Raw genomic sequence first — 57,671 nt, forward strand, 5'->3', positions numbered from 1 at the left:
GAACTGCGTTTATTAAATATAGCCGATTACAGCCAAAAAGAATGGATCAACATTAATATTAAAGTGTTGGGAACCCAACATAGATATTATACGGATTATGCGAAAGAAAATTGGCAAAAGGAGAAGGAAAAGAATATAAAAAGACTGATCAAAGAGAAAAAGAACATTAAACAAATAGAAAAAAAGGAGGCCTTAAAGGCTAAATATAAAAGTGAAAGTCCGGACCGGGGCATTCAGACCTTGTTCAGGGTCACCCTTAAAAACCATATTACCTTAAGTGATATTGCCGATACCAAGGCGAACATTCTTTTATCCGTTAATGCCATTATCATCTCTTTGGCACTGTCCAACCTTATTCCAAAATTGGACAACCCATCAAACGACTATCTGATCTACCCTACGGTAATTTTTGTAATGTTCAGTGTAATATCAATGGTCTTGGCCGTACTAGCGACCAGACCCAATGTAACTAGTGGAGAGTTTACAAAAGAGGATGTAAAACAGAAAAAGGTCAACCTGCTCTTTTTTGGCAATTTTCATAAAATGAGCTTATCGGATTACCAATGGGCGATAGACGAGTTAATTTCCGATAAAGATTATATATATACCTCGTTAACCAAAGACCTATATTATCTAGGACTTGTACTGAACAGAAAATATAGATTGTTACGATGGACTTACACCATATTCATGATCGGAATGGTGATTTCGGTAATCGCTTTCGCCGTATCCTTTAAACTGTACGGTGCCGACAGACAAGTGGAATCGCTAATATCTCAGCTATTATTCTTTTAAGGTTTCCATAAGGTCTTCAAAGGTATAGGTCTTTTCCTCTGCCCGATCAACCTTTTTATACAGAATATCGGCACGTATAGCCTTAAGACCAGACACACCCTGTAAGCCCTCGAGCTCAACAATTTCTACCTTGCCAGTAAAATATCCTTTTGATTTTAAGAACTTGATATAACGCAGATACTCTAACTCATCCTTTTTCTGAGAATATACAATGGCCATTTTACCTGGTTGGGTTAGCCGTTCGTTTGTACCTTTGATATATGATTTATCGATTCTTTTTTTGATAACCTCGTAACGGGCATTATAGGTGCCGTCCACATCGAACCGTTTCTCATCCATTCGAAAACGAATCGATAGCGAAGTATTATAGACCAGTATCAATGAGGCCACATCTAGAGGCACCAGCAGTTCAGGTTTCAGTTTATAATGTGCATTTTCCATTTCGCACATTACCTGTAATTGCCATAAACGCAGATTGTTCAAGTAAATAGGGTCAAACCCCAGGTCACCCGCTATTGAGTTTCCTATATACATATTATGTTCTACGCCATCGGTCTTATATCGCTCAAAATAATGTGGAAACATGGCTTGCGCATCTCGCTGCTTTCTATCTATAAGTGCTGCCAACCGTTTATTGATCCTCATTACACTCTCATCATAATTTCTTCGGTGATCGTAATATGAATCCGTACCCTTATCTATAGAAGATTCATACTCCATTACCAGATTTCTCAAATCAGGATCCATCTTTTTCAAATGTGAAAATATCGGATGGATCTCATCGGCTATAAAATCAAAAATGGATTGCTCGCTATTTGCGTGAAGAATGTCTTTAATATCTTCTATATGGTTATTGACCCTGAACATCAACTCTTCGTAAATGGGCAACTTCCTCTTTTGCCATGCATGGTCCAGCACCTTGTTGGCCGCAGAAAGCTGAATCATCAAATCTCGTTGAATGGCAGCGTTTCGGGCATTGGAAGAATTTTTTATATCTATCTGACCATATAAAGGATACACATCTTCAAAAACAATTTCCCTAAAAGTTGGTTGTACCCCCTCAAGTTCATCCTTTATAAAACGTTTTGCCTCTTCTTGAAAACGCCAGTATACCGATTCATGTACCGAAGTACATTCGTTTTGTATTATGGCATCAATAAGATTTTCTTCCTCTGTTTTTGAACGCAGAACGGCAGATACGATATAAGGCATTATATCTTCTAGCTTATTGGCATTGACACTGTTAAGTGCATTCTTTTCAGTGGACACCAGTTCTAATATACCCAGCAACTCATCGTTCTGGGCAATGGGGGCAAAAATAGCGCTTTTGATACCCTGTTCTTTCAACCTCTTGTATAAAACGGTATCACATTTTTTTGTGTAATGTTCTACATCAGATATGGTAAAGTAATTATTATTCTTGAGCAATTTCTCGTAAGAATATCCACAAAGAATCTTTTTACAGCTTGCTGTTTCCTTATCCTTAAGGATAAAACTGTCCATACCTTCACCATAAACAGGCTCAAAACTATCGTTCTTTTCATTATAGGTCATAAAACCAGCTCTAAGATTGGCTTGGTTGAAAAAAGACCTAAAAGTATCTTGAAGACCTTCCATAAACCCTTCATCGGCCCTTTTGTTACTGGCGATCAGGCTTGATTTTATTTCGGAAATCGAATGTTCTGTAGAAACATCGAACATATTAGAAATCACAAAACCTTTTGAGATAAAACTATTTGGCGGAATCTTCTCTTTCCACAAATCGATATTATCGAAATTGGCCAACAGTTCGTCCAAATCATCGGAGGTCAGTTCTTTTGCCTTATCGGTAGGTACAAGCTCTATAAAATCGGCGTTATATAAAATGCGATAATGTCTTATTACACCATTGGCGTCAGGTATATCGTAAAAAATGGGCCGTTTAAAATCTAAAGGAAAGCCATAATAGAAATTGAGTATCACGGCACAGGCCATTACATACATCTCATCATGCGGCATACTTCGCATTTCAGGAATAAAATCTTTACCTCCGGCCTGCTCTAAAATTTTTTTAAACCGTCTCGATGAGTTAAAGATAACGTCGTTGTAAGGAAGCGAAGCCGCCTTAATTTCATTATCCGTAAGTACTTCCGAGAAAACATCCTGTAAAATAATCTGAATTACATCCTTGTGCTTCTCTAATAAAGAAGTGTCGGTAAACCCCTCACGAAGTTCTGGATATGGTGCTTGTGCAGCCAAAATACGACGGGCTTTACGGGCCAAGAACTCATCGTCACTTTTGGCCATAACCTCATACTTCTGCAACAACTTGTTAAAGCTAATAAGTTGCATCAATGGAAGCTCTTTACCTTTCTCTACTATCATACCCAATCTTGGTCGCGTTCTTGGGGGTAAAATTACAAAATAAATACGCTACGGGTAGTATAACACCTCTTTATACACCCTAGTTAATGCTCCTCTTACCGAATTGTTTCATACTGAGACTCTTTTAATATCGTATTGCAAAACCCATCAGAACGTATTTCTTTCAGGGTTGCGAATAACTGTTTAAATTAGCGTACACGTTTCAATCAAAAATATGTCATCGTCCCAAAGGTTATCTAGAGCATACAAAAATGCCAAAAAAGTTATGTTCGACGACCACTCAAAGTTTATACTATTCAGTGATTGTCATAGGGGCGATAATAGTTTTGCCGATGAATTCGCCAACAACAGAAACATCTATTTTCATGCCCTGAACTATTACTACAACGAAGGTTTTGATTATTGTGAACTAGGTGACGGTGATGAATTATGGGAGAACATGAACTTTGAATCCATATTCGAGGCCCACAAAAACATTTACCAATTGTTGCGCAAGTTTCATCTAGAGAAACGACTTCATATGATTTGGGGCAATCATGATATGGTATATAAAGACAAGGCATATGTAGAAAAAAACCTGTCCAGTTATTTCGAACCTATAGACAATACCGATAAAGAACTTTTTGAGGACATCACCTACACAGAAGCTATTATATTAAAGCATGCACATACCCAACAAGAAATTTTTCTGACCCATGGCCACCAGGCCGATTGGTGGAACTACACCTTCTGGCGATTGGGAAGGTTTCTGGTCAGGGTACTTTGGAAACCGCTACAAGTATGGGGCATTGCAGACCCTACGAGTCCTGCCAAAAATTATAAGGAACTTATAAAAATGGAACGTAGGATCAAAAAATGGATACTAAAAAACAACCTGTTGATCACTATCGTAGGGCATACTCACCGACCTCGATTTCCAGAACCTGGAGATATCCCCCTATTTAACGACGGTAGCTGTGTACACCCTCGAAGCATTACCGGTATTGAAATTGAGAACGGTCAAATCTCCCTTATTAAATGGCATATAGATACTACTACCGATGGCACTTTAAAAGTGGTAAGGGTATTATTGGAAGGCCCAGAAAAACTATCCGATTATAAGCCAAAACCATAGCAGGGCTTCGTATTTTAAACAATGGCTACCAAAGCCATGGCCCTACAAAAGAGCCTATTTTTCTACATTATTAAAATCGTAAAAAATAATTCACGGCGTTACGAATCTGTAAATTATGGTATATTTAAAGTTCTATTTTAATACAACCAAAACCATATGCCACTTTTTATCGTAATCGTAGGAATTCTCCTTTTGTTCCTTTTAGTCGCAAAGTTCAAACTCAATGGCTTTATCGCTTTTATTCTTGTTTCCCTTTTTGTTGGAATAGCGGAAGGAATGGAGCCCGTAGCCGTAGTGGAATCCATACAGAAAGGAATCGGGAACATCTTGGGTTTTCTTGTACTTATTTTAGGACTTGGGGCCATGTTAGGAAAATTGGTTGCCGAGAGTGGAGCCGCACAAAGAATTACGACCAAACTTGTTGAGAAGTTCGGTAAAAAAAATATTCAGTGGGCCGTGGTCTTAACAGGCTTTATAGTGGGCATCCCTATGTTCTATTCGGTCGGTTTCGTAATCTTGGTACCTTTGGTCTTCACCATTGCAGCAGCAACCGGCCTACCGTTACTCTATGTTGGGCTTCCTATGCTGGCCTCACTGTCGGTTACCCACGGTTACCTTCCTCCCCATCCGGCCCCCACGGCAATTGCCTCTACCTTTAATGCCGACATCAGCAAAACATTGCTCTACGGAATCATCGTAGCCATCCCTGCCATTATCGTAGCCGGACCGTTATTGTCCAGAACCATGAAAAACATAAAGGCATCCCCCTTAAAAGAATTTCTAAATCCTAAAATTTTAAAAGATGAGGAAATGCCAGGAACGAGCATTAGCATTTTTACCGCCCTGTTACCGGTAATTCTTATGGCCATTGCCGCAGCAGCAGAGCTGTTTCTACCCGAAGGTTCTTTGATAAAAACAATTTTGGTCTTTGCAGGTAATCCTGTTATGGCCATGCTCATATCTGTACTGGTAGCCATTTATACGTTAGGGCTGGCACGCGGAAAAAAAATGAAAGAAGTTATGGATACGGTTGCCGGTGCCGTTACCGGTATCACCATGGTACTTCTTATAATAGCCGGTGCCGGTGCCTTAAAACAGGTATTAATAGACAGCGGTGTAAGCATCTACATAGGTGAAGCCTTAAAAGATTCCTCTATTTCACCTCTTGTATTGGCATGGTTGATCGCTACCATTATAAGGGTTTGCGTTGGATCTGCCACAGTTGCGGGCCTTACCGCTGCCGGTATTGTGCTTCCCCTTATAGAGGGTACAGGTGCCAGTGCAGAATTAATGGTACTCGCCATTGGTTCTGGCAGTTTAATGCTCTCACATGTAAACGATAGTGGTTTTTGGTTATTTAAAGAGTACTTTAACCTATCTATAAAAGACACGCTGAAATCTTGGACCGTTATGGAAACTACAGTCGGTATTATGGGTTTACTGGGTGTATTGGTATTGAATCAATTTATATAAAAACATTACATGAAAGCTTCTGAAAAAATAAAGGAACTGGGCCTACAATTACCTCCCGCCCCTCCTCCTGCTGGTTTGTACCGGCCCATTCTAGTCATAGACAATTTTTTGTATGTTTCTGGTCAAGGCCCTGTACTAAAAGATGGATCTCTATATACGGGCCGGGTCGGGGACGATTTGGATTTATCTCAAGGAAAAACGGGTGCAAGACATGTAGCACTCACCATGTTGGCCACCATTACTACCCATTTTGGGGATGTGGACCGTATAAAGCGATTGGTCAAAACATTGGGCATGGTAAATTGCACACCAGATTTTAAAGATCACCCATTGGTAATCAATGGTTTTAGCGAATTAATGTCCGATGTCTTCGGACCTGAAAACGGTGTAGGTGTAAGAAGCGCAGTGGGTATGATGCTTCCTGGAAATATTGCCGTAGAAATAGAGGCCATGTTTGAACTTCACAAATAAAAGATATGAATCATACGAACTGGTATCTATTAAACAATACCGAAGAAATAATCTCTCCCTCTCTATTGATCTATAAGGACAGGGTTATACATAATATTGATACCATGGTGCGTATGGCCAACGGACCCGACAATTTAAGGCCGCATATTAAAACCCATAAAACCGCAGAGATCATACGCCTACAAATGGACCAAGGTATTGACAAGTTTAAATGTGCCACCATAGCCGAGGCCGAACTTTTGGCCGTTTGCAAAGCTCCCGATGTTTTATTGGCCATGCAGCCCGTAGGGGCTAACATGAACAGGTTTGTATCATTGATCAAAAAATTTCCAGACGTTCACTTTTCGGCTTTAACGGATAATATAGAAACCGCTGATCTGCTGGGCGACCTAGGCACGCAGAACCGTCTAAAGTTACATTTGTACATCGATTTAAACGTGGGTATGAACAGAACTGGAATACCTGCAAACGATGAAGCCCTAAACTTATACAAACACATTGCCGACCACCCTTCTCTAGAAATCGAAGGATTGCACGCTTATGACGGACACCTGAGAAACCCAGATCCCGAAGCCAGAAAAAAAGATTGTGACGAGGCTTTTGAAAAGGTATTGAGTTTAAGGGACCGTATTCTACAAGAAAGTTTACCGACCCCTAAAATAATTGCGGGAGGATCACCTACTTTTCCCTATCACTGCAAACGCGAGAATGTAATCGCCAGTCCGGGCACTACCCTACTTTGGGATACCGGTTATGGTAATTTATTTCCCGAAATGGATTTTCTTCCTGCGGCAGTTTTGTTTACCAGGGTCATTAGCAAACCAAAGGCGGGGATTCTATGCTTTGACCTGGGACATAAATCCATAGCCCCTGAAATGCCCTTTCCCCGCGTAGATTTCCTGAGTTTGGAGCATGGTAAACAGCTTAGCCAATCTGAAGAACATTTGGTCGTAGAATATGACGATCTAAAAGCAGAAAAGGTAGGCGCCGAGCACTATGCCATACCTAAACATATTTGTCCTACGGTGGCCAAATATGACGAACTATTGGTCGTAGAAAACGGAAACATTACAGACCATTGGAAAGTAGTGGCCCGTAGCAACAAAATCACTATTTAAGATGTTTATTCTCGATGCCCACCTAGACCTATCCATGAACGCCATGGAATGGAACCGCGACCTTACCTTACCGGTATCCGAAATCAGAAAAAGAGAAAAAGGCATGGTCGACAAACCTGACCGAGGAAAGAACACCGTTTCTTTAGATGCCATGAGAAAAGGAAATATAGGTCTTTGCGTCGCCACACAAATAGCGAGATATGTAAAACCCGACAATAAATTACCAGGTTGGCATTCGCCACAACAGGCATGGGCCCAAACCCAAGGCCAATTGGCATGGTATAAAGCCATGGAAGATGCCGGTGAAATGATTCAGATCACCAATAAAAAAGCATTGACCGCGCATTTGAAAGCATGGGAGAACGATAAAGAAAATACTCCTATAGGATACATTTTAAGTTTAGAAGGTGCAGATTCCATTATAGACCTATCTTACCTACAAAAGTCGTACGACCAAGGGTTACGAGCTATTGGCCCTGCACATTACGGTCCGGGAACATATGCCTTTGGAACAGACTCTATAGGCGGTATCGGTAAAAAAGGAAAAGAGCTACTTAAAGAAATACAGCGTCTTCAACTTATTTTAGATGCCACCCATTTATGTGACCAAAGTTTTTGGGAAACAATGGATATATATGAAGGTGCCATTTGGGCAAGCCATAATAATTGCAGAAAATTTGTGGATCACAACCGTCAGTTTTCCGATGATCAACTAAAAGAACTTATTAATAGAAATGCGGTCATAGGTATGGCCTTGGATGCTTGGATGATGGTACCCAACTGGGTACGCGGCAAATCTACACCAGAAAGTACCGGCGTGTCATTGAACCATATGATACAGAACATAGACCATATATGCCAATTGGCCGGAAACTCGCTACATGTTGGCATTGGCACCGATCTAGATGGTGGCTTTGGCCTGGAACAGTCCCCAAAAGATCTGGATACGATCGCCGATCTACAAAAAATTCCCGGGTTATTAAAAGATAGGGGGTATCACATGCAGGATATTGAAAACATAATGAGCAAGAACTTTATTCGTTTTCTAGAGGAAAACTTGGCCAACTAAGCGTAAGAGGCTACATTAATCGATTTTAACAACCTGTTAAGTAGCAGTGGCAGGGTATTTGTTATCTTTATTCTATTAGTACGATTATACCAATGAATAAGCACAACTCTTTATTTGTCGTTTTTTGTCTTCTTTTTTTTGGATGGGTCAGTGCCCAAGGCGATTTACCTACCCAAAATCCTTTAAAGATAGAAACTGCCAACAAACTGGACAGTAAAGGTACATCGACTTCAGGTACCGTATTGAATATACCATCGGTAATCAAAGAGCAGCCAAAATTGGATATGACCAAGGGCAACCCCGTAAAAATGCTACCCGATGAAGAATTGGTACAAGCGGGAACGGGGCTAAAGATAGACCCTCGTATTGGACCTGGTGAAAGATACGGCGGTTCGGGCCAATTTTTCGGGGACCAATATTTAGGCGATATTAAAAGCAACGGAAAATTTATAGGTATTGTTTGTAGGGACCATGAATTCGTAGACGGTGACCGGGTCAAAATTTATGTGAACGATGCTGTAGTAGAACCCAATGTATTGCTTACCGGTGCCTTCAAGGGTATTAATGTAGATTTACAACCCGGTTTCAACAAAATAGATTTTGAAGCACTCAACCACGGTTCTTCGGCACCTAATACCGCGCAAGTGGATGTCTATGATGATAAAGGACAGTTGTTATATTCCAACAAATGGCTTCTTTCCTCTGGATCAAAGGCCACATTGATAGTTACCAAAGAATAAAATCATCTATTTTCTAGCTCCCGGATTATAAGTTTCTACGGCACGTTTTAAAACATCTTCACGATAATAGGCCGCATCTTTCCAATCGATATTGATATATTTTTGTGTCTGGTCATTAAAATGGGGCGATTTTGGATCTCCACTTTGTCCCCCTGCCAAAATAGTTTTTGCCTTTACCTTATCGCCAAACTCAACGGCCGCCACAAAGCTATTGCCCCTTGTGCCGTATATCTTTTTGGCGCCCGGAGCCGTATATCTTGCACCATATGCCGCCAAAGCCCCCCAAGTACCTGAAGCAAAACCTACCCCTACACTGGGAAGACTATCGTTAAAGGCTTGTTTTATATCGCCATTTAATCTTTGATACCTATTGACCTCTCCCCATGGAATTTCCCATGAACCAAAATCAGTTTCTAAATTGCCCACTACTTCTTCGAATAAACCAAGTTTTTCGCTATCGGGCGAATCGCTTCCCCAAAACTCTATCAACTCCATGCCATTAAGACCCTCTGGCCTCTTTGCCTTTTTATAACTAATAGTGCCATAAAAATGGGCCAAGGTCATGGCTACGGACTCTTTGGATGTTTTATAATCCCATTTCCGCAACACATCAATAGCTCCTTTCAAGTTTGGTTTTGGATGAGCGTCACACGCTTTTACCAACCCGGGGACCAAGGCTTCAAAAGCAGGCAGATATGGGTCATGTGCCAATTGGATCAAACTATCTAAAGTGTAGCCTTTTCTATCGGTCAATAATGCTATGGCATGCACTCCCCTAAAATTCTCTTGATCACGAGACATGTAATACGGGTAGTCCTCTTTTTTAGGGCTAAACTCCGCTGCCGAGGTAAACGGTGTGGAATTACAGTTTTGGATCCAACCGTTTTCCGGATTTAACACCAAAATATTCTCATCCACGGTATGCAGCCCTTGCCAATCGGTTCTGGGGTCGCTGCCATCTACTGGCTCAGAATAGTTAAACTGTACATCTCGTTTAGGAACAAAGTTCCCATGAAAGTAGGCAATATTGCCTTCGGCATCGGCATATACCGTATTATTGGAAGAATTTGTTCTAATGTCCATCATTTTCCTAAAACCTTTATACCCATCTTGTTTGGTTCTGATATAGGATTGTTCCAAGGCCTTTACCGGTTCCCACATCATGGCAGAAGCCGTCCATTGGCCATCTTCCAAATGGGTAATGGGGCCGTGGTGGGTTCGGTAGGCGGGAAAGGATTTTTCCTTTAGCGAATCCCCATCCTTATACTTTAAAACAATTTCATATGATTCTACTTCGCGTAATTCCTCCCCATATTGATATAACAGCTTATCCTCCTTTTTTACAATGGTTTCCTTAAACTCGTCCATCACATCGGTATAGGTAGAAGTGTGCATCCAGCCGGTCTTTTCATTAAACCCTTGATACACAAAAAACTGTCCCCAAGTAACCGCACCATATGCATTTAGCCCTTCTTCGCTTACCACATGCACCTCGCCCCTAAAATAAAATGAAGTATGCGGATTTATGAGCAACATGGTATTACCGGACTGCGTTAATTCTCCTGAAATGGCAATGCCGTTAGAACCCTGGGGCTCTTCCATTTCCTCTTTTTTCTTCATTTCCAAAAGCTCCATTTCCGGCAGCTCCATACCACTTTCGTAAAAAGCCTTTATTTTTTTTGTAGCTATTCTTTCAATGTCCCCACCAATACTGCCTTCGCTAAAATACATGGGCATCCAAGGCTCAAAACGATCCAGCAATTTTGGTTTTACTTCTGGGTGGGTGTACAAATAATAATTTATGCCGTCCGCAAAGGCATCACAAAGCTCTTGCAACCATTTGGGACTTTTTTCATAATTGGCTTTCGCCTCTTCTTCGGTCATAAACAATTTGGCCCTTAGATCACTGTAAATTGCTTCTTCCCCTTCTATCTCTGCCAATCTTCCGGTAGCCCATATATAATTTTGCTCTACCCTATTAAAATCATCTTCGCATTGGGCGTACAAGAGGCCAAAAACGGCATCGGCATCGGTTTTACCATATATATGGGGCACCCCAAAATCATCCCTTATAATTTCAACATTAGATGCCCGTGTCTTCCATTTTTCCAATTCTGAAGTATCATTGGTTTCAGACTTACAGGCGAAAATCAGTAAAAAAGCAACAAAATATAGAATGCGTTTCATCGAAATGGTTTTATAAGGTATGAAGTTACACTTTTGATATCAATTTTACCAGCTGCCACTAGCTCCACCACCACCAGAACTTCCACCCCCACCAGAGAACGAGCTAGAACTTCCGCCAGAAGAACCACTACCCGAACTTAGGGCATGGGTTCCCGAAGAAGAGAATGTTCTCCTATAATAGACCTCATCATTTTTAATCCACGATATCTTCAAATCTTTCTTGCCTTCCAATTTCAGTTTTATAAGGGCAATACATGCGGCTATTCCATAAAAGGGTACTAATCCCCACCATAAATTATACGGATTGTCCAAGACGCCTTCCATAATAGTATCGATATGGTTACTAGAAGTATAGACACTATAGCCAACACCTAACGGAATAACAACAAAAGCCAGTGCAAATAAGGATGAGAAAGAACTGGAGATAAGCATAAAAAAACCAGGTATAACCCCTAACTTCCCCATAAAAACACCCCTGAACACCTCAACCAGCACCCTATAACCACTATAAAAAAGAAACCCGCCTACCCCTACAAACACCAATACAAATACCCCCATGAAAATAAATCCAATAATTTCTCCCTTACGTTCGCTTGCCGCGATATCATTTTTAAATTCCTCTATAGCCTCCGGATTGTTTAAAAACTCAATTATTTGATCTACACCGTCATCTATTCCCTCGTAGTAACGTTCCTTTTTAAAAAGCGGAATCATTGTATTTCTAATAATCCTCGAGGCCACGGCATCTGTAATATAGGGTTCTAAGCCGTAGCCTACTTCAATACGCACTTCCCTGTCCGATTCCGCGAATAAGATTAAGAGCCCATTGTCTTTTCCACTAGCACCTACACCATTTTGGTTAAAAAGACCATTGGCATACCCCTCTATGGTTTCAAAACCCAACTGCTCTATAGTAACGACCACCACTTGATTTGTGGTTTCCTTTTCAAAATCCTGCAATTTTTGATTTAATCTTCGTGCTTCTTCGCTAGAGAATATATGGGCACTATCGGTGACAAAATCGCGTAGTTCGTAATACTGTTGTTGTCCACGGGCACACATGAAACTCAGCAAAAAAAGAATGATAAAGGTTTTTTTGTACATGGTCGTATGTTATAATACTGTTCCTCAAATATAAAAAACCCTTCATCAGAACATAGAATCAATTTTAAAACTACAGGAAGAAACTTTTGATTCCTTAGATTTAAAGTAACTTGCACCTTAATATCCAGTACTATATGTCAGAAAAAAAAGTTAGCATCCTTACCGCGTTCAAAACCATAATTTGGCCTAGAAGAAAGCTTGTTTTTATTGGACTTTTATTGATAGTCATTAGCAAGGCGGCCAGTTTTGTGGCCCCCATTTCGTTACGTTATTTTTTGGACGACATCGTACCCAACAAAAACTACGATTTACTAAAAGTATTGGTAGGCGTTGTTATATTTTCTTTTTTGGTCCAAGGCATTATGTCTTTTTTATTGACGAAAGTACTTAGCATTCAGGCTCAATTTATGATTTCCGAACTTAGGGCCCAAGTACAAAAACAAGTGTTGGCACTGCCCATTCGCTTTTTTGACAACACCAAATCAGGCGGACTGGTATCTCGTATTATGAGCGATGTTGAAGGCGTACGAAACCTCATCGGCACAGGACTGGTACAATTGGTAGGTGGTTCCATTACCGCCATCGTCTCTTTAATATTATTATTGCGGATAAGCCCCACCATGACTTTATTGACCTTTATTCCCTTACTCTTGTTTGCCTTTATAGCCCTAAAGGCCTTTAAGATCATACGCCCCGTATTTAGGGAACGTGGAAAGATCAATGCCGAGGTAAAAGGTCGTTTAACAGAAACCCTGGGAGGCATTCGGGTGATAAAGGGATTTAATGCAGAGGAACAAGAAGCAAAGGTTTTTGAAGAAGGGGTACACAAATTATACAGGAACGTAAAAAAGAGCCTGACCGCAACAGCGATTATGACCAGTTCCTCTACCTTTTTGTTGGGACTTGCCACTACAGGCATAATGATGGGATATGGCGGATACAAAATGATGCAGGGAGAGCTAACGACCGGCGAATATTTTGAATTTACATTTTTATTGGCCCTAATGGTCGCTCCGATCGTGCAGATGAGCAATGTCGGAAGTCAGCTCACAGAGGCCCTTGCAGGTTTGGACCGTACCGAAGAGTTAATGAACCAAATCACGGAAGCCGATGAAAAAGACCGCACCATTGTTCTTAAAAATATCAAAGGCGATGTCGTCTTTAAGGACGTTTCTTTTGCCTATGAGGAAGACAAAGACGTTTTGCACAACATAAGCTTTGAGGCAAAATCTGGCGATGTTATTGCACTTGTCGGAAGTTCTGGTTCTGGAAAATCTACGATTGCCGGTTTGGCCGCCAGTTTTTTGAATCCGGATTCAGGCATCATCACTATTGACGGGCATGACCTGACAAAGGTAGACCTTACCAGTTTCCGTCAGTTTTTAGGGGTGGTTCTTCAAGATGATTTTTTATTCGAAGGCACCATACGCGACAACATCCTTTTCCCTAGGCCCAATGCTTCGGAAGCAGAACTTGATGCTGCCGTAAAAGCTGCCTATGTAGATGAGTTTACCGATCGCTTCGATGATGGCCTGGACACCTTGATCGGAGAACGGGGCGTAAAACTATCCGGTGGGCAACGTCAACGTATCGCCATTGCCCGGGCCGTACTAGCGGATCCCAGAATTTTAATATTGGACGAAGCCACTTCCAATCTCGATACAGAAAGTGAAGCCCTAATTCAAAAAAGTTTGGCCGAACTCACAAAGGGAAGAACCACCTTTGTTATTGCACACCGCTTAAGTACCATTAGAAAAGCCAATCAGATTTTGGTTATTGAGAATGGCCGTATTGCCGAACAAGGCACCCACGAAGAACTGATCGCCAAAGAAGGCAGGTACTACAATCTATTTACCTACCAAGCAAGAATATAACAGGTAGCCAATAATAATTGGTGAACGGTCTAAAAAGAACTTACGTACCTAAACCCTTACATACCGACCTTAAAGTTCTTCTGGAGCCAGCTCTACTTCGAGTCCGTCCATTTCTTCCGAGATATGTAACTGACAACCCAAACGGCTATTTTCTTTTACATTAAAAGCCTCGGCAAGCATTGCTTCTTCATCATCCGACTTTTCGGGAAGCTCATGATCCGATAAAACATAGCATTGGCAAGAGGCACACATGGCCATACCGCCACAGATACCTATAGTACCTTCAGGAGCCAGTTCGTACGACCGTACTACCTCCATAAGGTTCATGTTCATATCGGTCGGAGCCTCTATTTCATGCATTACGCCATCACGGTCCGTAATCTTTAATTTAATATCGGTCATCTTAATCTATCGCTTTAATTACGGCTTTTGGCGCCTCTTTCTTAGTTCCGTCGAAACCACTGACCCCACCTACGGTCGTGTATTTCATCACATATTTTTTATCGGGGAATATTCGTTGGTAAGCACTTTGGCACATTAAGGTAGCCTCATGAAAACCACATAAGATCAATTTTAATTTTCCTGGATACGTATTTACGTCACCGATAGCATAGATGCCCGGTACATTGGTCTGATAATCGAAGGTATCTACCTTAATGGCATTTTTCTCTATTTCCAAGCCCCAGTTGGCAATCGGGCCCAATTTTGGGGAAAGTCCGAACAATGGGATAAAGTTATCTACCTCCAATGTTATATGCTCTACCTCTGCTGCCGATTTTTTGATCGTTACCGACTCTAATTTACCTTCACCGTGTAGGCCAACGATTTCTGCCGGGGTAATCAGGTTGATTTTACCTTCGTTCTTTAATTCCTGTACTTTTTCTACGGAATCCAAGGCACCCCTAAACTCGTTTCTTCTATGTACCAAGGTGACCTCACTGGCAACATCGGTTAAAAAGATACTCCAATCCAGGGCAGAATCACCTCCACCGGCAATGACCACCTTTTTGTCCCTATAAATTTCAGGGTCTTTTATCATGTAGGCAATACCGTTATCCTCGTACTGGGCAAGATTCTCCAACAATGGTTTTCTCGGCTCAAAACTACCCAATCCGCCAGCGATGGCAACAACGGGGGCATTGTGCTTTGTTCCTTTGTTGGTAGTCACCACAAAAGTTCCATCTTCTAACTTATCAATGGTCTCCGCCCTTTCACCAAGCGTAAAGGTTGGTTGAAAAGGTTTTATCTGCTCCATTAAATTATCTACTAGGTCTCCTGCCAATACTTCAGGAAAACCAGGTATATCGTAGATGGGTTTTTTAGGGTATATTTCTGAACATTGCCCGCCCGGTTGCGGCAACGCATCTATAAGATGGCATTTTAACTTTAATAATCCTGCTTCAAAAACTGCGAAAAGTCCTGTGGGGCCAGCCCCAATAATTAGAATATCTGTCTTAATCATCAAAAAGCGCTATTAAATCTGGCTAAATTACTATCGGGTAGATTATAATTTTATGATTTTTGTCAAGTTATTATCCTTGAACGTTAATTACCTCTACCACTTGTGGGGCATATTTTTTAATGGTCATTTCCACGCCACTCTTCAATGTCATCTGATTAACACTGCAACCTACACATGCACCATGAAGCTTTACCTTGACCGAGTTTTCATTATCAATGGATATTAATGATATATCACCGCCATCACTCTGTAAAAAAGGACGTATTTCTTCCAACGCCTTTTCTACTTTATCTCTTAGATCACCTGAAGTCATTGTCGTCATAGTTACTTCTTTTTAACGGCGGCACAGCCTGCCATTGTTGTTATTTTAATTGCCTCTGTGGGGGGTATGTTCTTATTTCTGTTTACCACCTCTTGCACTACTTTTTTGGTAAGATCTTCAAAAGCCGCCTCAATAGGTGTCGCTGTTTGCAGCGCTGCAGGCCTACCTACGTCACCAGCTTCCCTTATACTCTGTACCAAAGGAATTTCGCCTAAAAAGGGAACGTTCAAATCTTCTGACAAATGCTTGGCCCCTTCTTTTCCGAAAATATAATATTTGTTGTCCGGAAGCTCGGCAGGAGTAAAATAGGCCATATTTTCCACAATTCCTAGAACTGGAACATTGATGGAGTCTTGTTGGAACATAGCAACTCCCTTTCGGGCATCGGCCAAGGCAACCTCTTGCGGCGTACTCACCACGACCGCTCCCGTTACGGGCATTGCCTGCATAATACTTAAATGAATATCTCCCGTACCCGGTGGTAGATCTATCAACATAAAATCCAACTCTTCCCAATGTGCGTCAAAAATCATCTGGTTCAATGCCTTCGATGCCATAGGCCCTCTCCATATAACCGCTTGGTTGGGCTGGGTAAAAAAGCCTATCGACAATAATTTTACACCGTAACTTTCTACGGGCTTCATCTTAGATTTACCATCAACATTGACCGCCAAGGGTTTTTCTTGGGCAACATCGAACATTATGGGCATGGACGGACCATAGATGTCGGCATCCAACAAACCGACCTTGAAACCCATTTTGGCCAAGGTAACCGCAATATTTGCCGTAACCGTTGATTTACCCACGCCTCCTTTACCGGAAGCCACTGCAATTATATTCTGAATTCCTGGAATCGGCTTTCCTTTTATCTCATTCACCTTTGGCTTGGGGGCGGGTGCATCTACTTTGATGTTCACCTTTATTTTAGCCTTCTCATAGACTTCTTTGTGAATGACCTTTAAAATTTCAACTTCTGTCTTTTTACGGGCCTGTAAACTAGGATTGCCAATGGTAACGTCTATCTCTACCTCATCACCGAAAATCTGAACATTTTTCACCGCTCCGCTCTCTACCATGTTTTGGCCTTCCCCAGGAACCGTAATATACTTTAACGCCTCTAAAACTTGTTTTCTATCTATCTTCATTATGTATACTCATTCTAAACAACAAAGATAGTTCTTAGGCTCGAGAATATGAAGCTATAACATTGAAATTGAACATGAATGAATAAACTTAACTTATAAACTACTTTTTCTACAAAGGCTACACTAACTTTTTCCTATAAATCTTAACAAAAAAAGCAGTATTTATAGTAAATTCGGGCATACCAACTAAACCAAATCAGATGTTCCCAAAACTTAAGACAAAATATCCTGTCTTTACTTTCTTCGTTGTTGTGCTTTTATTGAGTTCATGCGCAGGAACCAACAAGAAGTTTTCAAAAAAAGATGTAAAGAGCTCCCAGAACCTTATAGGGTTATCCTTTACCGAAAAACAGATTGATACGATCTACCCGTATCTATTAAGAAACAGAAAAGGTTTCGACTCGCTTAGAACCTATTCTTTGGATCCCAATGTTTTTCCCGCTGTTAAGTTCGACCCCTTACCGCTCAATTTTACACAAAAACCACAAGGAAACATACCGGAATGGGAAATTCCAAACAATATAGAACTACCCAACAATAGATCGGAACTTGCCTTTTATAGCATACCCGAACTTGCTTCTTTGATCAAGAACAAAAAAATAAGTTGTGTTGAGCTAACAAAATTCTTTATAGATAGGATAAAAAAGCACGATGCCGTTCTACAATCCACTATCACCATTACAGAGGAAATGGCATTGGAGCAAGCGCAAAAAATGGATGATGAACTCGCTAATGGAAATTATCGAGGCATATTGCACGGTATACCCTATGGCGTTAAAGACCTTATGGCCGTAAAAGGATATAAAACCACTTGGGGCGCAGCTCCCTATAAAGACCAAGAATTTGATATAACGGCCACCGCAGTAGAGAAACTACAGAACGCAGGAGGCGTGCTCATCGCCAAACTAGTATCCGGATCTCTTGCAAGAGGTGATGTTTGGTTTGGTGGAAAAACAAAAAACCCATGGGACACAGCACAAGGGGCCACAGGTTCGTCCGCAGGTTCGGGCGCGGCCACGTCTGCAGGCTTGGTGCCTTTTGCATTAGGAACCGAAACATTGGGCAGTATCACCTCACCAAGTAACCGAACAGGCATCACCGGACTCCGCCCCACTTATGGAAGGGTCAGCCGTTATGGGGTAATGAGCCTTAGTTGGTCTATGGACAAAGTAGGTCCTATGGCACGTTCGGCCCAAGATTGCGCTATTGTTTACAGTGTTATTTCAGGAAAAGACCCCAAAGACCCTACTACAACAGATTTTTCTGTTGGCATTGATCTCAATCGGGATATAAAAACCCTTAGGGTGGGGTATTTGAAGGAAGATATTGAAAAAGATTCTTCAAAATCAAAGGACAATTTGGTAAAGGCTTTGGAGACATTTAAAAAAATGGGGATTGAGCCTGAAGCATTAAAACTGCCCGAAGACCTCCCCTACAATAGTTTTGATATTATTTTAAGGGCAGAGGCCGGTGCATTCTTCGATGACTTGGTACGCTCTGGAGATGTGGATAAAATGGTGGAGCAAGACCAGCGATCAAGAGCCAACTCGTTGCGGCAGGCGCGTTTTATTCCCGCAGTGGAATATTTACAGGCAAACAGGCACAGGGCAATACTTATTGAAAAAATGAACGAACTCATTAAAGATTACGACGTAATAATTTCGCCTACTTTCGGTAACCGACAATTGATTATCACCAACCTAACCGGACACCCTGTAATTGCCATACCGACCGGATTGGACAAAGACAAGCATCCTACCAGTATAACATTGGTGGGCAACCTATACGACGAGGCCAGTATTCTGTTATTGGCAAAGGCTTTTCAAGAACAAACAGAATTTGATGAAATGCACCCTAACGGGTATTTAGATTAAACCTTTCTACCATCTAAAAGATTGATGATCCTAGAGCCGTAGGCAGCGTTCTTCTCTGAATGTGTTACTTGAATAATGGTAACGCCGTTCTCTTTATTCAGTTTTTTAAAGAGCTCCATAATCTCTTCGCTTTGCTGAGAATTTAAATTTCCGGTGGGCTCATCTGCCAAAATTAATTTGGGACTGGCGATCAAGGCCCTCGCCACACCCACCAATTGTTGCTGACCACCACTTAATTGAGAAGGGAACAGATCTTTCTTGCCTACAATGTTAAACCGATCCAAGATATCGGCGACCAATGCCTTACGTTCAGACCCCTTTACCTTTTTGTACAACAAGGGCATCTCTAAATTCTCGGCAACGGTAAGGTCGTCGAGCAAGTGATACGATTGAAAAACAAATCCTATATACTCTTTATACAAATTAGAGCGATACTTCTCTTTTAGGGTATGTACGCTTTCGTCTAAAAAGTGATATTCTCCCTCGTCAAAAGTATCGAGCATTCCGATAACGTTCAGCAAAGTGGATTTACCGGAGCCCGATGGGCCCATAATAGAGATGAATTCTCCTTCCTCGACTTCCAAATTAATATCCTTCAACAAGAAGATTCGCTGACCTCCTGTGTTTACCCACTTAAAAATATTCTTTAATTGTAGTAACATATATTTTGTGTTATTCTGTTCGTAAACTTTTTACAGGATCGGCATTGGCCGATCCAACTGTCTTTATGGCAATTATCAAAAGTGCAATAAGGATCATCGCTACACCGCTCAAAGCAAAAATCCACCAGCTTAAAGCCGTTTTATTGGCAAAGCCTTCGAGCCAATAGCTCAGGCCGTACCATGCGACAGGGGCAGCTATCAAAAAGGCTATCAATACCAATTTTAAAAACTCTTTAGACAACAATAGGTTCAACTGAAATACCGTAGCTCCCAAAATTTTTCTTACTCCTATTTCTTTTGTTCTTCTTTCTGTGGTATATATTACCAAGCCCAATAGCCCTAGACAACTAATAAAAATGGCCAGACCGGTGGCCCACTTTAAAAGAATGGCTGTTTTTTGTTCACTTTCATAAAAGCTTTTGATGGTATCGTCCATAAACCGATACTCAAAATCTGCCTCAGGGTATGTATTTTTCCATATCTCTTCAATTTTAGCCAGTGTACTGGACCAATTACCCGTATCCATACTTTTAAACTTAAAATGAATCGTCTTAAACTGGGTATACTTTCCACTATATGACCCTCCTGTAAAAGCCATTGGCGACACCCCATATTTTAAGGAATGTTGGTTAAAATCGTCCATTACACCAACAATAGGTATCTCTTCACCACCCGACTTTATAGATTTTCCTACTATTTTCTCGGGGTCATCCATACCCAAGAACTTTAAATAAGATCTATTTACTACAAACTCTCTAATACTATCATTTAGGGGCAACCTACCAGCTAGCAGATTTAAATTATATAAATCAAAAAAATCGGCATTCCCATATAACAATTGCAGGTCCGAATTCACTTCTTTTTCGCCATCCATAAACAAAACTCCCATAGACATGGTCGTAAACGAAGCAGGTGGGTTACCCGAAAGAACGGTTTGGGACAAGCCCGGTATGTTTTCCATTTCACGAACAAACCTTGCTCTCTTAACCGACGATGTATCTTGCCAAGGCGTTCTAAAATACGCGATTGCCTCTGTCTTAAAGCCCATATCCTTTTTCATGATATAATTTAACTGCTTACCAACCAACAAGGTGGCTATGATAAAAACCTGCGCAATTACAAATTGAAAAACGGTCAAATACTTCCTTAAGGTTCCTTTATCCGAATTGGGCACAACCTGTTGTTTAAACACGGATACGGGTTTGTATTTGGACAATACCAAGGCCGGATAAAACCCAGATAACAGGGTCACCATCAATAATAATAGTACAATGCCCACAATTACCCACGGATTATAAAAAAGTTCAAAGTTGAGTCCTTCCGGTATAAAGTCTACAAACAAATGCAACAACCACTTAGCCAATAACATAGAAAGAAGGGCCGCTGCCAAGGTCAGTAAAAACGTCTCACCCAAAAACTGAAATATCAACTGTGTTCTAGAACTGCCCAAGGTTTTTCTTATTCCGATTTCCTTGGCCCTTTGTATGGCCTGTGCCGTATTTAGATTAATAAAGTTTATACAGCCCAACAACACTAGAATACCCGCCAACAGAAGTAGGCTATTCAACGTTGCCATAGTGGTACGACTATCGTTAAAATCAAAAGTGCCATAATCTTGGTTCAAATGAATATCCGCCAACGGTTGAATATTATACGTATTGCTTCTGCCAATGGCCACCATTTCCGGTTCATCATGCTCTTTTGCTATCTGAGTCAGTGTTTCCTGTACCTTGGTGGGACCTGCTTTTTCGGACAGTTTAACAAACAATTGCGACGCCGAGCTGGTATTGCTCCAACTTGCTTCGTTCACTACATTGGTCATATCTTGTGTCGCAGCGGTTTTTAAAGAAATAAACTCTTCGAACACAATATCTGTTCTATCCTTAAAATTGGCCACTACTCCAGAAATAACCGCATGAATACTATCATTGTACACCACCGATTTCCCTAATACCTCCGACATCTGTTGACCTGGGAAGTATTTTTTGGCCCTGTTTTCGGACAGTACTACGGTATTCGGCTCTTCTAAAGCAGTATTTTTATCTCCAACGAGCCAGTTGTAATCAAATACTCGGAAATAAGCCCCATCGGTATAGATTACAAACTCCGGATCCTTAAAACGGCTCTCGGTCTCCGGGTTTTCTACATGAATGGGATAGGCGGTAAAAAAAGGGGCCACCGTTTCCAATTCTTCCATCTTAAGATCTTTGAGTGCTTGTGCCAAGGGAACGGTTACCCCTGCATTATAAAAATTGCCATCCGGACTTTTAAACGCCGTAGTTACCCTATAAATTCTATCCCCATCGGGATGGAACTTATCAAAAGAAAGGTCATAAAACACCATGGCCCCGATAACAAAAGCGGCACTAAGACCAACCGAAAGTCCTAAAATATTTATGAGGGAAAACACTTTGTTCTTCCAAACATTACGAAAAGCGATCTTTAAATAATTACGTAGCATAGCAATCTATTTTATTCTGTCCGTAAACTCTTTACGGGATTCACCCTTGCCGCCCTAATGGTTCGCGTTCCAATCGTCAACAGCGCTATTAGTACGGCTATAGCGCCAGCAGCAACAAAAAACCAAATACTAAGTTCTATCCTATAGGCATAGTTCTGAAGCCATTCTCCCATAATCCACCATGCAACGGGCGATGCGATCAAAAATGCCAACAGTACCAGTTTTAAAAAATCTTTGGTAAGTATATAGGTGATAGAAGCCACACTGGCCCCTACCACTTTTCGAATGCCGATTTCTTTGGTACGTTGTGAAACGATCAGCAACGACATAGCAAAAAGCCCCATACAACTTAGAATAATTGACAGAACAGAACCACTGGCTACCATTTTGGCGGTGGTCTTCTCCCTATTAAAGGTCCTGTCAACATTCTCATCTAAAAAAGAACCTAAAAAAGCGGCGTTCGGCTCTAATTTTTTCCAAGTATTCTCAAGTGCCTCATACGAACTGGCCATATTATGGGGGGCAACCTTGGCAAAGGCATAAGAAAGACCCCATTCTTTACTCATATAAAATGTAATCGGTTCAATGGCCCTATCCAGGTCTTTAAAATTATAATCTTTCACTACCCCAAGAACAGGAATATGAACTCCGTTACTTATTTCCAGTTGTGCCGACAATGGATCTTCTTCCCCTAGCTCCCTTGCCATGGCTTCGTTGATGACCACTCCTAAACTATCGGAGGCATTCTTAAAATTTCTGCCCAATACCATATCTATGCCCAAAGTTTGTACAAACTCATGGTCCACCACCAAAAAATTGGTGGTTACGGAACGGCCTTTATATTCAAAACCTATTTTACTTGAAGACCTGCTGCCATCTCGTCCCAGCCCTAAATTAATATCGGCACCGCTAATAGAGACGATATCCGGGTTGCCCTTTAACTCTTCCCGAAGTAATTCTATAACATCATTGCTATTGCGCTTACCGTTTAAAGGAAAAGAAACCACTTGTTCTTTATCGTACCCCAGATCTTTGTTACGCATGTAATCTATTTGCCCCCACAACACCAAAGTTCCTGTAATCAACGCTATGGCGATACCAAATTGAAATACCATCAATACATCCCTTACCTTATTGTTTCCTGTTGATTCCAGCTTACCCTTTAACGATTGAATGGTACCCAGACGGCTCATTAATATCGCCGGGTAGCCCCCAACAAAAACGGTTATGAGCATCACCATTGCCAGCAAGCCTACTAGAAATGACGGTCTTAACAACATGTCTACAGAAACCTGTGTATTAAAAATAGTCTTAAAATCATTTACAAAAACAAAACTTAAGATCACCCCAATACCCATCGATATTAAAAAGATGAAAAGACTCTCGGTCCAAAATTGGAAAAACAACTGTTTCTTTTGGGCTCCCAAGGTTTTACGCATCCCTATTTCCTTAAGCCTTTTGGCAGATTTGGCAATGCTCATATTAATGTAGTTGACACAGGCTATGAACAATATTAAAAAGGCGACGCCCAGAATTAGATAAGGCAAGCTTCTACTCACCGACACGTATCCATTTTTAAGACTTGTAAAATGAACGTCTGCCAACGGCACCAATTCCAAGTTTACATAACGTCCATTCTCATCGGCCGAAGCCCCATCCCTTTTCAGCATTTCTATAGCGTCCTTAAAATGAAGGTCTACAAAACCCCTGCTGCCGCTTTCAAAACTAGTGGAGCTCACCCCTTCTTCGAGCTCTACATATACATCATGGTATTGCGAATCCCACTGTTCTTTATTATCTAGGTAATCGGCATGACTCTCGAAACGACCGGCCATTTGAAATTCCAAATTGGTTTCCGCAACCATATCATCGGCTATGGCGCTTACCGTAAAGGGAACTTCTTTTCCCTTTACCAACAGATGGAACGTTTTTCCGACAACATCGGTAGAACCGAATAGATTGTTTGCCGCCTTTTTGGTCAATACAACCGATGACAACTGCGCCAAAGGTGTATTCCCATCTCCTTTAATTATCGGAAAACTGAACATAGAAAAGAAACCTTCATCTACCCAAATGATATCTATATCTATTTCCTTATCCCCTTGTATGGCCAATGCACCATCTTGCAAGAACCTGGTTATACGCTTTACACCGGGCACTTCCGCTTCCAACGAAGGAGCCAAAGGTGCTGGTTGAACGGTACCTGCCTCCGGTCCTCTAGGGGTCTGTTGGGTTTTTACGATTTTATAAATAGACGCTCCATTTTCATGAAAACCATCAAACGAAAGCTGAAACAATGCGGCCATTCCCAATAATACGGCTACGGCAAAAGCTACCGACAAGCCTATCACGTTTAAGCTAGTGTTCGTTTTATCCTTTACTAAATTCCGCCAGGCAATTTTTAAATAGTTTTTAAACATGATGCTCGCTTTTTTGATGATTTGATGTGATTATTCTGTTCGTAAACTCTTTACAGGATTTGACCTCGCTGCTTTTATAGCTTGAAAGCTAATTGTGAACAAGGTAATGGCCAAGGCAACCAAACCGGTCAAGGCAAATACCCACCAGTAAATTTCAATATGATAGGCAAATTCTTGCAACCATCGGTTGGATAACCAGTATGCAATCGGAAAAGCAATGGCCAAGGCCAAAACCACCAATTTCACAAAATCCGTAGATAGCATTTTAAATACATTAAAAATACTGGCCCCCAACACCTTACGAATTCCTATTTCTTTTTTTCGTTGTTCTGCCATGAAAGCGGCCAAACCAAAAAGCCCCAAACAGGCCACCAATATGGCCAGACCACAGAAAATGAGCCCTACACGAATAGTCCGCTGTTCCCTTTCGTACAACTTTTCTATGTTCTTATCCAAAAAAGAATAATCAAAAACAGTTTCAGGGTCCACTGCTTTAAAAGTACGTTCCAACTGATTCAAAAAATCCGGTGAATAATTACCGAACCTTACCAGTGCATATCCTTTATATTCGGTATCATTGTTAGTAAAGGCATAGGCTCCTATTGGAGTGTGCAAAGAGGTAAAGTTAAAATCGTCCACTACCCCAACTATACGGACCTCTCTATTTATAAAAACCTTTTTGTTGATCGCTTCCTCTGGTGTATAGCCCAAATAGTCAACAGCCGTTTTGTTCAGTACTACCTCTATCAACGTATCGTTCTCCTGCTTGTTTTTTGGCAAGGTAGTACCGGCCAAAAGCCGAAGTCCCAAAACATCCAATACCTCGGGATCGGATACATTGGTCTGTATGTCTAGCCCCTTTCTATCTTCCCTATCTTTAAACAATGTATTTAGACTTACCCCTGTTCCTGGAAAACCCTGTGCCAGGGCAACATCGGTAACTTGCCCCAACCCCTTAAATTCTTGGGCAATTTCATCCAACCCTGTTTGACTATTGATGCCCGCTACGGAGACAACAACAATATTATCCGGTTCAAACCCCAAATTTTGATTTCCTATAAAACGTATTTGTTGATATATTATCAAAATTCCCACAATAAGAATGGCCGAAGCGGCAAACTGTACCACTACCAAGCCTTTGCGCACCAATATAGCCGTACCGCCTTGTTTATAAGAAGGTGAAAATGCCGATTTTGGAGAAAATCCAGAAAGATACAGCGCAGGATAAGAACCTGCTACCAAAGTGGTTACCGCCCAAATCACCAGAAAGGCTAAAAATGACATAGGCTCTAAAAGCAAACTGGGATCAAGCTCTTGATTTGACAAATAATTGAACCATGGGAGTGCCAATACTGCCAACACAACGCCTATTATCATGGCAATCAGGGTTATTAATGCTGTTTCTATATAAAAACGCACGACCAATGTTCTCTTTACCGCCCCCAAGGTTTTGTTGATCCCTACTTCCTTTGAGCGTTTTTGCGAACGTGCCGTTGTAAGGTTCATATAATTAATGCAGGCAATAACCAATATTAGTATCGCTAATAACGATAGGTTTTTAATCTCTTGGATATCTCCCAAACGAGCCGCATACGAATCTGAATATTCGGCTGAATATAAATGAATGCGTTCTAGAGGTTGTAAGGAGAAAGAAAACCATTGATTTTCTTTTTCTACATTTTTATCCACCAATTGTTGTATTTGCCTTTCTACTTCGGGTACCGAAATATTGGTGTTAAACTGAACCAAAGTTTCGTAGCTCGCATTGCTCCAATACAAATTCTTTGCATAAGTAGCTTTGGGGGATGCAATCACATTAAACTTATAACTACTATTTTTTGGCATATCCTTATAAATGGCCACCACTTCCATTTTTTGCCTGTTGTCTATCTCTATCGTCTTTCCAATGGCCTCCGTATTTCCGAAGTATTGTTTTGCCGTTTTTTGGGAAAGGGCAACACTATTTGGGGCATTTATATCTGAACGGTTACCCAGCACAATTTCAACCTTTAGAAGATCAAAAATATCGGCATCCGCCCAATAGAGTTCTTTTTCCAAAAAAATGTTGTTACCCACCTTTACATTGGCATTTGTTCCAAAACCATGTTTTAAAATACGGGCCGTATATTTAATATTCGGAATATCCGTCTTCATTGCAGGCGCCAATGCATTTGGAGCTCCTGCCCATGTTTCCTGAGAAAAACTATCTCCGTCCGTATTCAGTAAAATTCTATATACGTTCGACTCCCCCTTATATAAATTATCAAAACTTAATTCATGGCCAATAAACAAATAGAGTACCAAGGCAATGGCCATGCCTAAAGAAAGACCCAAAACATTGATGATAGAAAACAGGGGGTTAGCCCATAAATTACGCCATGCCACCTTTATATGATTTTTAAACATGTCAGAAAATTTTAAAATATTATTCTGTTCGTAAACTCTTTACCGGATTTGCCCTCGCTGCTTTTATAGCCTGAAAACTGACCGTAAGAACCGTTACCAACATGGCCCCGGCCATTGCCAAAGCAAAGATCCACCATTTTAAAATGACGCGGTACGGATACTCTTGCAACCATCCGTTCATTATATAATAGGCTATGGGAACCGCAATAAAGCATGAGATGATCACCAGTTTCAAAAAATCTTTGGAAAGCATGTTCCATACGTTGAATACCGATGCTCCCAAGACTTTTCTAACACCAATTTCCTTTGTACGCTGTTCGGCCACGAAGGAGGTTAAGCCAAAGAGGCCAAGGCAACTGATCAAAATGGCCAGGGCCGTAAATATGCCCGACAATCTTCCTATTCTTTCTTCGGCCGCAAACTTTTCGCCATACTGATCATCTACAAATTCATATTCGAAGGGAATATCGGGAAAGTGCTCTTTAAAAACATTTTCAACAATTTCTAAATTTTGTGTAGCACTTTGATTCGGGTTTAAGCGTAGATTATAATAACTGCCATTGTTATACCTATCGTACACATACACCCCTTGTTTAACCGGTTCGTAGGGCGATTGTGTAATCATGTCCTGTACTACACCGATTATTTTTAAAGGCGGATTGGGATCTTCCTCATCATCGTCACGTAAAAGCTGCCCTACCGGATTCTCCATTCCTAAATACTTCTTTGCAGTCTCGTTGATCAGTACCGCCAGCGAATCGGTCGCATAATCCCTTGAAAAATCCCTGCCCTCCACTATTTTAAGGTTCAACGATTTTGCATACTCGGGTGATACTTCGGTCCAAGCCAGATCCTCTTGAAAACCTTCTGGTTTTCCTTCCCAAACAAAACCACTTCTATTGGACCATATTTGTGTTGTGGGACTACTGGAAGTCGACATTTCTACCACTGCTCCGGATCCAATGAACTCGGTACGCATTAGATCGTATTTTCCATTAAAGTCTTGGCTAAACGTAGGAATCTGAATAAGCCCCTCCTTATCATACCCCACCGGGCGGTTTTTGGCAAAATTGATCTGCTGCATTACGATAACCGTACCAATAATGAAAGCTACTGAAACCGTAAATTGTAGCACTACCAAAATTTTTCGTGGCAACCCTGCATATCTACCCGTTTTAAAAGTTCCTTTTAACACGTCTACCGGCCTAAACGATGACAAGTACAATGCAGGATAACTACCCGCCAAAAGTGAAGTGAAAATCACGAACGCGAACGACAACAACCAAAAGCTGGTATCGCCCCAAGGAAACCCTATTTCCTTTCTGGCCAAATCGTTAAAGCCGTTCAAAGAAAACAACACGATCAGCAAGGCCATAAAAAACGCAAAAACAACGACCAAGAAAGACTCGCTCAAAAATTGATAGATCAGCTGTCCTCTTTGCGAACCTATAGATTTTCTGATACCCACTTCCTTGGCTCGTTTTTCTGACCGGGCCGTACTCAAGTTCATAAAGTTGATACAGGCCAATAAGAGCACAAATGCCCCTATAATCCCAAAAAGCCATACATATTTTATACGCCCGCCTACCTGTTTGCCATTTTCAAAATTGCTTCGCAAATGCCAGTCTTTCATTGGAAACAAGAAAATCTGCGGATTAAATTCGGCGGAGTCTTCGTTCAGGGTCTTCTTTACATCTTTTATGGTATTCGTAACCTTTTCGAACGAGGTATTGTCCGCCAACTGTACGAACATTTGAAAAGAGTTGTTGCCCCAAGAATCTTCGGCATTGCGTATCCATTCATTATTGGCTACGTACATATCCCACGGAATTATATATTCCGTATCGTTAAAAGAACTATTAAAAGGTATATCCTTATAAATAGCACTTACGTTTAATTTATGTTCGTTGCTTACGATGACGGTTTTGCCTATAGGGTCTTCGTTTCCAAAAAGTGCTTCGGCAGTAGACTCCGAAAGCATGATGGAATTTACCTCCCTTAAACCGTCTTTTTCCCCTTTTATAACTTCTAGGCCAAAAAGTTCAGGACCTTCCCTTTGCATGTAGTTTCCTGGTCTGGAAATACTTTTTTCTCCATATTTTAAGTAATGATCATTGGTCCATGAACACATGATCAAATACTTAAAGTTATCGCCATAACCATCTCTTAAAGCCTTCTCCAAAGGCCTGGGAATAGCCGGCCCCGTTCCCGTTTCACCATTAAAGGTCTGGGATTGAAACACTTGGGCAATTTTATCCTTGTTCTTGAAATAACTGTTATACGACAGTTCATCCTGGATCCAAAGTCCAATAATCAATGTTACCGCCATACCCAAAGCAAGCCCACCAACATTTATAAGGGAGTACCCCTTGTTCTTCAAGAGGTTTCGCCAAGCAATTTTTAAATAGTTTTTAAACATAATGTTCGCTTTTGATGATTGATGTATTTTATTCTGACCGCAAACTTTTTACGGGATTCACTGTTGCCGCTTTTATACTTTGATAACTAACCGTTACTATGGCCACGACAATCGCCAACAAGGCCGCGACCACAAAAATTTCCCAGCCAATATCTATTCGATATGAGAAGTCTTCGAGCCATTTGTTCATGATAAACCAACCTATGGGCAATGAGACCAAAATGGATACTCCTACCAATTTTAGAAAATCTACTGTAAGCCGGTATGAAATTTGACTTACAGTAGCTCCCAATACTTTTCTAACGCCGATTTCTTTGGTACGCTTCTCGGCATTAAAGGCAGCTAATCCAAATAATCCCAAACAAGCAATGAAAATGGAAAGAAGAGTAAAAATGAAAAATATCTGACCCAGCTTCTGCTCAGCCTCGTAGGTTGTATTAAAGGCATCGTCCATAAAACGATAATCAAATGGTTGACCAAGGGCCATCTCATTCCACTTATTTTCTATCTTGGCAATGGTACTGGCATAATTTCCACCACTTATTCTTACCGCCATATTTTCTGCGGTATTGTCCAGATACATCCCCAATGCCCCAATATTTTCGCGTAACGATTTAAAATGAAAATTCTTTACCACACCAACAATGGTATAATACCTAGGGTTTTCAATTTCTATTTCTTCGGTGATCCTTACGCCCAAAGCTTCCTCTGCCGTTAGGTTTAATATGGGCAACGTAGCCTCGTTGATAATCATGGCGGTTGAATCGGAAGCATATTGTTTATTGAAATCTCGCCCGGCAACAATATCCATCTGTAGGGTCTTTAAATAATCTGTATCTACCGCCCACTCCTGCATTTGTATGGCGTTTTCCTGACCTTTGGCCCCTTCTTGAAAAAAGGAACTGTCGGAACGCCAAGAAGGGGTTGGATAGTAGTTACTTAAGGTAACGCTCTCCACATTGCCCATTTTAAGAATCTCTTCTTTAAATGCGTTGGATTTAGTACCCAACGGACCAATTTCATTGATCAATAATACTTGATCTTTAGTAAAACCTAAATCTTTGCTCTGTATATAATTAAGTTGTTGAAATACCACCAAAGTACTCACGATGAGAAGTACCGAAATCGAAAATTGAAAAATTACCAAGGCATTACGTACCCGGCCACTACCTACACTCTCGGCTCCTGCACCCTTTAGGGTTTCTACAGGCATAAATCTTGACATAAAAAAGGCGGGATAGCTTCCAGAAAACAGTCCTAACACCAATGTTGCTGCCAATAAGGCCAACCAAAACAATGGTTGTGAATACGGAATCGAAATTGATTTTCCGGTAAAATCGTTAAAAAACGGCAATGCGATCAAAGTCAATACCAGTGCCGCGACCAAAGAAACAAAAGCTATTAATCCGGATTCGGTCAAAAATTGAAAGACCAAATTCCTTTTGTTAGACCCCAAGGTTTTGCGCACCCCAACTTCTTTGGCTCTTTTAAGGGAGTGGGCGGTAGATAGGTTCATAAAATTAACGCTTGCCAGAATTATCAAAAACAACCCGATAAAAGAAAGAATATAGATGTTCTGAATACTGCTGGTCGCACTCATTTCATTATTTCTATCGGAATGTAAATGAATATCGGTCAATGCCATGGTATGGTACCGAATATAATTACCGGAAGCTTCAAAAGTTTCTGCCGTCATCCCCGGAAAATACTTTTGGGCCCATGGCAACATATACCTTTCCAACATACCTTGTAAGGGTTCCTTAAAATCCTCTGCAGATACTCCCGGAATTAATTTTATGAACGTAAAATAGTTATTGCTACCCCATAGTTCCTCTCTTGAGGCAACATTACCCGCCATTGCCAAAAAGACACTGTAATCATTAAAATAAGAGTTTTTTGGCATATCATCCACAACCCCTGTTACCGTATAAACATCAGAATTGTCCAAGAGTAAATCTTCGCCGACAATATCTATAGAACCAAAATGTTTCTCTGCGGCAGATTTGGTCAACACCAATGAGTTTGTACCCGTTAATGCGGTCTTTGGGTTACCTGCCAATAAGTCGATTCCAAAAAATTCGAAAAATGTAGAGTCGGCATAGGTTACATATGTTTCTTTAGCAGCTTTGTCGCCACCCACTTTTTTCACGTACATGCCCCCAATAGTTCTAAAACGAACCGTAGATTCTACTTGTGAAAAATCCCTTTTTAATGTTGCCGCCATTGGCGGTGCCGTTTCTGCCGCTCTTGTTTCTGCCCCCCCAAACTTAATATCCGTATCTATTCTGTAAATACGGTCTGCATCCGCGAACATTTTATCATAACTAAACTCGTCGTAGATATACAACGATATGATCAATGCCCCAGCCATACCAATAGCAAGTCCGAAAGTATTTAAGAAGGTAAAAAAAGCCTGTTTCTTTAGGCTTCTCCAGGCTATTTTCAAATAATTTTTAAACATGATCCTCGTTTTTTGATTAATGTTCTATTCTGAGCGCAAACTTTTTACAGGGTTTACCCTAGCTGCATTAAGAGCTTGGAAACTAATGGTCAACAAAGCTATTATTATGGCAATGGCCCCAGCTATCACAAATGCCCAGGCATTTATGGAAATGCGATAGGCATAGCCCTCCAACCAATTTTGCATAAGCAACCATGCAATAGGAATGGCAATGAGAATGGCCAGAAGCACCAATCGCATAAAATCTTTGGACAGTAAGGCTACAATGCCCGTAATACTAGACCCCAGTACCTTACGTACCCCGATCTCCTTTCTCCGTTGGTCTGCTGTAAATGCCGACAGCCCAAACAACCCCAAACAGGAAATTAGTATGGCCAACAAGGCGAAAATTTGAGAAAGGCTTCCTATCAGTTTCTCGCTCTTAAACTTGGCATCGTACGCATCGTCCACAAATTCATACTCAAAAGGAAATGCAGGATTGAACTTTTTCAATGATGCCTCCATAGCGGCCAATGCAGATGCCGTTGCGCTACCCGATTTGGCCTTCACATACATAAAACGGGCTTCGCTTGGGTCGTTAAAAAATATGACAGGGTCACTAGATCCGTACATATCATCGTATAAATAATCTTTCACCACCCCGATTACGGGATAGTCTTCTTCCACCGTTTTGCCAATGGCACTGCCACTTCCCATCAATTTGGCAAAAGATTCGCTTACAATAATGTTGGTGCTATCCTTGGCGGGATTTTCACTAAAACCTCTTCCTTCAATAATTTCCATTCCTGCGGTATTGAAAAAACCCGATGTAATATTCCTGACCGAAACCAGCACGTTCTCGGTATCTACACCGCCTTGCCATTCCAACCCCGATGTATTGTTACCCCCGGAAAGGATGTCCGAATTATTCAACCCGATGCTCTCTATCAATCCCGATGCCTTCATATCCTCTTCGATCGGAACGTAATTTTTGATCATATCTCCGGTTACCGGTATTTTGACCAGGTTTTCCTTGTTATAACCCAAATCGCGCCCCTTTACATGCTGTACCTGTTGATAGACGATAATGGTACTGATGATAAACACGATGGAAACCACAAATTGCGCGGCTACCAAGCCTTTTCTAATGAACGCGGCACTTCCTTTTGTTCTACGTGCCCCTTTTAGCACCTCTACCGGTTTAAAAGAGGACAAATAAAAAGCGGGATACCACCCTGCGACAATGCCACAGACCAAGGTGACGCCCACCAAGGTCAACAGATGGACAGGATCGGACAAACTTAATTCCAGATTTTTATCGATGAGTAAATTGAACTGGGGCACCAATAATTTTAGCAGCAGTACGCTCACAAAGGCCGACAATACTGCGGTTATTACGGCTTCTACCATAAATTGGGAAATCAAGCCCTTTCTTCCCGACCCCAATACTTTTCGCACGCCAACTTCATTGGCCCGTTTTTCGCTACGGGCAGTAGCCAAGTTCATAAAGTTGATACAGGCGATCAACAATATGATGATTGCAATTAGACTAAATAACCGAACGTATGTAATTTGCCCCCCTATATTTTTTCCTCCTTCAAAACTAGACCGCAAATGCCAATCTTTCATGGGAAACAAAAAGGCAACGGTTTCATCGTCTTCGGTTTTTTCGGGAAGTATTTGCTTCACTCTCTGATTGACAACATCGAAATTTGCTTCAGGGGAAAGTTCCACGAAAGTATCGGAAAAATTGGCCCCATACTCCTTCATCCAATCCTTACCTTTTGCAAAACGCTCAAAAGGCGCCACCCAATCAAAACCATAGGTTACGTTGTTCGGCAAATCTTCATATACCCCAGAAATGGTATAACTAGCCTCATTATTTATTTTAACCACTTTTCCGATGGCAGAGGAATCTTCACCAAATAATTGTTGGGCGGTTTCTTGTGAAACGACAATGGCATCGACCTCATTGAATACGGTTTCCATATTCCCTTCCACAAAAGACAAGCTGAACATGCTTAAAAAATCGGGATCCGCAAATCGTCCGTTCCTGTTGACAGCTATATCATCTACCTGAAACAACAAGGTCTCCCCTTTGGTTCTGGCAGCCCCTACAATACCTGGAACCTCCTCTTTCAGAGCTTCGGCCAAAGGGCCGGGAGTAGCTTGAAAAAATGTTCTCCACTCACCATCATACTGCTGATTGGTAGGCACATAGTACACCACATCTTGCTTGGCAAAATTTTTGTCGTAGCCTACCTCATCTTCTACCCATAGCAAGATTATGGCGGCACACGTAATACCGATGGCCAGACCAAAAATATTCAGCAAGCTATAGCCTTTATTCTTCCAGAGGTTCCGCCAAGCGATTTTTAGATTGTTTTTGAACATGTTCTCGGTTTTTGATTGATGTTTTATTCCGTTCTTAAGCTTTTGGTAGGGTTGGTCAACGCTGCCCGTATTGCCTGAAAACTTACGGTTACCAAAGCAATCGCGAGAGCTATGGATCCTGCAAGGGCAAATACCCACCATTGTATATCAATTCTATAAGCGAATCCTTGCAGCCAATTTTCCATAAAAAAGTAGGCCACCGGAAAACCGATCATCAGTGCGATCAAGACCAGTTTTGCAAAATCTTTGGAAAGCATTTGGCTGATCTTGGCCACCGATGCACCAAGAACTTTTCTAATCCCGATTTCCTTTCTACGTTGTTCCGCGGTATAAGCGGCAAGTCCAAAAAGCCCCAGTGCTGCGATAAAGACAGCCAAAAGGCAAAACACAACACTTATTTGTCCTGCCCTTTTCTCTCGGGCATATAATGTTTCCAAGCTTTGATCTAAAAAAGTGTAATTGAAATCAATATTCGGCGCCACTTTATTAAATGCCGTTTTTAAACTATTTATAGTCTTTGCAAGATTGGCAGAATTGAAACGGACCAGCATAAATGATTTTCCTTCCGTTGGTGCATTGTGAAAAGCGTAGGCCCCTATGGGTTGGTGCAGCGATTCGTAATTAAAATTATCCACAACCCCTACAACGGTATACGGATTTCCCATGTAGACCTCTTTACCAATAGCCTCCTCAGGGGTATACCCCAAATAATCTATGGCCTTTTTGTTAAGGACAACCTCAACCAATGTATCGTTTTTTGCCTTGTTCTTGGGAAGACCGGAACCTGCCAAAAGTTTCAGTTTTAGTGCATCAATTATACCTCCATCGGCAACGTTGGTCTGAATGTTCAATCCCTGTTCTTCCAAATTATTTTTTCTTAGGGAACGGCCGCTGACATCCATGCTTGGATACCCCTGTGCCATGGATACTGCAGTGACTTCAGTAAAATTTTCAAGTTCTTGTGTTAAGGCGTCCCTATTTTCATTACCTCTTAATCCACCTATTGAAATGGCCATTACATTGTCCGCAGCAAAACCTAAGTCTTTGTTCTGTACGTAATCCGTTTGTTGGTAAATTACCATTACCCCGACGATCAAAGCGGTAGACGCTGCAAACTGCATCACTACCAATCCTTTTCTGATCAAAATATTGCCCATACCTCGCTTAAGTGAAGGGGATAGGATTTCTTTGGGCAAAAACCTAGAAAGATACAGCGAGGGGTACAGACCAGAGAACAATGTGGTAATTAACCACACAGCAATGGTGACCGTTAAAAAAGTAGGGGTCCAAAGAAGGTCAAGGCCGAGATTTTGGTTGGTTAACCTATTAAACCCGGGAAGGAGCAATATGGCGAAAACGATACCCAAAAAAATGGAAATAGCGGCAATAAGGCCTGTTTCCATATAAAATCTGCCAACCAGAGATCTTGAGGTCGCCCCAAGTGTTTTGCTAATACCCACCTCCTTCGATCGTTTTTGCGAGCGGGCCGTAGTAAGATTCATATAGTTGACACATGCGATCAAAAGAATCAAAATGGCCAAATAGGTCATATTGCGCACTTCGTTGATATCCCCAATACGCGAAGTATAGGAATTTCCATAGGAAGCGGAATATAAATGCACCTTTTCCAGTGGTTGTAAAGCGAATGAAAACCATCGGTTATCTTCGTCGACATTTGCCTCAAATAGTTGATTTAGTTGAACTTGGGCATCATCCGTAGATACATTTTCCTTTAACAAACAATAGGTCTCGAAACTCGCATTGGACCACGATCTGCGATCATAAAACCACGACCCGTTGCTAGATGCCAACATATCGGCATCAAGGGTGCTGTTTTCCGGAAAATCCTTGTACACCCCGGTAACTTCCAACTCATTGTCGCTATCTATCAAAATGGTCTTGCCCAAAGGGTTTTCACCATTAAAATAGGTCCGGGCCGCTTTTTCCGATAAGATAACGGTACCCGGTCTGTCCAAAGCCGTTGCCCCATCACCGCGAACCAATGCAATATCGAATATGGACACTAATTCCTTGTCGGCCCAATAAAGCATGTCTTCGGTATAATTTTGATTGTTGATCCGTAAAGAGGCGGGTCTACCAAAATTATGTTTTAACAACCTAGCGGCACTTTCCACATGGGTCATTTCCTCCTTCATGGCCAAACTGGTAATCGGAGGAACCGTGGCCCATGTATCAAAACCAAAATCACCATTGGTTTTTATTATCGACCTGTGAATACGATCTTTTTTTGGGAACATCGAATCGAAGCTCCTTTCATGGGAAATAAACAGAAACAACAACAATACAATAGTGAGCCCAAAGGAAAGCCCAACAATATTTATAGCAGAAAACAATCTGTTGAATCTAAGGTTCCGCCAAGCGATTTTGATATAGTTTCTGAACATGTTCCCGGTTTTTGATTGATTTTTTATACTAATTTATCCGTGATTAAGGGATAAGTTTGGTTGGTTTGGTTTTGGTCGGTTATTTGTTGATCGATGAATAAACTCCCCCTACATCATGGCCCCTATGGCCCTGTTCTGACTTTCGGTAACGATTTGGCCATCGAATAGGTTTACTACTCTATGGGCATAGTGCGAATCTCTATCGGAGTGCGTTACCATAACAATGGTAGTGCCTTCTTGGTTCAGTTCCGTTAACAGGTTCATTACCTCGATTCCGTTCTTGGAATCCAGGTTACCCGTTGGCTCATCGGCCAATATTAGTTTTGGGTTTGTAACCACTGCCCTTGAAATGGCTACACGTTGCTGTTGCCCACCCGACAATTGCTGTGGAAAATGCTTCTCTCTATGGGCGATCTTCATGCGCTCCAACACTTTCATTACCTTTTCTTTTCGCTCTGCTTTACCCATTTTTAAATAGATAAGCGGTAGCTCCACATTTTCATAGACCGTAAGCTCATCGATCAGGTTAAAACTTTGGAAAACAAATCCCAGGTTTCCCTTTCTCAACTGCGTACGTTGACTCTCTTTTAGCCCCCCGACCTCATGGCCGGCAAAGTTGTAACTGCCTTCGGTGGGATTGTCCAGCATACCAATAATATTCAGTAAGGTAGATTTTCCACAACCGGACGGCCCCATGATGGCCACGAATTCGCCCTCCTCTACTGTAAGGTTCACATTGTTCAAGGCCAAGGTCTCCACCTCTTCCGTTCGAAAGCTCTTTTTTAAATTTTGGATCGTTATCATCTTGTTCTTTTTGATTTTAATGGGTTGATATAAAGACACCTAAACATGCTAGATGTGACACTTTTCTCTTATTTTAATACGATTCTTTCCGCTTCGCCGAAGCTATCGTAGTTGCTCGTAATCACTTTTTCACCGGCATCGAGGCCTTCGAGTACTTCATAGTACCTAGAGTTCTGTTTTCCGATTCGGATCGGTCTTTTTAAGGCCTCTCCACCATCGGCACCTACTACAAAGATCCATTGGCCACCCGTACTCTGGAAAAAACTTCCCTTTGGTACTAGCAAGGCATCGTTAGATTCGCCCAACTGCAGTTTTATATTGTAACTCTGCCCCGTACGTATGGTTTCGGGTTTGTTTTCGGTAAAGACAAGATCTACACGAAACCTTCCGCTACGTACTTCGGGGTATACCTTTCTGACCCGCAAGGCATATTCTTTTCCGTTACGTTCCAAAACGGCACTTAAGTCTCGCTTTACGCGATCTATATAATGTTCGTCTATATCGGCTTCAATTTTGTAATCTGTCAATACATTAATCTGCCCTATTCGCTGGCCTTGCGATATACTCTGGCCTATTTCGGCATCGAGATACCCTAATTGACCGTCGGCAGGTGCCCGTACATTTAAATGATCCAGACGTTGATACACCATCCCCAGTGTTTTTTGCATACGCGCCAAATCGGTATCCAAGCCTTTTAAGGATGTTTCGCGCAGCTCATCATCGTTTTCTGTCTGCTTCTTTATGATTTCATACTGCTTTTTCGAAAGCTCGTAATCTTCCTTTGATTTTAAATAGACTTCCCTAGATATAAGCTCGTCATCATAAAGCGCCTGGTTTTGCTCAAAATTCCTTTTTAATCGCTGAAGGTCCGTACTGGCCGTAGCCAAAGAACGACGCCCCTCTACTTGGCGCGAATCGAAGGTCAATTTTGTGGACCTAAGATCGTTCTGTTTTAATGCCAAGTTACTTTCACTGGCCAAAATTTGCTCGTAAAGGTTCATATTCTCCAACTTTAGAATAATGTCCCCTTTCTTTACCATAGCGCCTTCCTCTATCAACTTCTCGGTAACACGCCCCCCTTCGTAAGCATCCATATAAATGGTGGTAATAGGTGCTACATTACCGTTGATGGTTATGTAGTCGTCAAATTTTCCGTGGGTCACCTCGGCTATCGAAAGTTTGTCTTTCTCTGTTCTAAAGGTAGACACCGAACTGGCGAACAACAGCTGATAGCCCACAAAAAGCACCAACAAGCCTATTGCTATATACCCATAATGTTTGGGACGTAACCCTTTTTTCTTTTCTAATTGTATATCCATCTTACGTATTGATCTATCTCTAATTTATGTTAAACACAGGAAGCCCTCTATAAAAGTCCAAGGTGCTTTTATTTATTTCCGCTTTAAGTCGTACTTGTAAATTCTCGTTCTGGGCACTGGCGAACAAATTTTTCGCCGTAAAGAGTTCCAAGGCGCTGACCAAACCTTTTTCGTATCGTTTTTGCGCAATGGTAAAGGCCAAGTTTTGTGCCTCTACCTTTTTATCGCTCTGCGCCAATTCTACCAATAGCGAATTGTAATCTTGCACCAATTGCCGGATGGTCTGAAAAAGGACTTGCTCTTGGGTCTTTAAATTATTCTCCGCCCTCAGCTTTTCTATCTTGGCCTGTTTTATGTTAGACCATGCCGACCCACCATTGCTTATGGGAACACTAAGGCTAACACCTATATATTGCGAAGTGTTGTCCCTAAATTGCTCCCTAAAGGGCAATGTTTTCCCCATGGTATCGCGTGTGGTCTCGAAGTATCCAGTACCTACACCTGCAAAAAGGGATAGGGACGGGTACAGTTTACCACGTGACACGGCCAGTTGTTTTTTGGCCGCTTTGGTCCTTAGCTCCTGGGCCTTTATCAACGGAAGAAAATCCCTGGCTTCACTATAAACCGAATCCGATTTAATTTCCTCCTTATCAAAATCAAACGAAACATCCTCCAACGATTCTTGAATATCGATGTCGGAAGTGTTTTCCAGGTTCATTTCTTGAATCAATGTAAGTTTAGCTGTAGCCAACTTATTTTTGCTCTGGGTAAGGTTCAGCTCGTCGGTCAACAATAAAGATTCCGCCTCATAAAGGTCGGCCCCTGCTTTTAACCCCAACTCTATCTGTTTTTTCACCAACTCATAATTCGACTTCGAAACGGCCAACTGCTCTTGGGAAATAGCCACCAAACCTTCAAAAAACTGAATGTCGTAAAAGGCCTGCATTACCCTAAAGGCCAAAAGAAACTTCTGCTGCAATACCTCTTCTTGCGTGGCCTTGTACAAAAACTTCGATGCCTTTATCGAATTTATTTTTTGAAAGCCCTGAAACAAGTCTATCGATGATTCCAACGAATAATTATTGGTAAAAAAATCGGTGGTTACGATATCATTGGTAAAGGGATCGGTACTACGCCCAAAATTGATATAGTAATTAGAAGACCCATTGATCGTTGGCAACAGGTTACGAATAGATTGTGCGTAGGTTTCTTTATTGGATAGATTGGTGTACTCATAATCGTTGAGCTGTAAATTGTTTTGCAGCGCATAAGCAACACATGCATCCAGTGTCCATTTTTCTTGAGCGCTAAGACTGGCCCCCAGAACAAGAAGAAAAAAGAACGATATTTTAATTTTTTGGTTCATACGTAAACATTGGTATGCCAAACTATTTACTATTAATGTGCCATAAATATATATAATTGATTTACAGCGATTTATAAAATAATATTATTTACACTCTTTTGTATACTGTAAAATACTTGTACAGATATTGTAAAAATATTTGACACCTATCAATTGATGTTACTTTCTATTTGTAGCTTTATCTACGACACTTGATAATTACCTCATATCATGAACGATGCGAAAATTTTAGTTATAGATGACAATAAAAGTGTACTGAGCGCTTTAGAGATTCTTTTACAGTTCGAATATAAAAGTGTACAAACAATCTCTAACCCGAACCAGATAACATCGTTTCCCGATTTTTTGAACATAGATATTATTCTGTTGGATATGAATTTTTCGGCCGGGGTAAACACAGGAAATGAAGGATTGTATTGGTTACGGGAAATAAAAAAAAGAGCGCCCCATATCTCCGTTATTATGATGACGGCCTATGGTGCTATAGATTTAGCCGTAGAGGCCCTTAAGGAAGGAGCCTCCGATTTCATTTTAAAACCATGGAACAATGAACGATTGCTAACCACCGTAAAAGCTGCCTATGAGCTCAGAAAAACCAAAAAAGAAGTTTCCCAACTAAAAGAAAAGCAAAACAACCTAAAACAGGTAATCAACCAAAACAAGAATTACATCATAGGTAACTCCAAAGCTTTAAATTCGGTACTAAACCTTGTTCAAAAAGTGGCTAAAACAGATGTAAATGTTTTGGTAACAGGGGAAAACGGCACCGGAAAAGAATTGATAGCCAGGGAGCTTCATAAGTTATCGATCCGAAAGAACGAGGTTTTTATATCGGTAGATATGGGCTCTATTTCTGAAAACCTGTTCGAAAGTGAACTTTTCGGACATGTAAAAGGGTCTTTTACAGATGCGAAGGAAGACCGCGCAGGAAAATTCGAGGCCGCCAATGGCGGAACACTTTTTTTGGATGAGATAGGAAATCTATCATTGCAGATGCAAGCAAAACTGCTGTCCGCCATACAAAACAGGGTGATTGTACGGGTGGGCTCCAACAAACCCATACCCATAAACATCAGATTAATATGCGCCACGAATTGTAACTTGGACAAAATGGTGGCGGACGGACTTTTTAGGGAAGATCTATTATATCGCATCAATACCATTCGTGTAGAAGTGCCACCACTCAGGGAAAGGGATAACGATATACTGGTCTTGGCAGATTTTTATTTAAAAAAGTTTGTCAGTAAATATGGAAAACAAGGTTTAAAAATGAACCAAGCGGCCCAAGAAAAACTAATGTCGTACAGTTGGCCCGGAAATGTAAGGGAACTATTGCACACCATAGAGCGTGCGGTAATACTTTGTGAAGGTAATGTTTTAAAACCCACTGATTTCCTGTTGGAAATAAAAAGTACCGTTTCTATAGAAAATGGGCCAAGCACATTGGAAGAGATGGAACTAATGATGATCACCAATGCCCTAAACCAGCATAACGGTAATTATAGCGCGGCAGCGGAACAATTGGGGGTTTCTAGGCAAACCTTATATAACAAGTTAAAAAAGTTAGAAAAATAATGGTAAGCCGTAACATTTATTTACAGTTGGTTTTTCGCATTGTGCTCATGGTATTGACCATTGTGGCTTCCACCTACTTTTTCTTTAAGGGGCAATACATTGTCTGTGCCATTGGTATACTGATCATAATCGCCCAAACTTCTGCCCTGATCAGTCATATAAACCAGACCAATAGAAAAATAGCCTATTTCTTCGATGCCATAAAAAATGAGGATTTTACGTTACGCTTTCCAGAAAAATTAAGTGTAAAATCTTTGGAGGAATTAAATCATAGCCTAAATATGCTCAATAGCATGATCCAAGATATCCATCTTAAAAAACAGGCACAAGAACAATACTACCAAGAAATACTAAAACAGGCAGATATAGGTATTTTCACTATAAACGCTAAAGGACATATTCTTTTTGCCAATCCGACGGTACAGGATTTATTGAACTATAGACCCCTTAACCATATAAAACAATTAATTCAGGTAGACCAAGAACTATACAACCTGTTCAAAGACCTACAGCCTTTCGATAATACTATTTACCAATTGGGCAATGAAAGGGAAAAAAGGGACCTAAGTTTAAAATGTACCCCAATTACTATTGAGAACGATAAGTTACTGTTGGTGGTGGTTCATGACATTCATAAAGAACTAGACCAGAAAGAAACAGATTCGTGGGTAAAATTGATACGGGTATTGACCCATGAGATCATGAATACGATTACCCCTATCACTTCCATTTCAGAATCCATTCTTAGGTTCTATAAAAAGGGAAACGTAATAATAGCGCCTTCCGATTTTGACGAGGACCAACTAAAAAATACCGTAAAAGGGCTGGAAGTCATAAAAGACCAAGGATCCGACCTTATGAGTTTTGTAGAATCTTACCGTACCTTTTTAAGTGTTCCTGAACCGGACAAAGAACTGATTCCTGCCCACAAACTACTTGAAAGGGTGAAACTGTTACTTCTAGAACAAACCGACCCTGAAAATCTAAAAATCGAAATTTTGGTTACTCCCGAGGATTTGGAACTCTATGTGGACCAAAAACAAATATCGCAAGTGCTTCTGAACCTCGGAAAGAACGCCAAACAATCTTTAGAAGGGCAAGAAAACGGAACCGTCAGACTTATTGCGGGTATTAATGAGATGAACAAAAAATTTATTCAAGTATACGATAATGGACCGGGCATACCTACAGAATTGTTAAATGAGATCTTTGTACCTTTCTTTACCACAAAAAACACGGGTACGGGAATTGGGCTGAGCCTATCTAAACAAATTATGAGATTGCACGGCGGAAATATTCATGTAGTATCGCAAGAAAACACCAAATTCACCCTCACTTTCGAATAGTTTATACACTTTTGCGAGTGCTATTTGTTATAACTCTATAAAGGGATCCCAGAAATACTTTTCTAAGTGCTGTATCTGATTATCGATTACTTCTACGCCCTCACTTTCTAATAGTTGTTGCATTAGACTGGTACCGTCAAAATGATGTTTTCCGGTTAGCAATCCCGCTTTGTTCACGACCCTATGGGCAGGTACGTCTTCCATTTTTTTAGAACCGTTCAATGCCCACCCTACCATTCTTGCACTGCGGGCGGCCCCCAAATATTTTGCTATGGCCCCGTATGAAGTTACGCGGCCTTCGGGTATCAACCTTGTTACCTGATACACTTTTTCGAAGAAATTTTCATTTTCAGGCTTCATGGTCTTCTTTACTAATGATTAAAAAATCTTATACAGGTAATTATAAACAACAACACCATCAAGGCACTTAAAATATAATTACTGTTTTTTGAGAATGCACTGGTCTTTTGTTCCATTTTATCAAAGTAGAATACATAAAGATACATGGCCAAAAAAGTGCCGCCCCCTGCGGCCAGTATAAACACGATCTCATCCTCCAAGGCATAGGTCATAAAACCTTGCCCGTGAAACACCGTGTTCAATCCACTATAATACGGTATTGCCAATAAATTGATCAGTGCCAAAAAAACGCCCCTGGAAAAGCTGTTCCGTTTTTTTCCCTCTACCAAAACAATTTCTCTATGACGTTGCTTTCTTCCTTTTATAAAAAAGAAAATAGCCAATACAAAAAACAATACGATGGCTATCTGCAACAGCACCTCTATAACATGCTGGTTTCTTAATATATACTTTGCGATCCTAACGGCCACATAGGTCTGCATCATTACCGCGACCGCGACCCCAAGACCGAACATAACCCCGTTCGCTTTTCCTTTTTCCACACTGGCTTTAGCGGCATTCAAATTAAGCAGCCCAGGTGGTAACGATGCCAAAAAAGCAGCACCAAAAGTAAAAAAGAGCAAAGTTATTATCTGTTGCATATAATCAGTTTACCCTAAACTTCACATAGGTTATAGGCTTCCCTTTTTCAAGATACTGATTTTCATAGAAAGTTTGAATTTCAAGAACTTCTTCAGGACTCCCCTCGTTCTTGTATACATCATGATTGGCATAAATAACCTCAAGACCAAGACCGTGCAGAAGACCTAGGGTATAACCATGCATAAACTCGCTGTCCGTTTTTAGATTGACGGTTCCCGTAGGGTTCAATATTTTTTTATACTTATTTAAAAACTCCTTATTGGTCATTCTGTGCTTGGTACGTTTGTATTTGATTTGAGGATCCGGAAAGGTTATCCATATTTCGGACACCTCGTTTTCACCGAACAAAAGGTCTACCAATTCTATTTGCGTTCTTAAAAAAGCAACGTTGGGCAAATTTTCTTCCAACGCCGTTTTTGCTCCTCTCCAAAACCTGGCGCCTTTAATATCTATACCAATAAAATTCTTATCCTTGTATTTTCTTGCCAGGCCAACCGTATATTCACCTTTGCCACAGCCCAACTCCAAAACAATTGGATGGTCGTTTTTAAAATGTTCGTGCCAACGACCTTTTAACGAAAAACCTTCTTGAATTTCTTCTCTGGTCGGCTGAATGACATTCTTAAAGGTTTCGTTTTCCTTAAATCTCTTAAGTTTATTTTTACTTCCCACAATTGTACCTTTCTAAAATGGCAAATCTAAGAAAATTGCAGAGTGTACTTATTGTTATGTAGCAGTATTTTGGCTTTTGCTTTTTTCTAGGGTAAAGGAGAATTCAGAACCTACGTCTTTTGAACTTTCTACGTAAATCTTTTCGCCGTGCGCCTCTATTACGTGCTTAACGATGGACAGGCCCAAACCGGACCCCCCCTCTTTTCTGTTTCCACTTGGGTCTACCCTATAAAAACGTTCGAACAAACGGTGAATATGCTGTGCCGGAATGCCTTCCCCATTGTCGGTCACCCTTACGATCACCTTGTTCTTGATCAAATTTTCAACGCTTACTTCTGTAGTACCGTTATTATTGCCATACTTAATGGAGTTTACCAAAAGGTTGGTCAATACCTGTTGAATTTTTTCTTTATCGGCATAGACCATAATAGGCTCATCATACGCAAGATCAAACGTTAATGCAATATTTTTCTTGGCAGCCTTCATTTCAAGAAGGTCAAAAACATTTTGAATCAGTTCAATAATATTAAAATCACTTTTTTGTAAGCTAAGTTCGCCTACCTCTAACTTGGTTATCAGATCTAGATCCTTAACAATATAGATAAGTCTATCTACTGCCTTATTGGCTCTTGAGATGTATTTTTTTCTAATATTCTTGTCCTCGATGGCACCGTCTAGTAGTGTCTCTAGATAACCTTGTGCCGTAAATAAAGGTGTTTTTAATTCGTGGGATACATTACCCAAAAAATCTTTTCTATACTCTTCTCTGATCTTTAAGGTGTCTATCTCTATTTTTTTGTCATGGGCAAATTTTTCGATCTCTGCCGTAAGGGTACGCATATCTGTGGTAATGGGGTCGGGAGCAAGAGAACTGGACTCCAATAAGGCCACATCATCGTAAATTTTTCGAATACGCTTGTATATAAAACGTTCTATTCGAAACTGTAAGAAAACAAAAGACCCTAGAAAAACAATTACGGTGGCCAACACCAACAACGGCCAATTTAGCATTTGAAATTGCCAAAGTAACACTCCAAAAACCAAAAAAGTCAAGAAACCGATGAACAATGCCGAACGAAAGGCAAACCTGTATGATTTTCTTGAACGTACCGCCATTAAAGAACAAACTTATACCCTACACCTTTAACCGTCTTAAAATGGTCTTCCCCGATCTTCTCCCGTAATTTTCGAATGTGTACATCAATGGTACGACCACCAACCACTACCTCATTGCCCCATACTTTGTCTAAGATTACCTCTCGCTTAAAAACTTTACTGGGTTTTGACGTCAGTAAGGCCAAAAGTTCAAATTCTTTTCGAGGTAAAATTATTTCCTCTCCTTTATTAACGATCTTGTACTCCTCTCTATTGATAACAATATCACCTACTTTGGTTATATCCTCTTGCGGAGCGTCACCTTTTACCATTCTTCTGAGTAAGGCATTTACCTTACTTACCAAAACTTTTGGTTTAATAGGTTTCGTAATATAATCATCTGCCCCTGCATCAAAACCGGCAACCTGTGAGTAATCTTCTCCCCTAGCCGTTAAAAAGGTAATAATGGAATGCTCCAGACCTGGCGTTTTGCGCATAATCTCGCAAGCTTCTATACCATCCATCTCGGGCATCATCACATCCAATATAATAAGATGGGGCTGCTTTTTTTTGGCTTTTGCAACACCGTCCGCACCATTTTTGGCCGTGATTACTTCGTAGCCCTCCGCGGACAGATTATAACTTACAATCTCTAGAATATCCGGTTCATCATCGACCAACAATATCTTAATATCCTTCTTTTTCATGGTTTAAAGTGTGAGGTTATTTTACCAAAAGTACAGATAATCCAATTACCATAAAGTGGCTTAACGTTGATTTAATGTAGTAACGTTTAGGTAACATTAATAAAATAAAGGTTTAATATGGGCATAACCCCACATTTACCTTCTACCAGTTTCTTTGCGGTGTTCAACAAACGGGTGTTTCACAAACGCCCAAAACAATCAATTAATGAAACTAAGTAGTAACACAATGAAAAAATTAATTTTCTCTTTATTGACAATTGCGTCATTTGCTCTTGTCTCATGTAGTAGTGATGATAATGATCCTATTATAACGGATGACGACCCAGGAGAATCTACTGGAGAAGTAATAACCCTAACTGGTGTTTTAACAGAAGACCAAACATGGGAGGCCGAGAACATTTATATACTAGACGGCAGGGTAGTTGTAGATGAAGGTGTTACTCTTACCATCGAGGCCGGTACCATAGTTAAAGGTGAAGAAGGACTTGAGTCTCTTGCCTCTGCTCTCGTAATTGACCAAGGTGGTAAACTGATAGCTGAAGGAACCGCTAGTAAACCAATTATATTCACTTCTGTATTGGACGGCATCTCACAAGGTGAGACCACAGGTACTCTTGGGGCCGGCGACACCGGTCTTTGGGGAGGTATCATTATTTTGGGGAAAGCCCCTATCTCTGTAAACGGAGACCTTGAGACCGCTCAGATAGAAGGACTACCAGCCGATGAGTCTTATGGACAGTACGGTGGTTCAGATCCTGCCGACAACTCTGGTATCCTTAAATATATATCTATCCGTCATGGTGGTATCACTATCGGGCAGGATAACGAGATCAACGGTCTTACCCTTGGTGGTGTAGGTTCCGGTACGGTTATAGAAAACATAGAAGTTGTTGCCAACCAAGATGACGGTATCGAATGGTTCGGTGGAACCGTAGATGTTACCAATGCTTTGGTTTGGTCTCAAGGCGATGACGGTTTCGATGCCGACCAGGCTTGGAGCGGTACCCTATCGAACGGTGTGGTCGTAATGGGCGGTGAATCCGGTACAGGTCTTGAACTTGACGGTCCGGAAGGTAGTGCCACCACAGAAGGCGGTTTTACCATGGAGAACATTACCCTTATCGGTGCAGGAACTTCTAGTAAGTACGCTGACCTAAGAGATGGACTTATCGCCAATCTAAACAATGTTTTGGCATATGGTTTCGCAGCAGAATCAACAGTAAATATCAGTGGTGAAGATTCGGCTACCGAACTTGCCGCCGACCGTATCACCTTCTCTAACTGGGAAATGATTCTTCCTGAGGGAATGGTTATCGGAGACGTTTTTGCTGGAGATTATAACGAAGGTGACGAAACTAAATTCACAGACAATGCCACTGCCGTAGGAACAGGAACTACCGGAGCCGATATTGATGTATTCTCATGGACTTTGGCAGCTAGTAAACAAGCGATCGCCGTTACCCCTACAGGAATCAGTATTACAAAAACAGGCGTTATCAACTCAAATGAAACCTGGACAGCTGAAAATATATATATATTAGACGGTAGGGTAGTTGTAAACGAAGGTGTTACTCTTACCATCGAGGCCGGTACCATAGTTAAAGGTGAAGAAGGACTTGAGTCTCTTGCCTCTGCTCTTGTAATCGACCAAGGAGCTAAGCTAATAGCTGAAGGAACCGCTAGTAAACCAATTATATTCACTTCTGTATTGGACGGTATCTCACAAGGTGAGACTACAGGTACTCTTGGTACTGCAGATACCGGTCTTTGGGGAGGAATCATTGTTTTGGGGAAAGCCCCTATCTCAGTAAACGGAGACCTTGAGACCGCTCAGATAGAAGGGTTGCCCGCCGATGAGGCATACGGACAGTACGGTGGTTCAGATCCTGCCGACAACTCCGGTATTCTTAAATACATATCTATCCGTCATGGTGGTATCACTATCGGGCAGGATAACGAGATCAACGGTCTTACCCTTGGCGGTGTAGGTTCCGGTACGGTTATAGAAAACATAGAAGTTGTTGCCAACCAAGATGACGGTATCGAATGGTTCGGTGGAACCGTAGATGTTACCAATGCTATCGTATGGTCACAGGGTGATGACGGTTTTGATGCCGACCAGGCTTGGAGCGGTACCCTTTCTAACGGTGTAGTCGTCATGGGCGGTGAATCCGGTACAGGTCTTGAACTTGACGGACCTGAAGGTAGTGCCACCACAGAAGGCGGTTTTACCATGGAGAACATTACCCTTATCGGTGCAGGAACTTCTAGTAAGTACGCTGACCTAAGAGATGGCCTTATCGCCGACCTAAACAATGTTTTGGCATATGGCTTCGCGGCAGAATCAACAGTAAAGATCAGTGGTGCGGATTCGGCTACCGAACTTGCCGCCGACCGTATCACCTTCTCTAACTGGGAAATAGTTGTTCCTGAAGGAACTACACTAGCCGATACTTTCGCTGGTGACTATACCGCCGGAGATGAAACCAAATTCACAACTAACGCTACCGCAATTACAAGTGCTACAGAAGCAAGTGAAGGTGTAGGTGCCGATCTATCGGTATTTTCATGGGCCTTGGCTTCTAGTGAATTAGAATAGTAATACAGTAAAAATTACTCAAAGAAAAATAGTGTCCAAAGGCTTAGAAATAAGCCTTTGGACTATTTTATTAAATAATTGAGCCTCATAAACTTAAACAAAATGCTGAAAAAAATTCTCTTTGCAACCTCCTTTGTTCTTACACAGTGGTGTTTTGCTCAAACTGGGACCATATCGGGAAAAATGATGGACGGTGAATTTAACGATGTACTCCCATTCGCCAATGTCTTAATACAAGGCACAACGATAGGTGCATCTTCCGACTTTGACGGAATCTACTCTCTAGAGGTTGAACCTGGCACCTATACGGTTGTCTTTTCTTATCTCGGTTATACCTCAAAAGAAATAACAGGTGTTGTGGTCGAAGCCGATAAAACGGTCGAAGTAAATGTAACACTAGAACCGGCATCTTCGCAGTTAGATGAAGTAGTTGTAACGACCACGGTAAGCAAAAACACGGAGGCTTCCGTATTAAACCTTCAAAAAAATTCGGTTACCTTAATGGACGGATTATCACTAGAGGCCATGAAAACCGCGGGTGCAAGTAACATTGCCTCGGCCATTAAAAGTGTTCCGGGCGTATCTGTACAAGATGGAAAATACGTGTTTGTTAGAGGTTTGGGAGACCGTTATACCAAATCTATTTTGAACGGAATGGACATACCTGGTTTAGATCCGGATAAGAATACCGTTCAAATGGATATCTTTCCTACCAATATTCTAGAAAATATAATAGTACTTAAATCTGCAGCGGCCGAATTACCTGCCGATTTTACAGGTGGTGTAGTAAATATCGTTACCAAAGATTTTCCTACCCAGAAACAAATGTCAATTTCGGCATCTGTTGGATATAGCCCCAAAATGCATTTTAATGACAATTATGTTTCCTATGAAGGTAGTGGGACCGATTTTATAGGTTTTGACGATGGAATGAGAGATTTGCCCATTTCCAAGGATACTGATATTCCAAACCCGTCCAATTCTGCAGAAAATGGCAGTTTAGAAGCTATTACCCGTTCTTTTGACAAAACATTGGCTACGGAACGTAAAAACTCTAAACCTGATTTTAGTTTAGGTTTCAGCTATGGCAATCAGTTTAATGTAGGCGAAGACAACAAACTTGGTTTTATTGCTTCTATAGATTACAAGAATTCAACTACCTTTTATGAGGGTTTTGAAAATGGTATCTACCAAAAAAGTCCCGATAGCAATGTCAATGAGCTACGTTTTGACAGAAAACAACAAGGGGATCTAGGCTCTAACAATGTGTTGGCCTCTATACTGACCGGACTATCTTATAAAACAGGAAAATCAAAATATAAATTAAACCTGTTACATATTCAAAATGGAGAGTCAAAAGCAGCTTTTTTTAATCAAGAAACACAACTTTCCAACAATATCAATGTAAATAAAGATAATTTGGAGTATTACCAACGTTCGGTATCAAACATTCTGCTTTCGGGAAAACACACTTCTGAAGATGCTTCTTTTATTACCGAGTGGAGCCTATCGCCTACCTTGGCCAAGGTACAGGACAAAGATGTAAGGTTAACCACTTTCATCATAGACCCTGACGGTTTCTCTATAAGCTCAGATGCCGGGTTTCCACAACGTCTTTGGAGAGACCTTGAAGAAGTGAATGCCGTTGGAAAAATCGATTTTTCGAAAAGTTATGAGATGTTCGGCAACAAATCTATGCTCAAGTTCGGAGGCCTCTATAGTTACAAACAAAGAGAGTACGATATACAGAACTACAACATTGCCTTTCGTAATTTTACGACCTCAGATCTAAATGGTGATCCAAATGCAATTTTGGCCGATGAGAATATATGGACGCTAGATAGCAATTCGGGTGCATACATTAGAGGTAATTTTCAACCGGCCAACAGTTATGACTCTGACCAGACCACCATAGCGGGCTATCTATCCAACGAATTTAAATTTTCTGAGAAATTCCGTGCCATCCTCGGTGTAAGGGCAGAACAGTTTACTACCCACTTTACAGGACAGAACAATACCGGTACCGAAATTTATGACAATGTAAAAACCATAGATAAACTCGATTTCTTTCCTTCCGCTAACTTAATTTATGGATTTAAAGAAAACGTAAACTTTAGGGTCTCCTATTCTAAAACTACGGCAAGACCAAGTTTCAAAGAACTTTCTGTAGTACAGATCACCGATCTATTAACAGGTAGGCTCTTTATTGGTAATACAGACCTGACACCTACCTACATCGATAATTTTGACTTTAGATTCGAGGTTTTTGGCGACAGGGCACAAATGGTAGCTTTCAGTAGTTTTTACAAAAAATTTAAAGACCCGATCGAAATCGTTGCATATAGCAATGTAGCACCAAATCAAATTACACCGCGCAACTCCCCTTCGGCAGATGTATTCGGATTTGAATTGGAGGCACGTAAAAACTTCGGGTTTATTTCCGAAGGCCTTAGTGACCTTAGCCTTAACCTGAACGTTTCTATTATCGAGTCTAAAATTGAAATGGCCAAAGGAGAAGACCAAGAATATGAAACAAGACAGATTTTTGCCAGAGACGGTGAAACTATCGACGATACAAGACAGTTACAAGGGCAATCGCCTTATCTAATAAACGTAGGCCTTAACTACAGCAATAGGGAAAGCGGTTTTGAAACCGGACTATTCTACAATGTTCAAGGAAAAACATTGGAGATTATTGGTTTTGGGCAAAATGCGGATGTATTTATACAACCCTTCAACAGCTTAAATTTTAACATCTCAAAAACTTTTGGAGAAGAACAACGTTCTAAAGTTAGCTTTAAAGCAAACAACCTACTTGGCGATACCAGAGAGAGTTTGTACGAATCTTTTGGAGGAATCACCAATCGTTCTTCCTATAGAGATCCCGGAATGGCATTTTCTTTAGGTTACAGCCTATCTTTTTAAGAAATACCTTCTTTTATTATCAAGAAAGCCCGCTCAAAGCGGGCTTTTTCACCTTTTGTCGAAAAATTGCAAGAAAGCACTGTATCCAATTGACTTTCAGACACTATAATTCCTATATTTGTGGCATAGCATTTGTAACCAGCTATATATGAAGCACATTTACCTGATTATTTTCTTTTTCTTTTTTTCTTTTAGCTATGGGCAAAGTACCCATAACAAGGGGGACATAGAAGGTTTTAGCATGTATCCGAACCCTGTTACGAACGGTAAGGTGTACATTTCTACCGCCACTAATAATCCCAAAGAAATCTTGATTTATGATGTCTTGGGAACCCTAGTACTAAAGACCACTATTCTGGGTAAAGAATTACGTCTTTCAGATTTGGATGCCGGGGTATATGTACTACGTGTATTTGAAAAGGATAAAATGGTTACTCGTAAACTAATTATCAAATAGTTAGCACCCCTATTCCTTTTATCACCAAATCGATTATCGGTAAATAAAACCGATGAAATGCCTATCGTAAATTATTGACATACAAAATTTTGCCGTTCACAACATTTTTAAGTGCATGGTATAACAAATGGATACTTTTATGGTGTTGATCCCAAATCAATACCCAATGAAAAAACTCTACTTTATCCTACTTATGGGTCTTACCCTTTCTGTATACGGACAAGATTCTATCGATTTTCGAAACCTGAAAAATGATGAAATTTCCGGTTTCAAACTATACCCTAATCCAGCTACAGCCGATATTGTCCATATAACTACGGAACAAAACAGCCTCAAGACCGTCCGTATTTATGATGTTTTTGGAGAATTGGTACTTACGGATAGAATTTCAAACAAATTATTGGATATCTCACGTCTTTCGCCAGGTGTATATGTTGTACAGGTTACCGAAAATCAAAAATCAATCAACCGAAAACTAGTGGTCAAATAGGATTATCTAGCAGGCACCAAAATCTTTGCAAGACCACGATAATTACCTGCACATTTCTATAGTGTTCTGTACCTTTGCTGCAACTTGTAGCATACATGAACAACAAAGATATTTTTAATATTGATTCGGATAAAGATTTCTTGTCCATCACCTTGGACACCTTTCTGTATCAATACTCCCATAATACCGTTTACAGAAAATATTGCGACCTTCTTAAGGTAGACCCCAAAAAAGTCAAGGGTTTAAAAGATATTCCCTTTCTACCCATACAGTTCTTTAAAGACCACAAAATCGTTAGCGACACTAACACTCCTGAAGTCACTTTTACCAGCAGCGGTACCACAGGAAGTACTACCAGCAAACATTTTGTAACGGACCTTTCTTTATACGAAGAAAGCTATCTAAAAGCTTTTACCAAATTCTACGGATCACCAAAAGACTATTGCATACTAGCTCTTTTGCCTTCGTATCTAGAACGTACGGGATCATCGTTAATATATATGGTGAACGATCTAATAAAGCGATCAGAACACCCTAAAAGTGGCTTTTTTCTTAACGATTTTGATAAGCTGAAAGATTATTTGACAGCTTTGAACGACCAACAAGAAAAAACCTTGTTGATCGGTGTGTCTTTTGGTCTTCTCGATTTTTGTGAACAACATCGATTAAAGCTGAACAACACCATTGTTATGGAAACCGGTGGTATGAAGGGCAGAAGAAAAGAACTAATACGAAAAGAACTGCACGAGATACTACAACAAGGGTTCGGTGTAGACAGCATACACTCCGAATACGGAATGACAGAGCTTCTTTCACAAGCTTACTCAAAGGGTAACAGCCTTTTTGAATGCCCGCCTTGGATGAGAATTATGATCAGGGATACCGAAGACCCCTTAACTATTTTACCGAACGGCAAAGTTGGCGGAATCAACGTAATTGATCTGGCAAACAAGAATTCTTGTTCTTTTATAGCCACTCAAGATCTGGGGAAAATATACGATTCTGGAAAATTTGAAATTCTTGGAAGGTACGACCATTCCGATATTAGAGGTTGTAATTTAATGGCGCTCTAGTCCGTTACCAGACCGTAATACAGACCAGGGCCATCGCAGGCCATCCAGGTATTTGATATCAAGGTATCGGAAATGAACATCAATTCTTCTTTATTGTCAGCCGTACAGCTGCCTGCCAGTTCTTGCCCCGTGGTATAGGTAAGTTCCAAATAATCTATCTCATCATTGTCATACTCCACCATTTGAAACGTACCGCTAGCTTCAATGGCTATACTGTCTCTCACCGAACTTTTATAAAAAGAACCATCAGGATTAAAAATATAATACTCTTGCCATTCCATTTCATCGTCCATGATAACGGAATCGGCCATACTACCCGTCATTTGTTGCAACACCCATTTTTGGCTTGTAAAACTTAATTTGGTCTTTTTTAAGACCAAATCATCGCTCGTACATCCAAACAGGACCAAAACGGCCAATAGTATCAATGGTATATTTTTCACAATCGAATTTCAATAATTCAACTATAAGATACCAAAATAATTTGATAGTTGCGTTAAGCAAACGTGAAGTTTTACAGCCCCAATATCTTGGCATCTACAAAAAAGGTGGTATTTACCTCCAATTCATGATCTGAGCTCAACAGTTCGTCTGTAACAGTATTTAAACGCAACATAAACTCATCCTGTTTAATATACTCCTTTAAATCTGTGTCTACCGTATCTAGATTAAGGGTGTTGCCAGAATTTTCTGGAACTTCGTTTAAAGATGCAATTTTAATTTCTTCCAAGCCGTCCGCAGAAATAAAAACCTCTATAGAGTTCAGAAAACTAAAATCGGCACCATCGGGGGAGATAATTATCATTTCTAACTCGGTAAGTTTTATCTCTTCTATAAGATCCTTTCTAGTGTCATTTACCTCAAATTTAGATTCTGAGTTGGTCTCCGTCTCCGGGGTAAATACATCAAAAGGTAAATCTATACCCGTTGAGGAAGGTATGGTTACATTTTGACTGTAGTTTATATCGAATTTTGTGAGTTCGTCCAGCTTATCACAACCCGTGATACAAATAATAAAAAACAATAACAAAAGAACATTCTTGTACATAGTAGATAGTTATAGTTACACAACGCACTTAATGTAACTATATTGGACAAGGTATACGGAACCTATGGTCTAATAAAATAATAAGTTACCTCATCATCGGCAATATCGGGGTCATCTAGATAAACAAGTGTCAATTGATTGCCCCGCACATTGAACTGATAAGCGGTATCATCAGCAAAATCCATGATAAAACCTTGTCCACCATAATAGTATACCCCTTCTTTTTTAAAAAAATTATGTTCAGAATTATGAGTGACCGTAAGCGAGCCTTCTTCCGTATCGAAAAGAATATGGGTCTGCGAAAAATCAATTTCCGTGTCAAAAGAACAATAACACCTAATATCGGATAAAACCCATTCTCCTTCTAGGGCAACATCGTCCACGGCAGGGTCATCATCCTCAACACAGGCCACGAAAAGACACATTAAGACAATCAGTAGTATTTTTTTCATACGATTTTATACGTAAGATGGCTTATGCTAAAAATAGTTGCCTAACTTTTCACCTTTAATACAAAATAGTTCTTTTTACCACGTTGTAGCAATACGAACTTATTATTGATCAAATCGTCCTTTTTGATAAGATAATCTTCTTTTACCTTTTCTTTGTTCACCGATATCGAATTCTGCTTCAATTCTCTTCTTGCTTCACCATTAGAACCTAAAAAGCCCGTTTGTGCGGCCAATGCGGCAATCATATCCATACCTTCGTCCAAAGCGGACATAGGAACCTCTGCCTGAGGAACTCCCTCAAAAATATCCAAAAAGGTTTTTTCGTCCAATCCTTTTAAATCTTCTGAAGTAGATTTTCCAAATAAGATACCACTGGCTTTAACGGCATTGTCCAAATCTTCTTGCGAATGCACCATTACGGTGATTTCCTCGGCCAACTTTTTCTGTAGCAACCGCATATGTGGCGCTTCTGAATGCTGGGCTATCAACGCCTCTATTTCTTCTTTTGAAAGAAAGGTAAATATCTTAATGTATTTTTCTGCATCTTGATCAGAAGTGTTCAACCAATATTGATAAAATTTATAGGGCGATGTTCTTTCGGCATCCAACCAAACGTTACCACCTTCGGTTTTTCCAAATTTGGTGCCGTCTGCCTTGGTTATCAATGGGCAGGTAAGGGCATACCCCTTTCCTCCTTCTATTCTTCTTATCAACTCTGTACCGGTAGTAATATTCCCCCATTGGTCACTACCGCCCATCTGCAATGTACAGTTATGTTTTCTGTACAAGTGAAGAAAATCGTATCCCTGTACCAACTGGTAGGTAAACTCAGTAAAAGACATTCCTTCCTTTGCTTCTGAAGAAAGTCTTTTTTTAACAGAGTCTTTTGCCATCATATAGTTGACCGTAATATGTTTGCCCACATCTCTGATGAACTCTAGAAAGGTAAAATCTTTCATCCAATCATAATTATTTACCAGTACTGCGGCATTATCGGCATCACTTTCAAAATCAAGAAACCTCGACAATTGTTTTTTTAAGGCCTCTTGGTTATGTCTCAAGGTCTTTTCGTCCAATAGGTTTCTTTCGGCAGACTTTCCCGAAGGATCCCCGATCATACCCGTTGCTCCACCAACCAGTGCATAGGGCTTATGGCCCGCCAATTGAAAATGGCGTAACATCATTACACCCACCAAATGACCTATGTGTAGAGAGTCTGCCGTAGGATCGATCCCTACATAAGCAGATTTCATTCCTTCCATAAGATATTCTTCGGTACCTGGCATTGCATCGTGCAACATTCCTCTCCATTCCAATTCTTTGACAAAATTTGAAGCCATTTCGTATGAGTATTTTAAATTTAAGTGCAAATATAAAAGGAAAAATGCCGCCCATGGTCGTGAATTAATCATGAATTTATCCATCTGTATTTCCTAAATTTGATTTATGGTTCTAGTTACCGGTAGTACAGGGTTGGTAGGCGCACATCTGTTGTTCAGCTTAGTTATGGCCAAAAACAGGGTCAAGGCTATTTATAGAAGTGAAGCCAAGCGACAAGAAGTAAAAAAAATTTTTTCTTATTACAGCAAAGATTCCAACGCCCTTTTTGACCAAATTAATTGGATAAAAGCGGATATACTCGATATTCCTGCATTGGACAGTGCCTTTAAAGACGTACGTTATGTATACCATGCCGCGGCACTTATATCTTTTGACCCCCGTGATTTTAAAAAATTGAAAAAAATAAATGAGGAAGGCACTGCCAATATTGTAAACCTATGCCTTCAGCATAATATCAGAAAATTATGTCATGTAAGCAGCATTGGTACCATAGGCCGAAGCACACTTGGTAAGGAAGCTACCGAGAACAATGAATGGACAGGGCAACACAGCAATGTATATGCGCTTACAAAACGAGGTGCAGAAATGGAAGTTTGGAGGGGATCGCAAGAAAGCCTACCCGTTGTAATCATTAACCCGGGCGTAATCATAGGCCCCGGTTTTTGGAGTTCTGGGAGCGGC

The 57,671-nt window shown here is 40.8% G+C and carries 44 protein-coding genes (2 of these 44 running past the window's edge); 17 read left to right on the plus strand and 27 right to left on the minus strand.

Annotated features, from left to right (window positions below; all coding sequences use genetic code 11):
- A protein-coding gene (locus tag J8L85_RS01040) for a Pycsar system effector family protein (RefSeq protein WP_211013849.1) crosses the window boundary here: on the plus strand, positions 1–795 show its 3' portion. Its footprint begins 426 nt before the window's first position; only the last 795 of its 1,221 coding nucleotides appear in the window; its start codon lies beyond the left edge, outside the window; it ends in the stop codon at positions 793–795.
- Here the strand turns inward: J8L85_RS01040 and J8L85_RS01045 are convergent.
- Positions 784–3,159, minus strand: a complete 2,376-nt coding sequence (locus J8L85_RS01045; protein ID WP_211013850.1) for a GAF domain-containing protein — start codon at positions 3,157–3,159, stop codon at positions 784–786. The two genes, J8L85_RS01040 and J8L85_RS01045, sit on opposite strands and share 12 nt — an antisense overlap.
- Positions 3,160–3,373: 214 nt before the next feature.
- Between J8L85_RS01045 and J8L85_RS01050 the strand changes: the two genes are divergently transcribed.
- From J8L85_RS01050 to J8L85_RS01075, 6 genes are all read left to right on the plus strand, one after another.
- Positions 3,374–4,273 carry a metallophosphoesterase gene (locus J8L85_RS01050; protein ID WP_211013851.1) on the plus strand — a complete coding sequence of 300 codons (900 nt, stop codon included), beginning with the start codon at positions 3,374–3,376 and terminating at the stop codon, positions 4,271–4,273.
- 156 nt (positions 4,274–4,429) lie between these two features.
- A complete protein-coding gene (locus J8L85_RS01055; protein ID WP_211013852.1) occupies positions 4,430–5,746 on the plus strand; it encodes a gluconate:H+ symporter in 1,317 nt (438 codons plus the stop codon).
- A 9-nt stretch (positions 5,747–5,755) separates the two neighbouring features.
- Positions 5,756–6,217, plus strand: a complete 462-nt coding sequence (locus J8L85_RS01060; protein WP_211013853.1) for a RidA family protein — start codon at positions 5,756–5,758, stop codon at positions 6,215–6,217.
- A 5-nt stretch (positions 6,218–6,222) separates the two neighbouring features.
- Complete coding sequence (locus tag J8L85_RS01065) at positions 6,223–7,335, plus strand: D-TA family PLP-dependent enzyme (RefSeq protein ID WP_211013854.1); 1,113 nt, start codon at positions 6,223–6,225, stop codon at positions 7,333–7,335.
- Between the two features lies 1 nt (position 7,336).
- Positions 7,337–8,404, plus strand: coding sequence for a membrane dipeptidase (locus tag J8L85_RS01070; protein WP_211013855.1), 1,068 nt, complete (start codon positions 7,337–7,339; stop codon positions 8,402–8,404).
- A gap of 92 nt (positions 8,405–8,496) precedes the next feature.
- Complete coding sequence (locus tag J8L85_RS01075) at positions 8,497–9,144, plus strand: hypothetical protein (RefSeq protein ID WP_211013856.1); 648 nt, start codon at positions 8,497–8,499, stop codon at positions 9,142–9,144.
- 6 nt (positions 9,145–9,150) lie between these two features.
- Here the strand turns inward: J8L85_RS01075 and J8L85_RS01080 are convergent, their stop codons facing one another.
- Both J8L85_RS01080 and J8L85_RS01085 read right to left on the minus strand, forming a co-directional pair.
- On the minus strand, positions 9,151–11,331 hold the full coding sequence (locus tag J8L85_RS01080) for an acylase (RefSeq protein WP_211013857.1): 2,181 nt from the start codon (positions 11,329–11,331) through the stop codon (positions 9,151–9,153).
- Between the two features lie 45 nt (positions 11,332–11,376).
- The gene (locus J8L85_RS01085; RefSeq protein WP_211013858.1) at positions 11,377–12,435 is read right to left on the minus strand and encodes a TPM domain-containing protein; all 1,059 of its coding nucleotides are present in this window, start codon (positions 12,433–12,435) and stop codon (positions 11,377–11,379) included.
- 134 nt (positions 12,436–12,569) lie between these two features.
- On the opposite strand from J8L85_RS01085, the gene J8L85_RS01090 reads away from it, so the two are divergent.
- Positions 12,570–14,309 carry an ABC transporter ATP-binding protein gene (locus tag J8L85_RS01090; protein ID WP_211013859.1) on the plus strand — a complete coding sequence of 580 codons (1,740 nt, stop codon included), beginning with the start codon at positions 12,570–12,572 and terminating at the stop codon, positions 14,307–14,309.
- Between the two features lie 69 nt (positions 14,310–14,378).
- Here the strand turns inward: J8L85_RS01090 and J8L85_RS01095 are convergent, their stop codons facing one another.
- The 4 genes from J8L85_RS01095 to J8L85_RS01110 all read right to left on the minus strand — a co-directional run bounded on the left by J8L85_RS01095 (position 14,379) and on the right by J8L85_RS01110 (position 17,238).
- On the minus strand, positions 14,379–14,711 hold the full coding sequence (locus J8L85_RS01095) for a 2Fe-2S iron-sulfur cluster-binding protein (protein ID WP_047247223.1): 333 nt from the start codon (positions 14,709–14,711) through the stop codon (positions 14,379–14,381).
- Between the two features lies 1 nt (position 14,712).
- Positions 14,713–15,771, minus strand: coding sequence for an NAD(P)/FAD-dependent oxidoreductase (locus J8L85_RS01100; protein ID WP_211013860.1), 1,059 nt, complete (start codon positions 15,769–15,771; stop codon positions 14,713–14,715).
- 70 nt (positions 15,772–15,841) lie between these two features.
- Positions 15,842–16,084, minus strand: a complete 243-nt coding sequence (locus tag J8L85_RS01105) for a NifU family protein (protein WP_211016240.1) — start codon at positions 16,082–16,084, stop codon at positions 15,842–15,844.
- 11 nt (positions 16,085–16,095) lie between these two features.
- Positions 16,096–17,238, minus strand: a complete 1,143-nt coding sequence (locus tag J8L85_RS01110) for an Mrp/NBP35 family ATP-binding protein (protein ID WP_211013861.1) — start codon at positions 17,236–17,238, stop codon at positions 16,096–16,098.
- Between the two features lie 200 nt (positions 17,239–17,438).
- On the opposite strand from J8L85_RS01110, the gene J8L85_RS01115 reads away from it, so the two are divergent.
- On the plus strand, positions 17,439–19,112 hold the full coding sequence (locus J8L85_RS01115) for an amidase (protein ID WP_211013862.1): 1,674 nt from the start codon (positions 17,439–17,441) through the stop codon (positions 19,110–19,112).
- Here the strand turns inward: J8L85_RS01115 and J8L85_RS01120 are convergent.
- The 11 genes from J8L85_RS01120 to J8L85_RS01170 form a co-directional block, all read right to left on the minus strand.
- On the minus strand, positions 19,109–19,774 hold the full coding sequence (locus J8L85_RS01120; RefSeq protein ID WP_211013863.1) for an ABC transporter ATP-binding protein: 666 nt from the start codon (positions 19,772–19,774) through the stop codon (positions 19,109–19,111). The genes J8L85_RS01115 and J8L85_RS01120 overlap by 4 nt on opposite strands.
- Positions 19,775–19,784: 10 nt before the next feature.
- A complete protein-coding gene (locus J8L85_RS01125) occupies positions 19,785–22,235 on the minus strand; it encodes an FtsX-like permease family protein (RefSeq protein ID WP_211013864.1) in 2,451 nt (816 codons plus the stop codon).
- An 11-nt stretch (positions 22,236–22,246) separates the two neighbouring features.
- Entirely contained in the window at positions 22,247–24,655 is a 2,409-nt protein-coding gene (locus J8L85_RS01130) for an ABC transporter permease (RefSeq protein ID WP_211013865.1), read from the minus strand.
- A 30-nt stretch (positions 24,656–24,685) separates the two neighbouring features.
- Entirely contained in the window at positions 24,686–27,061 is a 2,376-nt protein-coding gene (locus tag J8L85_RS01135) for an ABC transporter permease (RefSeq protein WP_211013866.1), read from the minus strand.
- Positions 27,062–27,080: 19 nt separating this feature from the next.
- Positions 27,081–29,480 (minus strand): ABC transporter permease, encoded by a 2,400-nt coding sequence (locus tag J8L85_RS01140; RefSeq protein WP_211013867.1) that lies wholly within the window; start codon positions 29,478–29,480, stop codon positions 27,081–27,083.
- A 28-nt stretch (positions 29,481–29,508) separates the two neighbouring features.
- Positions 29,509–31,941, minus strand: coding sequence for an ABC transporter permease (locus J8L85_RS01145; protein ID WP_211013868.1), 2,433 nt, complete (start codon positions 31,939–31,941; stop codon positions 29,509–29,511).
- A gap of 24 nt (positions 31,942–31,965) precedes the next feature.
- A complete protein-coding gene (locus J8L85_RS01150; RefSeq protein ID WP_211013869.1) occupies positions 31,966–34,314 on the minus strand; it encodes an ABC transporter permease in 2,349 nt (782 codons plus the stop codon).
- 23 nt (positions 34,315–34,337) lie between these two features.
- Positions 34,338–36,719 carry an ABC transporter permease gene (locus J8L85_RS01155; protein WP_211013870.1) on the minus strand — a complete coding sequence of 794 codons (2,382 nt, stop codon included), beginning with the start codon at positions 36,717–36,719 and terminating at the stop codon, positions 34,338–34,340.
- A gap of 108 nt (positions 36,720–36,827) precedes the next feature.
- The gene (locus J8L85_RS01160; protein ID WP_211013871.1) at positions 36,828–37,523 is read right to left on the minus strand and encodes an ABC transporter ATP-binding protein; all 696 of its coding nucleotides are present in this window, start codon (positions 37,521–37,523) and stop codon (positions 36,828–36,830) included.
- Positions 37,524–37,591: 68 nt separating this feature from the next.
- Entirely contained in the window at positions 37,592–38,842 is a 1,251-nt protein-coding gene (locus J8L85_RS01165) for an efflux RND transporter periplasmic adaptor subunit (protein ID WP_211013872.1), read from the minus strand.
- A gap of 19 nt (positions 38,843–38,861) precedes the next feature.
- Entirely contained in the window at positions 38,862–40,208 is a 1,347-nt protein-coding gene (locus J8L85_RS01170) for a TolC family protein (RefSeq protein WP_211013873.1), read from the minus strand.
- 210 nt (positions 40,209–40,418) lie between these two features.
- Between J8L85_RS01170 and J8L85_RS01175 the strand changes: the two genes are divergently transcribed.
- Entirely contained in the window at positions 40,419–41,783 is a 1,365-nt protein-coding gene (locus J8L85_RS01175; protein WP_211013874.1) for a sigma-54 dependent transcriptional regulator, read from the plus strand.
- Entirely contained in the window at positions 41,783–43,129 is a 1,347-nt protein-coding gene (locus J8L85_RS01180) for an ATP-binding protein (RefSeq protein ID WP_211013875.1), read from the plus strand. Before J8L85_RS01175 ends, J8L85_RS01180 begins: the two co-directional genes overlap by 1 nt.
- Before the next feature lie 27 nt (positions 43,130–43,156).
- Here J8L85_RS01180 and J8L85_RS01185 read toward each other — a convergent pair whose 3' ends face one another.
- Genes J8L85_RS01185 through J8L85_RS01205 form a run of 5 tightly spaced genes read right to left on the minus strand, consistent with a single transcriptional unit; the run spans position 43,157 to position 46,605 of the window.
- Positions 43,157–43,489 carry an MGMT family protein gene (locus J8L85_RS01185; RefSeq protein ID WP_211013876.1) on the minus strand — a complete coding sequence of 111 codons (333 nt, stop codon included), beginning with the start codon at positions 43,487–43,489 and terminating at the stop codon, positions 43,157–43,159.
- 11 nt (positions 43,490–43,500) lie between these two features.
- The gene (locus J8L85_RS01190) at positions 43,501–44,130 is read right to left on the minus strand and encodes a LysE family transporter (protein ID WP_211013877.1); all 630 of its coding nucleotides are present in this window, start codon (positions 44,128–44,130) and stop codon (positions 43,501–43,503) included.
- Positions 44,131–44,134: 4 nt separating this feature from the next.
- A complete protein-coding gene (gene trmB / locus J8L85_RS01195) occupies positions 44,135–44,803 on the minus strand; it encodes a tRNA (guanosine(46)-N7)-methyltransferase TrmB (protein ID WP_211013878.1) in 669 nt (222 codons plus the stop codon).
- Between the two features lie 54 nt (positions 44,804–44,857).
- A complete protein-coding gene (locus J8L85_RS01200) occupies positions 44,858–45,919 on the minus strand; it encodes an ATP-binding protein (protein ID WP_211013879.1) in 1,062 nt (353 codons plus the stop codon).
- Positions 45,919–46,605: a response regulator transcription factor gene (locus J8L85_RS01205; RefSeq protein ID WP_211013880.1), complete on the minus strand. Its 687-nt coding sequence runs from the start codon at positions 46,603–46,605 to the stop codon at positions 45,919–45,921. Before J8L85_RS01205 ends, J8L85_RS01200 begins: the two co-directional genes overlap by 1 nt.
- Before the next feature lie 226 nt (positions 46,606–46,831).
- Between J8L85_RS01205 and J8L85_RS01210 the strand changes: the two genes are divergently transcribed.
- The 5 genes from J8L85_RS01210 (at position 46,832) to J8L85_RS01230 (ending at position 54,149) form a co-directional block, all read left to right on the plus strand.
- Positions 46,832–49,204, plus strand: coding sequence for a hypothetical protein (locus J8L85_RS01210; RefSeq protein WP_211013881.1), 2,373 nt, complete (start codon positions 46,832–46,834; stop codon positions 49,202–49,204).
- A 102-nt stretch (positions 49,205–49,306) separates the two neighbouring features.
- The gene (locus J8L85_RS01215; protein ID WP_211013882.1) at positions 49,307–52,129 is read left to right on the plus strand and encodes a TonB-dependent receptor; all 2,823 of its coding nucleotides are present in this window, start codon (positions 49,307–49,309) and stop codon (positions 52,127–52,129) included.
- A 148-nt stretch (positions 52,130–52,277) separates the two neighbouring features.
- Positions 52,278–52,586, plus strand: a complete 309-nt coding sequence (locus J8L85_RS01220; protein ID WP_211013883.1) for a T9SS type A sorting domain-containing protein — start codon at positions 52,278–52,280, stop codon at positions 52,584–52,586.
- A gap of 166 nt (positions 52,587–52,752) precedes the next feature.
- Positions 52,753–53,076 carry a T9SS type A sorting domain-containing protein gene (locus J8L85_RS01225; protein ID WP_211013884.1) on the plus strand — a complete coding sequence of 108 codons (324 nt, stop codon included), beginning with the start codon at positions 52,753–52,755 and terminating at the stop codon, positions 53,074–53,076.
- A 95-nt stretch (positions 53,077–53,171) separates the two neighbouring features.
- Positions 53,172–54,149, plus strand: coding sequence for an acyl transferase (locus J8L85_RS01230; protein WP_211013885.1), 978 nt, complete (start codon positions 53,172–53,174; stop codon positions 54,147–54,149).
- Here J8L85_RS01230 and J8L85_RS01235 read toward each other — a convergent pair.
- From J8L85_RS01235 to tyrS, 4 genes are all read right to left on the minus strand, one after another.
- On the minus strand, positions 54,146–54,592 hold the full coding sequence (locus J8L85_RS01235) for a hypothetical protein (RefSeq protein WP_211013886.1): 447 nt from the start codon (positions 54,590–54,592) through the stop codon (positions 54,146–54,148). The genes J8L85_RS01230 and J8L85_RS01235 overlap by 4 nt on opposite strands.
- Before the next feature lie 71 nt (positions 54,593–54,663).
- A complete protein-coding gene (locus J8L85_RS01240; protein WP_211013887.1) occupies positions 54,664–55,197 on the minus strand; it encodes a hypothetical protein in 534 nt (177 codons plus the stop codon).
- A 62-nt stretch (positions 55,198–55,259) separates the two neighbouring features.
- Positions 55,260–55,649, minus strand: a complete 390-nt coding sequence (locus tag J8L85_RS01245; protein ID WP_211013888.1) for a hypothetical protein — start codon at positions 55,647–55,649, stop codon at positions 55,260–55,262.
- A 41-nt stretch (positions 55,650–55,690) separates the two neighbouring features.
- Positions 55,691–56,989, minus strand: coding sequence for a tyrosine--tRNA ligase (gene tyrS / locus J8L85_RS01250; RefSeq protein WP_211013889.1), 1,299 nt, complete (start codon positions 56,987–56,989; stop codon positions 55,691–55,693).
- A 106-nt stretch (positions 56,990–57,095) separates the two neighbouring features.
- Here tyrS and J8L85_RS01255 point away from each other — a divergent pair, with 106 nt between their 5' ends.
- Positions 57,096–57,671, plus strand: partial view of an NAD-dependent epimerase/dehydratase family protein gene (locus tag J8L85_RS01255; RefSeq protein WP_211013890.1) — the 5' portion only. Its footprint extends 441 nt past the window's final position; the window shows 576 of its 1,017 coding nt (coding positions 1–576); it begins with the start codon at positions 57,096–57,098; its stop codon lies off the right edge, out of view.

The sequence above is a fragment of the Maribacter sp. MMG018 genome (genome assembly GCF_018100785.1).
Lineage (GTDB): Bacteria > Bacteroidota > Bacteroidia > Flavobacteriales > Flavobacteriaceae > Maribacter.

Bases quoted from the DNA above. Each gene is read 5' to 3' on its own strand.
- J8L85_RS01215 (WP_211013882.1), top strand. From the start codon at position 49,307: ATGCTGAAAAAAATTCTCTTTGCAACCTCCTTTGTTCTTACACAGTGG.
- J8L85_RS01060 (WP_211013853.1), top strand. From the start codon at position 5,756: ATGAAAGCTTCTGAAAAAATAAAGGAACTGGGCCTACAATTACCTCCC.
- J8L85_RS01070 (WP_211013855.1), top strand. From the start codon at position 7,337: ATGTTTATTCTCGATGCCCACCTAGACCTATCCATGAACGCCATGGAA.
- J8L85_RS01125 (WP_211013864.1), bottom strand. From the start codon at position 22,235: ATGCTACGTAATTATTTAAAGATCGCTTTTCGTAATGTTTGGAAGAAC.
- J8L85_RS01160 (WP_211013871.1), bottom strand. From the start codon at position 37,523: ATGATAACGATCCAAAATTTAAAAAAGAGCTTTCGAACGGAAGAGGTG.
- J8L85_RS01115 (WP_211013862.1), top strand. From the start codon at position 17,439: ATGTTCCCAAAACTTAAGACAAAATATCCTGTCTTTACTTTCTTCGTT.
- J8L85_RS01065 (WP_211013854.1), top strand. From the start codon at position 6,223: ATGAATCATACGAACTGGTATCTATTAAACAATACCGAAGAAATAATC.
- J8L85_RS01170 (WP_211013873.1), bottom strand. From the start codon at position 40,208: ATGAACCAAAAAATTAAAATATCGTTCTTTTTTCTTCTTGTTCTGGGG.
- J8L85_RS01230 (WP_211013885.1), top strand. From the start codon at position 53,172: ATGAACAACAAAGATATTTTTAATATTGATTCGGATAAAGATTTCTTG.
- J8L85_RS01085 (WP_211013858.1), bottom strand. From the start codon at position 12,435: ATGTACAAAAAAACCTTTATCATTCTTTTTTTGCTGAGTTTCATGTGT.
- J8L85_RS01150 (WP_211013869.1), bottom strand. From the start codon at position 34,314: ATGTTCAAAAACAATCTAAAAATCGCTTGGCGGAACCTCTGGAAGAAT.
- J8L85_RS01130 (WP_211013865.1), bottom strand. From the start codon at position 24,655: ATGTTTAAAAACTATTTAAAAATTGCCTGGCGGAATTTAGTAAAGGAT.
- J8L85_RS01050 (WP_211013851.1), top strand. From the start codon at position 3,374: ATGTCATCGTCCCAAAGGTTATCTAGAGCATACAAAAATGCCAAAAAA.
- J8L85_RS01200 (WP_211013879.1), bottom strand. From the start codon at position 45,919: ATGGCGGTACGTTCAAGAAAATCATACAGGTTTGCCTTTCGTTCGGCA.
- tyrS (WP_211013889.1), bottom strand. From the start codon at position 56,989: ATGGCTTCAAATTTTGTCAAAGAATTGGAATGGAGAGGAATGTTGCAC.
- J8L85_RS01045 (WP_211013850.1), bottom strand. From the start codon at position 3,159: ATGATAGTAGAGAAAGGTAAAGAGCTTCCATTGATGCAACTTATTAGC.
- J8L85_RS01155 (WP_211013870.1), bottom strand. From the start codon at position 36,719: ATGTTCAGAAACTATATCAAAATCGCTTGGCGGAACCTTAGATTCAAC.
- J8L85_RS01245 (WP_211013888.1), bottom strand. From the start codon at position 55,649: ATGAAAAAAATACTACTGATTGTCTTAATGTGTCTTTTCGTGGCCTGT.
- J8L85_RS01180 (WP_211013875.1), top strand. From the start codon at position 41,783: ATGGTAAGCCGTAACATTTATTTACAGTTGGTTTTTCGCATTGTGCTC.
- J8L85_RS01145 (WP_211013868.1), bottom strand. From the start codon at position 31,941: ATGTTTAAAAATTATTTGAAAATAGCCTGGAGAAGCCTAAAGAAACAG.
- J8L85_RS01240 (WP_211013887.1), bottom strand. From the start codon at position 55,197: ATGTACAAGAATGTTCTTTTGTTATTGTTTTTTATTATTTGTATCACG.
- J8L85_RS01135 (WP_211013866.1), bottom strand. From the start codon at position 27,061: ATGTTTAAAAATCATATAAAGGTGGCATGGCGTAATTTATGGGCTAAC.
- J8L85_RS01075 (WP_211013856.1), top strand. From the start codon at position 8,497: ATGAATAAGCACAACTCTTTATTTGTCGTTTTTTGTCTTCTTTTTTTT.
- J8L85_RS01110 (WP_211013861.1), bottom strand. From the start codon at position 17,238: ATGAAGATAGATAGAAAACAAGTTTTAGAGGCGTTAAAGTATATTACG.
- J8L85_RS01095 (WP_047247223.1), bottom strand. From the start codon at position 14,711: ATGACCGATATTAAATTAAAGATTACGGACCGTGATGGCGTAATGCAT.
- J8L85_RS01080 (WP_211013857.1), bottom strand. From the start codon at position 11,331: ATGAAACGCATTCTATATTTTGTTGCTTTTTTACTGATTTTCGCCTGT.
- J8L85_RS01165 (WP_211013872.1), bottom strand. From the start codon at position 38,842: ATGGATATACAATTAGAAAAGAAAAAAGGGTTACGTCCCAAACATTAT.
- J8L85_RS01175 (WP_211013874.1), top strand. From the start codon at position 40,419: ATGAACGATGCGAAAATTTTAGTTATAGATGACAATAAAAGTGTACTG.
- J8L85_RS01185 (WP_211013876.1), bottom strand. From the start codon at position 43,489: ATGAAGCCTGAAAATGAAAATTTCTTCGAAAAAGTGTATCAGGTAACA.
- J8L85_RS01190 (WP_211013877.1), bottom strand. From the start codon at position 44,130: ATGCAACAGATAATAACTTTGCTCTTTTTTACTTTTGGTGCTGCTTTT.
- J8L85_RS01210 (WP_211013881.1), top strand. From the start codon at position 46,832: ATGAAAAAATTAATTTTCTCTTTATTGACAATTGCGTCATTTGCTCTT.
- J8L85_RS01220 (WP_211013883.1), top strand. From the start codon at position 52,278: ATGAAGCACATTTACCTGATTATTTTCTTTTTCTTTTTTTCTTTTAGC.
- J8L85_RS01105 (WP_211016240.1), bottom strand. From the start codon at position 16,084: ATGACTTCAGGTGATCTAAGAGATAAAGTAGAAAAGGCGTTGGAAGAA.
- J8L85_RS01055 (WP_211013852.1), top strand. From the start codon at position 4,430: ATGCCACTTTTTATCGTAATCGTAGGAATTCTCCTTTTGTTCCTTTTA.
- J8L85_RS01205 (WP_211013880.1), bottom strand. From the start codon at position 46,605: ATGAAAAAGAAGGATATTAAGATATTGTTGGTCGATGATGAACCGGAT.
- J8L85_RS01225 (WP_211013884.1), top strand. From the start codon at position 52,753: ATGAAAAAACTCTACTTTATCCTACTTATGGGTCTTACCCTTTCTGTA.
- J8L85_RS01120 (WP_211013863.1), bottom strand. From the start codon at position 19,774: ATGTTACTACAATTAAAGAATATTTTTAAGTGGGTAAACACAGGAGGT.
- J8L85_RS01140 (WP_211013867.1), bottom strand. From the start codon at position 29,480: ATGTTTAAAAACTATTTAAAAATTGCTTGGCGAAACCTCTTGAAGAAC.
- J8L85_RS01090 (WP_211013859.1), top strand. From the start codon at position 12,570: ATGTCAGAAAAAAAAGTTAGCATCCTTACCGCGTTCAAAACCATAATT.
- J8L85_RS01100 (WP_211013860.1), bottom strand. From the start codon at position 15,771: ATGATTAAGACAGATATTCTAATTATTGGGGCTGGCCCCACAGGACTT.